The sequence below is a fragment of the Mitsuaria sp. BK037 genome, from assembly GCF_014193045.1.
GTDB lineage: Bacteria > Pseudomonadota > Gammaproteobacteria > Burkholderiales > Burkholderiaceae_C > Roseateles.
In genome coordinates this window covers 562,623-618,422 of record NZ_JACHYS010000004.1, presented here as the reverse complement: position 1 = coordinate 618,422, position 55,800 = coordinate 562,623, and the positions used below count along the sequence as shown (strand labels likewise).

The 55,800-nt window shown below is 69.0% G+C and carries 51 protein-coding genes and 1 pseudogene (1 of these 52 cut by a window edge); 25 read left to right on the top strand and 27 right to left on the bottom strand.

What is annotated here, in order from left to right; translation table 11 throughout:
* The 7 genes from FHT37_RS23735 to FHT37_RS23705 all read right to left on the bottom strand — a co-directional run.
* Positions 1-476, bottom strand: partial view of an exosortase C-terminal domain/associated protein EpsI gene (locus FHT37_RS23735; protein ID WP_183485289.1) — the 5' portion only. It extends 295 nt beyond the left edge of the window; the window shows 476 of its 771 coding nt (coding positions 1-476); it begins with the start codon at positions 474-476; its stop codon lies off the left edge, out of view.
* Positions 473-1,396, bottom strand: a complete 924-nt coding sequence (gene xrtB, locus FHT37_RS23730; RefSeq protein ID WP_183485287.1) for an exosortase B — start codon at positions 1,394-1,396, stop codon at positions 473-475. Before xrtB ends, FHT37_RS23735 begins: the two co-directional genes overlap by 4 nt.
* Before the next feature lie 121 nt (positions 1,397-1,517).
* Positions 1,518-2,441: a polysaccharide biosynthesis tyrosine autokinase gene (locus FHT37_RS23725; protein ID WP_091721508.1), complete on the bottom strand. Its 924-nt coding sequence runs from the start codon at positions 2,439-2,441 to the stop codon at positions 1,518-1,520.
* A complete protein-coding gene (epsF, locus tag FHT37_RS23720; RefSeq protein ID WP_091724972.1) occupies positions 2,441-3,856 on the bottom strand; it encodes a chain length determinant protein EpsF in 1,416 nt (471 codons plus the stop codon). Before epsF ends, FHT37_RS23725 begins: the two co-directional genes overlap by 1 nt.
* A gap of 41 nt (positions 3,857-3,897) precedes the next feature.
* Positions 3,898-4,773, bottom strand: coding sequence for a polysaccharide export protein EpsE (epsE, locus tag FHT37_RS23715; RefSeq protein ID WP_147241812.1), 876 nt, complete (start codon positions 4,771-4,773; stop codon positions 3,898-3,900).
* Positions 4,773-6,059 carry an EpsD family peptidyl-prolyl cis-trans isomerase gene (locus tag FHT37_RS23710; RefSeq protein ID WP_310739778.1) on the bottom strand — a complete coding sequence of 429 codons (1,287 nt, stop codon included), beginning with the start codon at positions 6,057-6,059 and terminating at the stop codon, positions 4,773-4,775. The genes epsE and FHT37_RS23710 overlap by 1 nt, the downstream gene beginning before the upstream one ends.
* A 21-nt stretch (positions 6,060-6,080) precedes the next feature.
* Positions 6,081-7,136 carry an AraC family transcriptional regulator gene (locus FHT37_RS23705; protein ID WP_183485284.1) on the bottom strand — a complete coding sequence of 352 codons (1,056 nt, stop codon included), beginning with the start codon at positions 7,134-7,136 and terminating at the stop codon, positions 6,081-6,083.
* Between the two features lie 119 nt (positions 7,137-7,255).
* Here FHT37_RS23705 and FHT37_RS23700 point away from each other — a divergent pair, with 119 nt between their 5' ends.
* Positions 7,256-8,500 (top strand): MFS transporter, encoded by a 1,245-nt coding sequence (locus FHT37_RS23700; protein ID WP_183485761.1) that lies wholly within the window; start codon positions 7,256-7,258, stop codon positions 8,498-8,500.
* A gap of 33 nt (positions 8,501-8,533) precedes the next feature.
* Complete coding sequence (locus FHT37_RS23695) at positions 8,534-9,577, top strand: NADP-dependent oxidoreductase (protein WP_183485281.1); 1,044 nt, start codon at positions 8,534-8,536, stop codon at positions 9,575-9,577.
* A gap of 82 nt (positions 9,578-9,659) precedes the next feature.
* On the opposite strand, the gene FHT37_RS23690 is transcribed toward FHT37_RS23695, so the two are convergent.
* The 3 genes from FHT37_RS23690 to FHT37_RS23680 all read right to left on the bottom strand — a co-directional run bounded on the left by FHT37_RS23690 (position 9,660) and on the right by FHT37_RS23680 (position 13,907).
* The gene (locus FHT37_RS23690) at positions 9,660-11,216 is read right to left on the bottom strand and encodes a methyl-accepting chemotaxis protein (protein WP_183485278.1); all 1,557 of its coding nucleotides are present in this window, start codon (positions 11,214-11,216) and stop codon (positions 9,660-9,662) included.
* Positions 11,217-11,532: 316 nt separating this feature from the next.
* A complete protein-coding gene (locus tag FHT37_RS23685; RefSeq protein ID WP_183485275.1) occupies positions 11,533-13,446 on the bottom strand; it encodes a diguanylate cyclase domain-containing protein in 1,914 nt (637 codons plus the stop codon).
* 35 nt (positions 13,447-13,481) lie between these two features.
* On the bottom strand, positions 13,482-13,907 hold the full coding sequence (locus FHT37_RS23680) for a response regulator transcription factor (protein WP_175538162.1): 426 nt from the start codon (positions 13,905-13,907) through the stop codon (positions 13,482-13,484).
* Between the two features lie 310 nt (positions 13,908-14,217).
* On the opposite strand from FHT37_RS23680, the gene FHT37_RS23675 reads away from it, so the two are divergent.
* The 7 genes from FHT37_RS23675 (at position 14,218) to FHT37_RS23645 (ending at position 21,602) form a co-directional block, all read left to right on the top strand.
* Positions 14,218-16,293, top strand: coding sequence for a CocE/NonD family hydrolase (locus FHT37_RS23675; RefSeq protein WP_183485261.1), 2,076 nt, complete (start codon positions 14,218-14,220; stop codon positions 16,291-16,293).
* 187 nt (positions 16,294-16,480) lie between these two features.
* Positions 16,481-17,035 carry a hypothetical protein gene (locus FHT37_RS23670; RefSeq protein ID WP_183485248.1) on the top strand — a complete coding sequence of 185 codons (555 nt, stop codon included), beginning with the start codon at positions 16,481-16,483 and terminating at the stop codon, positions 17,033-17,035.
* 9 nt (positions 17,036-17,044) lie between these two features.
* Positions 17,045-17,440 (top strand): hypothetical protein, encoded by a 396-nt coding sequence (locus FHT37_RS23665; RefSeq protein WP_183485245.1) that lies wholly within the window; start codon positions 17,045-17,047, stop codon positions 17,438-17,440.
* Between the two features lie 76 nt (positions 17,441-17,516).
* Positions 17,517-17,996, top strand: a complete 480-nt coding sequence (locus FHT37_RS23660) for a hypothetical protein (RefSeq protein ID WP_255489949.1) — start codon at positions 17,517-17,519, stop codon at positions 17,994-17,996.
* Complete coding sequence (locus FHT37_RS23655) at positions 17,993-18,937, top strand: DUF2145 domain-containing protein (RefSeq protein ID WP_310739776.1); 945 nt, start codon at positions 17,993-17,995, stop codon at positions 18,935-18,937. Before FHT37_RS23660 ends, FHT37_RS23655 begins: the two co-directional genes overlap by 4 nt.
* A gap of 222 nt (positions 18,938-19,159) precedes the next feature.
* Entirely contained in the window at positions 19,160-20,338 is a 1,179-nt protein-coding gene (locus FHT37_RS23650) for a glycerophosphodiester phosphodiesterase (RefSeq protein WP_183485242.1), read from the top strand.
* 67 nt (positions 20,339-20,405) lie between these two features.
* Positions 20,406-21,602: a hypothetical protein gene (locus tag FHT37_RS23645; protein WP_183485239.1), complete on the top strand. Its 1,197-nt coding sequence runs from the start codon at positions 20,406-20,408 to the stop codon at positions 21,600-21,602.
* A 48-nt stretch (positions 21,603-21,650) separates the two neighbouring features.
* Here the strand turns inward: FHT37_RS23645 and FHT37_RS23640 are convergent, their stop codons facing one another.
* Positions 21,651-22,334 (bottom strand): ion channel, encoded by a 684-nt coding sequence (locus FHT37_RS23640; protein WP_091721459.1) that lies wholly within the window; start codon positions 22,332-22,334, stop codon positions 21,651-21,653.
* Positions 22,335-22,513: 179 nt separating this feature from the next.
* On the opposite strand from FHT37_RS23640, the gene FHT37_RS23635 reads away from it, so the two are divergent.
* Complete coding sequence (locus FHT37_RS23635) at positions 22,514-22,732, top strand: hypothetical protein (RefSeq protein WP_091721456.1); 219 nt, start codon at positions 22,514-22,516, stop codon at positions 22,730-22,732.
* Positions 22,733-22,744: 12 nt separating this feature from the next.
* Here FHT37_RS23635 and FHT37_RS23630 read toward each other — a convergent pair whose 3' ends face one another.
* The 5 genes from FHT37_RS23630 to FHT37_RS23610 all read right to left on the bottom strand — a co-directional run bounded on the left by FHT37_RS23630 (position 22,745) and on the right by FHT37_RS23610 (position 28,117).
* A complete protein-coding gene (locus FHT37_RS23630) occupies positions 22,745-23,671 on the bottom strand; it encodes a DMT family transporter (protein WP_254783182.1) in 927 nt (308 codons plus the stop codon).
* A 102-nt stretch (positions 23,672-23,773) separates the two neighbouring features.
* Complete coding sequence (locus tag FHT37_RS23625) at positions 23,774-24,436, bottom strand: amino acid ABC transporter permease (RefSeq protein ID WP_091721452.1); 663 nt, start codon at positions 24,434-24,436, stop codon at positions 23,774-23,776.
* 135 nt (positions 24,437-24,571) lie between these two features.
* Entirely contained in the window at positions 24,572-25,588 is a 1,017-nt protein-coding gene (locus FHT37_RS23620; protein WP_183485236.1) for a cytochrome d ubiquinol oxidase subunit II, read from the bottom strand.
* Positions 25,585-26,976 (bottom strand): cytochrome ubiquinol oxidase subunit I, encoded by a 1,392-nt coding sequence (locus FHT37_RS23615; protein WP_183485233.1) that lies wholly within the window; start codon positions 26,974-26,976, stop codon positions 25,585-25,587. Before FHT37_RS23615 ends, FHT37_RS23620 begins: the two co-directional genes overlap by 4 nt.
* Before the next feature lie 229 nt (positions 26,977-27,205).
* Entirely contained in the window at positions 27,206-28,117 is a 912-nt protein-coding gene (locus FHT37_RS23610) for a LysR family transcriptional regulator (RefSeq protein WP_183485230.1), read from the bottom strand.
* A gap of 158 nt (positions 28,118-28,275) precedes the next feature.
* On the opposite strand from FHT37_RS23610, the gene FHT37_RS23605 reads away from it, so the two are divergent.
* From FHT37_RS23605 to leuD, 3 genes are read left to right on the top strand one after another with little or no spacing between them, the layout of a single operon-like run.
* On the top strand, positions 28,276-29,316 hold the full coding sequence (locus FHT37_RS23605) for an alpha/beta fold hydrolase (RefSeq protein ID WP_183485755.1): 1,041 nt from the start codon (positions 28,276-28,278) through the stop codon (positions 29,314-29,316).
* A complete protein-coding gene (gene leuC, locus FHT37_RS23600; RefSeq protein ID WP_183485226.1) occupies positions 29,313-30,878 on the top strand; it encodes a 3-isopropylmalate dehydratase large subunit in 1,566 nt (521 codons plus the stop codon). The genes FHT37_RS23605 and leuC overlap by 4 nt, the downstream gene beginning before the upstream one ends.
* Positions 30,875-31,513, top strand: coding sequence for a 3-isopropylmalate dehydratase small subunit (gene leuD, locus FHT37_RS23595; RefSeq protein WP_183485223.1), 639 nt, complete (start codon positions 30,875-30,877; stop codon positions 31,511-31,513). The genes leuC and leuD overlap by 4 nt, the downstream gene beginning before the upstream one ends.
* A 29-nt stretch (positions 31,514-31,542) precedes the next feature.
* Here the strand turns inward: leuD and FHT37_RS23590 are convergent.
* The 4 genes and pseudogenes from FHT37_RS23590 to FHT37_RS23575 form a co-directional block, all read right to left on the bottom strand.
* Positions 31,543-33,795, bottom strand: a pseudogene (locus FHT37_RS23590) (molybdopterin cofactor-binding domain-containing protein).
* Between the two features lie 20 nt (positions 33,796-33,815).
* Positions 33,816-34,274 (bottom strand): (2Fe-2S)-binding protein, encoded by a 459-nt coding sequence (locus FHT37_RS23585; protein ID WP_091721422.1) that lies wholly within the window; start codon positions 34,272-34,274, stop codon positions 33,816-33,818.
* On the bottom strand, positions 34,271-35,095 hold the full coding sequence (locus tag FHT37_RS23580) for a cytochrome c family protein (protein ID WP_255489946.1): 825 nt from the start codon (positions 35,093-35,095) through the stop codon (positions 34,271-34,273). The genes FHT37_RS23585 and FHT37_RS23580 overlap by 4 nt, the downstream gene beginning before the upstream one ends.
* 116 nt (positions 35,096-35,211) lie before the next feature.
* On the bottom strand, positions 35,212-36,081 hold the full coding sequence (locus FHT37_RS23575) for a DMT family transporter (RefSeq protein ID WP_183485220.1): 870 nt from the start codon (positions 36,079-36,081) through the stop codon (positions 35,212-35,214).
* Between the two features lie 89 nt (positions 36,082-36,170).
* Between FHT37_RS23575 and FHT37_RS23570 the strand changes: the two genes are divergently transcribed.
* Complete coding sequence (locus FHT37_RS23570; protein ID WP_183485217.1) at positions 36,171-37,505, top strand: PLP-dependent aminotransferase family protein; 1,335 nt, start codon at positions 36,171-36,173, stop codon at positions 37,503-37,505.
* An 18-nt stretch (positions 37,506-37,523) separates the two neighbouring features.
* Here the strand turns inward: FHT37_RS23570 and FHT37_RS23565 are convergent, their stop codons facing one another.
* On the bottom strand, positions 37,524-38,447 hold the full coding sequence (locus FHT37_RS23565; protein WP_183485214.1) for a class I SAM-dependent methyltransferase: 924 nt from the start codon (positions 38,445-38,447) through the stop codon (positions 37,524-37,526).
* Between the two features lie 380 nt (positions 38,448-38,827).
* On the opposite strand from FHT37_RS23565, the gene FHT37_RS23560 reads away from it, so the two are divergent.
* The 4 genes from FHT37_RS23560 (at position 38,828) to FHT37_RS23545 (ending at position 43,304) form a co-directional block, all read left to right on the top strand.
* Positions 38,828-40,102, top strand: coding sequence for an HlyD family secretion protein (locus FHT37_RS23560; protein ID WP_183485211.1), 1,275 nt, complete (start codon positions 38,828-38,830; stop codon positions 40,100-40,102).
* 87 nt (positions 40,103-40,189) lie between these two features.
* The gene (locus tag FHT37_RS23555; protein ID WP_183485208.1) at positions 40,190-40,339 is read left to right on the top strand and encodes a hypothetical protein; all 150 of its coding nucleotides are present in this window, start codon (positions 40,190-40,192) and stop codon (positions 40,337-40,339) included.
* A 107-nt stretch (positions 40,340-40,446) separates the two neighbouring features.
* Complete coding sequence (locus FHT37_RS23550) at positions 40,447-41,190, top strand: hypothetical protein (RefSeq protein WP_183485205.1); 744 nt, start codon at positions 40,447-40,449, stop codon at positions 41,188-41,190.
* Positions 41,187-43,304 (top strand): peptidase domain-containing ABC transporter, encoded by a 2,118-nt coding sequence (locus tag FHT37_RS23545; RefSeq protein WP_183485202.1) that lies wholly within the window; start codon positions 41,187-41,189, stop codon positions 43,302-43,304. The genes FHT37_RS23550 and FHT37_RS23545 overlap by 4 nt, the downstream gene beginning before the upstream one ends.
* 157 nt (positions 43,305-43,461) lie before the next feature.
* On the opposite strand, the gene FHT37_RS23540 is transcribed toward FHT37_RS23545, so the two are convergent.
* The 4 genes from FHT37_RS23540 to FHT37_RS23525 form a co-directional block, all read right to left on the bottom strand.
* Positions 43,462-44,253 carry a transporter substrate-binding domain-containing protein gene (locus tag FHT37_RS23540; protein WP_183485199.1) on the bottom strand — a complete coding sequence of 264 codons (792 nt, stop codon included), beginning with the start codon at positions 44,251-44,253 and terminating at the stop codon, positions 43,462-43,464.
* Between the two features lie 109 nt (positions 44,254-44,362).
* Positions 44,363-45,109: a hypothetical protein gene (locus FHT37_RS23535; RefSeq protein ID WP_183485196.1), complete on the bottom strand. Its 747-nt coding sequence runs from the start codon at positions 45,107-45,109 to the stop codon at positions 44,363-44,365.
* A 178-nt stretch (positions 45,110-45,287) separates the two neighbouring features.
* Entirely contained in the window at positions 45,288-46,382 is a 1,095-nt protein-coding gene (locus FHT37_RS23530; RefSeq protein ID WP_183485192.1) for a porin, read from the bottom strand.
* Between the two features lie 19 nt (positions 46,383-46,401).
* Positions 46,402-47,268 (bottom strand): CPBP family intramembrane glutamic endopeptidase, encoded by an 867-nt coding sequence (locus tag FHT37_RS23525; protein WP_183485189.1) that lies wholly within the window; start codon positions 47,266-47,268, stop codon positions 46,402-46,404.
* A 322-nt stretch (positions 47,269-47,590) separates the two neighbouring features.
* On the opposite strand from FHT37_RS23525, the gene FHT37_RS23520 reads away from it, so the two are divergent.
* Complete coding sequence (locus FHT37_RS23520) at positions 47,591-47,788, top strand: hypothetical protein (protein ID WP_183485186.1); 198 nt, start codon at positions 47,591-47,593, stop codon at positions 47,786-47,788.
* Positions 47,789-47,960: 172 nt separating this feature from the next.
* On the opposite strand, the gene FHT37_RS23515 is transcribed toward FHT37_RS23520, so the two are convergent.
* Positions 47,961-48,632, bottom strand: a complete 672-nt coding sequence (locus tag FHT37_RS23515) for an SH3 domain-containing protein (protein ID WP_183485183.1) — start codon at positions 48,630-48,632, stop codon at positions 47,961-47,963.
* The gene (locus tag FHT37_RS23510) at positions 48,610-49,563 is read right to left on the bottom strand and encodes a hypothetical protein (RefSeq protein ID WP_183485181.1); all 954 of its coding nucleotides are present in this window, start codon (positions 49,561-49,563) and stop codon (positions 48,610-48,612) included. Before FHT37_RS23510 ends, FHT37_RS23515 begins: the two co-directional genes overlap by 23 nt.
* 329 nt (positions 49,564-49,892) lie before the next feature.
* Here FHT37_RS23510 and FHT37_RS23505 point away from each other — a divergent pair, with 329 nt between their 5' ends.
* The 6 genes from FHT37_RS23505 to FHT37_RS23480 all read left to right on the top strand — a co-directional run bounded on the left by FHT37_RS23505 (position 49,893) and on the right by FHT37_RS23480 (position 55,793).
* Positions 49,893-50,762, top strand: coding sequence for a restriction endonuclease (locus tag FHT37_RS23505; RefSeq protein ID WP_183485178.1), 870 nt, complete (start codon positions 49,893-49,895; stop codon positions 50,760-50,762).
* A gap of 239 nt (positions 50,763-51,001) precedes the next feature.
* The gene (locus FHT37_RS23500) at positions 51,002-52,120 is read left to right on the top strand and encodes a DNA cytosine methyltransferase (protein WP_183485175.1); all 1,119 of its coding nucleotides are present in this window, start codon (positions 51,002-51,004) and stop codon (positions 52,118-52,120) included.
* A 28-nt stretch (positions 52,121-52,148) separates the two neighbouring features.
* Positions 52,149-53,501: an ATP-binding protein gene (locus FHT37_RS23495; protein ID WP_183485172.1), complete on the top strand. Its 1,353-nt coding sequence runs from the start codon at positions 52,149-52,151 to the stop codon at positions 53,499-53,501.
* On the top strand, positions 53,498-54,448 hold the full coding sequence (locus FHT37_RS23490; protein ID WP_183485169.1) for an O-methyltransferase: 951 nt from the start codon (positions 53,498-53,500) through the stop codon (positions 54,446-54,448). The genes FHT37_RS23495 and FHT37_RS23490 overlap by 4 nt, the downstream gene beginning before the upstream one ends.
* A gap of 50 nt (positions 54,449-54,498) precedes the next feature.
* On the top strand, positions 54,499-54,921 hold the full coding sequence (locus tag FHT37_RS23485; RefSeq protein ID WP_183485166.1) for a very short patch repair endonuclease: 423 nt from the start codon (positions 54,499-54,501) through the stop codon (positions 54,919-54,921).
* Positions 54,918-55,793: an HNH endonuclease gene (locus FHT37_RS23480; protein ID WP_183485164.1), complete on the top strand. Its 876-nt coding sequence runs from the start codon at positions 54,918-54,920 to the stop codon at positions 55,791-55,793. Before FHT37_RS23485 ends, FHT37_RS23480 begins: the two co-directional genes overlap by 4 nt.
* The last annotated feature ends 7 nt before the right edge of the window (positions 55,794-55,800 follow it).

Below are 55,800 nucleotides of genomic sequence, written 5' to 3'. Positions count from 1 at the left end.
CGGCCCTCGGTGGCGATCGGCGGGCCCGCCTCGACCCGGCGCAGCGCGAAGCCCTGCGCCGGATAACAGACCTCGGGACGGTGCACCTTGACGTCCTGGCGCTGGCGCTCGCCCCAGGCCAGCGCGAGCATCACCTGCTCGCCCTGGCCGTTGGCATAGGTCCGCATCACGGTCTGGTCGTAGGGCTGCTCCAGCACGGTCTCCACGCCCTGCGCCACGTCGACCTGCGTGGTCGCATCGGCGATCACGCGCCAGTCGCCGAAGGCCTTGGGCACGATGGCGTCCAGGCTGGGCGCGCCGGTCACGGCCTGCAGCCGCGGCGTGGCCAGCCACGCGCCGGCCGCGGCCACGCCCATCAGGGCGGCGCCGCCCAGGCAGGCGCGGCGCGACAGGCGCGGCAGCGCGTCGGCCGGGTCGGGCATGCCGGGGGCCACGCCTCGGGGCGTCGGCACGGGGGGATGCAGGGGCGTGCTCATCGCGCCGCCTCCCGACCGCGCAGGCGGTCCCAGCGCGCCGACAGGCCGCGCAGCAGGGTGTCCACGCCCACGATCAGCATCAGCGCCGTCAGGAACAGCGCCATGCCGGAGAACTCGTGCATGAAGCCCTGGCCGACGTCGTCGCCCAGGTGGTAGGTCAGCAAGGCCAGGATCAGGATGCGGATCACGTTGGAGCAGTAGGAAATCGGCACGATCAGCAGCGCCAGCGCGATGTTGCGGAACACCGATTCATGACGCACGACATTCATGTAGAGCAGGCCCAGGGCCTCCAGCGTGAACAGCGAGTTCAGGCCCGCGCAGGCATCCGCGACCATCAGCTGGTACGGGCCGATCTGCAGGATCACGCCGGCCCGGGCGATCGGGTAGCCCAGCGCGTACATGAGGGACTCCGCGCCCCAGGATGCGGCCAGCTTCATCGGCTGGGTGATGACGTCGACGATGGACGCCGGCAGCGGCACCGCGAACAGCAGCAGGAAAAACGCGAAGCCGTAGCGGCGCGCGATCGTCGGCCCGAGCAGCAGCAGCGCCAGGCCCAGCAGCACCGGCATCAGCGAGCCCATCTCCAGCAGCGCGATCGACTGCGAGCGGCCCAGCACGTAGCCCAGCAGCCCCAGCACGATCAGCGTCCAGCCGGCCAGGGGCGCGGGCCGCGGACGGAAGGACTGGCCCTGGCGCGCCATGCGCCGGGTCTGGAAATAGAAGTACCAGGCCGACAGCGCCAGCACGATCGGGCCGTGGGAATTGCGGTCGCCACGCCACGGGCCGCGCATGAAGTCGACGATCGTCGGCACGTAGAGCGCGACCAGGCCGATCGCCAGCGCGATCAGCGCGATCCGGTTGGCGGCCCAGAAGGCCGCGCCCGGGTGACCCGGCGCGCCGGGGAGGACGTTCTGCGACATGGTGTTCACTGCGATCCCTGCTGCTGATTCCGGACATGCGGCGGCGTGGCCTCGCGGCCGTGCCGGTGGTCGATGCTCGCGGCTCTGGCGGCCGCTGTGCCGTCTCGCCCGGGGCCCGGTGTCAGTACTGGTTCATCACGGTGCCCACGAGGGTCGTGGACACCCCGTCCAGGCTGTCGGTGAGGTCCTGCAGCGCGCTCACCCGCGACTGGTTCTGGCGCGCCAGGACCAGTGCCGCGCCGCAGCGCGACGCGACGATGGCCGCGTCCGCGCCGTACCGGCTCGCGGAGGTGTCCACCAGGACGTAATCGAACTTGCCCGCCAGCTCCCGCATCAGCATGCCGAACGCGGGGCGCTCGAGCAGCTCCACCGGGTTGGGCGGGACCGCCCCCACCGGCAGGATGAACAGGCTGTTCATGCCCTCCACCTGCTGGATCACGCGCGGCTCGCTGCGCCCGGACAGGATCGAGGACAGCCCGGCCTGGTTGCTGACGTCGAAGATCTCGTGCTGCCGCGGCCGGCGCAGGTCGGCGTCCACCAGCAGCGTGCGGCCGCCCAGCTGCGCCAGCGTCACCGCCAGGTTGGCGGTGAAGTAGCTCTTCCCGTCCAGCGTGTCCGGGCTGATCACCGCCAGCGCGCGGCGCGGTTCGCCCTCGCGATAGAGCCGCATCGTGATCTGGCTGCGGATGCCGCGGAAGACTTCCGACTGCGACGAGAACGGCTGGTTCAGGGCCACCAGTTCCGGGCTGCGGGTCTTGCGCTCGTTCGGGGCGTAGGGGTAGTGGAACTGCTTGGACAGCGCCTCCAGCACGTCCTCGGCGTTCGCGTAGCCCAGCGCCACGGCGGCCTCGCCGAAGCGGATGCCGCGCTCGCGCTGGTACTGCAGCACGCGCTCGACCTGGTCGGCGCTGAGGTTGCGGGTCTCGGCGATGATCGCGCCGATCGAGCGGTCGTGTACGCCGGCGCCGCTGCCGGAAGGCTTGTTCAGAGGTCCGTCCACGGGTTTGCTTTGCGCCAGGGGAATGGGTTCCTTGAGGTCCGACATCAGGCGGCTCCTCGACTCGCGGCGCCGGGTGCGCCAAGCAGTCGCCGCTCGGCGGACGGCAGCGCCTGCGCGCGCTTGCCCGGCGCGGGCAGCACGCCCAGCATCGGCAGCGGCAGCACGGCCATGACGTCGTCGGCGTCGCGCACCTTGCGGTCACGCAGTTCCAGCAGCAGCGCCAGGCCGATCGCCAGCACCAGGCCGGCCACGAAGGCCAGCGCCGTGTTCAGCGCCACGCGCGGCGAGGCGGGCTTGAGCGGCGGCGTCGCCTCGGCGAGCAGGTTCACGTTGCTCTGCGTCGACTGGCTCTCCAGGCTGGTCTGCGTCAGCCGGGTCGTGATGTTCTCGTAGGCGCGCTGGGCGCTCTCGACCTCGCGCATCAGGCCGCTGGCCTCGTCGCGCGCTTCCTTCAGCTTGATGACCTTGGCGCGCTGCGCCTCCAGCTGCGCGCGGGTCTCGGCCTCGCGCTGGCTGTTGATGGTGCTGGTCACCGCCACCGAGCCGGTCACGCGGCGGATTTCGGCGTTGAGCTTGGCGCGGGTGTCGGCCACCGAGGCCTTGGCCTCGATCACCTGGGGATGGTTGTCGCCGTAGCGCGTGCTGAGCTGCTGCAGGTTGGCCTCGGCACGGCTGACGTCGGCCTTGAGCTGCGACACCACCGGGTTGGCCAGCACGTCGGGCAGCTGGTCGCCGCCGCGCGCGGCCTGGCCGGAGCGGCTGCGCGACTCGGTCGCCAGCGAGGACAGCGCCACCAGCTGCGAGGACAGCTCGTTCAGGCGCGCGTTCTCGACGTCCAGGCGCTCGTCGGAGGCCAGGATGCCGTGCTCGCGTTCATAGGCGGAGAGCTTGGTGCGCGCCTGCTCCAGCCGGTCCAGCGCCGCCTTGGCCTGCTGGTCGAAGTAGCCGGCGTACTGCCGCGCGGGTTCGACGCGCAGGTCCAGCGTGGTGGCGATGTAGGCCTTGACGAAGGCATTGGCCATCTGCGCGGCGACCTGGGCCGACGGCGACCGGTAGTTGACCGTCAGCACGTTGCTTTCCTTGGAGGGCTTGACCTCCATGTTGGCCTGCAGGAAGGTGGCGACCCATTGCTCCATCGAGCCCTCGGCGCCCTGCGCCTGCCATTGCTCGCGCAACTCGGGCAGTTCGGTCAGGCGCAGGTCGCGCACGACGCGCAGCGCGACGCGATCGCTGGCGATCACGTCGACCTGCGTGTTCATGTAGGCCGGTGAGGCCATGCCGGGATAGATCAGGGCCGACACCGGGTCGGGCTTGGCGTCCACGACCACCGAGGCGCTGGCCAGGTAGCGCTTGGGCAGCACGAGGCTCACCCCGAGCGCCGTCAGCGTGGTCACCACGACCACCAGCAGCACCAGCTGCCAGCGGGCCAGGATGATCGACATCAATTTGCTGGGCGTCACCATGCACTCCTTCACCGGGACGGGTGCCCGGGGTTACTGCGTCAGAACAGGCTCTCGCGGACGAAGATCACGTCGCCGTCCTTGAGCGGCTCGTCCATGCCGGGCTTGATCTCCTGGACCTTGCCCGACGCATCCTTGCGGTGCACGCGGATGCCGCGGTCGGTGCCGCGCAGCGTCAGGCCACCGCCGGCGGCCAGGCCCTGCAGCAGCGTCATGCCGCGCTCCAGGCGGATCTGGCCGGGCTTCTGGACCTCGCCGTAGATGTAGATCATCGGGAAGCGCTCGACCCACAGCACGTCGCCGTTGAGCACCACCACGTCCTGCTCGCGGCCGTTGGGGCCGAACAGCGTCGGCAGGTCGACCTCGAGACGGAAGGGCTTGCCGCCGCGCTGGCCGGTCAGCACCAGCAGGTCGCCACCCGCGGGCGAGACGCCGCGCGCGTTGGCCAGCAGGTCGGTCAGGCGGGTGTCGGCGACTTCCAGCGGATAACGCCCCGGCTGGTTCACCTGGCCCAGCACGCTGGCCTGGTTGCCGGTGACCTTGAGCACCAGGATCGTCACCTGCGGCTGCTTGACGAAGTTGCCCTTGCGCAGGCCCTCGGCGATGCGGCTCTCGGCGTCGCTGACGGACAGGCCGCCGATGCGCACCACGCCCAGCAGCGGGAAGCTGATCGTGCCCGCCTCGGACACGCGCGTCTCCAGCGTCATGTCCGGGTTCTGGAACACGCTGATCTTGATCGCGTCGCCCGATCCCAGGCGGTATTCGGCGGCGGCGCCGGTGGACAGGCCGGTCGGCGCCGGCGCGTTGCCGGGACGGGCGGGCGTCTGGGCGACGGCGCCGGTGGCGAGCGAGACCGCCAGCACGGCCGAGACGGCCGTCGAGACGAGCGGGAGGATCGGGAAGCGACGCGTGTTCATCATTTGATGCCGAGGCCCTTGGCGAGTTCGTTGTTGTCCACCGGGCCGCTGGCGCCGGTGGGGCTGTCGGACGCGGCGGGCGCTGGGGCCGCCGCGGGCGGGGTGCCGGCGGGCGCGGAGGCCGCGGCCTCGGCGAACTTGCCGACGTATTCGATCTTGGCGTTGTCGCGCATGGACTTGATGTCCTTGGCGACCAGCTCGGCGCGGCGCTGGTTCAGCAGGAACATCTCGATCGACGCGCGCGCCTGCGCCTCGGTCGCGGGCTGGCGCTGCGAGCCGGCGAGGAACAGCACGGTGAGGCCATTGGGATGGCCGTTCATGATGAACTGGCCGTCCTTCAGGCGCGCGATGGCGTCGAGGTTGTTGAGCGGGATCTGCTCGGCCGAGCGCACCATCTGCGAGCCGACGAACTTGAAGTTGTCGGCCTTGAGCGCTTCGAGGAAGTCGGGGAGGGTCTTGGCACCCTGCAGCTTGGCGCGGATCGATTCGAATTGATCCGGCTTCGCCTCGATGTTGATTTCCTGCAAGTTGTAGATACGACGCTCGGCAAAAAGTGCCGGCTTGTCGTTGTAGTACTGCTTGATTTCCTGGTCGGTCGGCTTGGCCGCCGTCTCGCCCAGATGGTCAGCATAGGCCCTGGCGATGATCTCCCGCTTGGCGGTTTCGATCTGTTGCACCACCCGCGGATCGCGATCGAGCTTGAGGTCCTGGGCCTTCTGCACCGCCAGTTCCTGGTCGATCAGGCGCTCCAGGATCTGGCGCGACGCCGCGTCCACCTGCTCGGGCTTGATGTTGGGCTGGCGCTGCAGCACGAAGTTGATCTGGTGGACGGTGATCTCTTCCTTGTTCACCTTGGCCGCGGTCTGCGAGGCCTTCGCGCCGCTGCCGCCGCCGCAGGCGGTGAGCAGGATTGCGGCAAGAACGGCGGTGAAAAACGCGCCGACCGGAGCGGCGCGTCGCGCTGGAATACCGTGGACCCGAGTCCGCTTCACATGCATGTTTCGACCTTGTTTGTTGTGTCTGTCCCGCAGGCCTGTCGAGGGCGGCCAGCGGGCGCTCGCGAGCGGCGAGTGTAGCCCTGCACCATGACGGAACTGCCTCATTCCAGGGGGTCTGGAGGCCTTCATCCCGGGTTCGCAGGGGTCCATAGCAAGAATGGGTCCTGCCCTCGTCGCCATCGGCCTTCCGGCCCCCGCAAACAAGGGGGAGACGACCCGTAAAAACGCGGAGCGGCCGTCTTTGCAACCGCTTGAAAAACGCGCTTGAAAATGCAGGCCGCGCTTCACGCGGGCCTCACATCGCGGCGATCAGGTCGCGGCGCTCGCCGCGCTGCGCCGCAGCGCGCCGGGCGGCTGCCCGACGATGCGCTTGAAGGCGCGGCTGAAGGAGGCTTCCGAGTCGTAGCCGAGCCGGTCGGCCGCCACCGCCACGCGCATCCCTTCCTGCGCGATCCAGCGGCGCGCCTGGAACATCTTGACCTTGGCCACGTATTTGGCGGGGCTCTCGCCGACGGTGCGGGTGAAGGCCTCGGCGAAGCGCGAGCGCGAGGCGCCCATCAGCCCGGCCAGCTCGGGCACGCGCCAGTCGCGCTCCGGCTCGGCATGGATGGCCGCGATGACCTTGCCGATGCTGGGGCACTGCACCGCGGCGATCCAGCCGCTGGCGTCGTTGCAGGCGCACTCGACCCAGGCGCGGATGATGCTGGCGGCCAGCACGTCGGCCATGCGCGCCAGGATGCCGCAGGCGCCGATGCGGTCCATCGCCACCTCGCGCTCCATGGCCTCCAGCAGCGCGGGCACGGTCGGGTCGCGGCGCGCCAGGTCGTTGGCGCGCATCGCGTCCGGCATCATCGCCAGCAGCGGATGCAGCGGGTCCAGGTTGAAGCGCATCGCACCGCAGAACATCACGTCGACCGGCTCGGCGGACGGCATCGCCTTGGCCGCGGCCTCGGCGCCCACCAGGTAGATGTCGTCGGCGACGGCGCGGCGCGACAGCGAATCGACCTCCACCGTCGGCAGGTCCGGCGCGCTCGCCAGCACGTGCGCGCTGCCGCGCGGCAGCAGCACCGCGTCACCGGCATTGAGCCGCACCCATTCGGTGCTGCCGCCGGTCTTCAGCCAGCAGCCGCCGCGCGCGACGAAATGGAAACGCGCCTCGGCCCGCGCCGGAAAGGCGACGGCCCAGGGCGCGCGCAGCAGGCAGCGGCCGTACTCGACGCCTTCCAGCCGCAAGCCCAGCAGGATCTGCGTCAGCAGGTCGGCCGGCTTGAGCGGCGTGGGCGGCAGCGGCCCGGTCACGGGAACGTGAACCGGGGCATGACGGGGGGCATGGACGGCGGCAGCGCTGGAGGATTCGTCAAGCATTTCGGCTCTTCCGTCATGGAAACGCCGGGATGCTATCCGTAAGCTGAAAGCCATTGCCACTGACCCGTCTCTGCACCGTGTCTTCCTCCTGCACCGACTGCCTCGATCCGCACGCGCCCCTGTCGCCCACGGCGGCTTCATCGGCCCCATCAAGCTCATCCACCGCCTCCCCGGCCTCCCCCTCCCCGTCGGCCGGCGCGCCGCCGCTCGAGGACGACGCCCCGCACTGGCCGGCCATCGCCTCGCTGACGCTGGGCGTCTTTGGCCTGGTTACCGCCGAGTTCCTGCCCGCGAGCCTCCTGACGGCGATGGCCGCCGACCTCGGCATCAGCGCCGGCGCGGCCGGCCAGACGGTCACGGCCACGGCGCTGGTGGGCGCCGTCGCAGCGCCGTCCATCCCGCTGCTGACGCGGCGTTTCGACCGGCGCGCGGTCATGGTCGCGCTGACGCTGCTGCTGGTGCTGTCCAACCTGCTGGCGGTGACCGCGTCCTCGCTGGGCGTGCTGCTGGCCGCGCGGGTGATCCTGGGCGTGGCGCTGGGCGGCTTCTGGTCGATGGCCGCGGCGCTGGCGATGCGGCTGGTGCCCGAGCGCCTGTTCGCCCGCGCGATGTCGGTGATCCTGGCCGGCGTCTCGGTGGCGACCGTCTGCGCCGCGCCGCTGGGCGCCTGGATGGGTGAGGTCTGGGGCTGGCGCAGCGCCTTCGTCGCCGCCGGCGCGCTCAGCCTGGTGACGCTGGCGACGCAGGTCGCGACGCTGCCGGCGCTGCCGCCCAAGGACAACCCGGACCTGCGCGTGCTCGGCGAGCTGCTGACGCGACCCGGCGTGCGGGTGGCGCTGCTGGCGGTGCTGCTGGTGATCTCCGGCCACTTCGCCGGCTTCACCTACATCCGGCCGCTGATGGAGAACGTGACCCACCTGCCGGTGTCCGCGATCACCGCGATCCTGCTGGGCTACGGCATCGGCGGCTTCTTCGGCAACCTGGCCGGCGGCGTCCTGGCCGAGCGCAGCGAGCGCCGCGCGATCGTCGCGGGCGGCAGCCTGATCGTGGTGCTCGCCGCCAGCCTGCTGCTGGCCGGATCGTCGACCTGGGTGACCGCGGTGGCGGTGGTGCTGTGGGGCTTCGCCTTCGGCGCCTTCCCGGTGGGCTTCCAGACCTGGATCGTGCGGGCCGCGCCGGACCAGGCCGAGGGCGCCGGCGGCCTGCTGGTCGCCGCGTTCCAGATCGCCATCGCCAGCGGCGCGATCGGCGGCGGCATGCTGGTCGACCACATCGGCGCGCTCGGCGGACCGACCTTCGCCGCCGCCGCGATCACGCTCGGCACCCTGCTCACGCTGCGCCACGGCCCGCGCGCCGCCGCCTGAGCGACGTCCTCACCCCTTTTGAAGGAATCCCGCATGACCACGCCCCTCAACCGCCGCATCGTGCTCGCCGCCCGCCCCGCCGGGTGCCCGGTGCCGGAGGACTTCCGCCTCGAGACCGTGCCCGTGCCGGCCCCCGGCGCGGGACAGGTGCTGCTGCGCACGCTGTCCCTGTCGCTCGACCCGTACATGCGCAACCTGATGGAGGAGGTCGGCCCCGGCTACGCGCCGCCGATCGGGCTGGGCGAAGTGCTGGTCGGCGGCACCGTCAGCCGCGTGGTCGAGTCCCGCCATCCGGACTGGCGCGCCGGTGAGCTGGTGCTGGCGAACGGCGGCTGGCAGGACTACGCGCTGTCGGACGGCCAGGACCTGGTGCCGCTGGGCGACATCAGCCGGCCCTCGCTGGCGCTGGGCGCGGCGGGCATGCCGGGCTTCACCGCGCAGGTCGGCCTGTTGGACATCGGCCGGCCCCGGCCCGGCGAGACCGTCGTGGTCGGCGCGGCGACCGGCGCGGTCGGCGCGATGGTCGGCCAGCTGGCACGGCGGGCCGGCGCGCGCGTCGTCGGCATTGCCAGCGGCGCGGACAAGGTCCGGCACCTGGTGGACACCTTCGGCTTCGACGCGGCGGTCGACCGGCGCGATCCGCGCCTGGCCGAGCGTCTGCGCGAGGCCGCGCCCGCCGGCATCGACGTCTACTTCGAGAGCGTTGGCGGCGCGGTGCTCGACGCGGTGCTGCCGCTGCTCAACCTCGGTGCGCGCGTGCCGGTGTGCGGCTTCATCGCGCATTACAACGAGGCGGGCAAGGACGAGGTCCCGGCGCAGGACCGGCGGCCGGCGCTGCTCGCGACGCTGCTGCAGAAGCGCGTCCGCATGGAAGGCTTCATCGTGCTGGACCATTACGGCGAAGGGCTGTCACGCTTCAAGGCCTTCCAGCGCGAGATGCTTGCCGCCATCGCGGCGGGCGAGGTCCGGGCGCTCGAGCACGTCATCGACGGGCTCGAACTCGCGCCCCGCGGCCTGATCGATCTGCTCGACGGACGGCACCTCGGCAAGGTCGTCGTGAACGTCGCCGCACCGTGACCGACGGACCGCGCTGACGGCCTTCAGCGCCTTCAGCGTCCTCGGCGCACAACGGGCGGGCGGCCCCGTCCGTGCGGCGGGCTCACTCCAGCCGGAACCGCGCCACCGACTGCACCAGCGCGTCGGCCTGCTGCCGCAGGCTTTCGGCGGCGGCCGCGGATTCCTCCACCAGCGCGGCGTTCTGCTGCGTCACCTGGTCCATCTGGCTGACCGCCTCGCCGACCTGGTGGACACCCTGCGACTGCTCGCGCGTCGCACTGCTGATCTCGCCGACGACGTCGGTGACGCGCCCGATGGCCGAGACGATCTCCTCCATCGTGGCGCCCGCCTCGGCCACCAGGCCGGAGCCCTGCTCGACGCGCTCGACGCTGGCGCCGATCAGCGTCTTGATTTCCTTGGCCGCCTCGGCGCTGCGGCCGGCCAGCGCGCGCACCTCCGACGCCACCACCGCGAAGCCCTTGCCGTGCTCGCCGGCGCGGGCCGCCTCCACGGCGGCGTTGAGCGCCAGGATGTTGGTCTGGAACGCGATCCCGTCGATGGTGCCGATGATGTCGGCGATGCGGCGGCTGCTCTCGTCGATGCCGCGCATCGTGTCGACGAAGCGCGCCACCACCGCACCGCCGCGCTGCGCCACCTCGCTGGCCGAGCGCGCCAGGCGGTCCGCCTGCTGCGCGTTCTCGGAGGTCTGGTGCACCGTCTCGCCGAGCTCGGTCATCGTCGCCGCCGTCTGCTCCAGCGCGCTGGCCTGTTCCTCGGTGCGCTGGCTCAAGTCGCTGTTGCCCATGGCGATCTGCGCGCTGGCGCTGGCCACCGACTCGCTGCCCTGGCGCACGCCACCCACCACCTGGCGCAGGCTCAGCTGCATCGCATGCAGCGCCGCGATCAGGCTGCGCTGGTCACCGGGACGCACGCGGATGTCGCCGCTGAGGTCGCCCTCCGCAACCTGCCGCACCAGCCGGGCCGCCTCGGCCGGGTCGCCGCCCAGCAGGCGCCGCACATGCCCCAGCAGCAGCAGCGCCAGGCCGACGGCCACCAGCACCGACACCAGCGTCAGCGACACGCTCCAGCCGCGCCCGGCCGCGTAGTCCGCCTCCGCGTCCTTGCGCGACTGCTCGCTGCCGGCGGCGTTGTAGTCGGCGCTGCGCTCGATCGCCCGCACCCAGGCGTTGAAGCTGCTGCGCGACTCGGCGCGGAAGAAGGCCCGCGCCTCCGCGTCGGAGTTCTCGCCGCGCGACAGATGCAGCAGCTTCTCCTGCGCCTTGAAATAGGTGTCGCGCGCGGCCACCACCTCGGCGTAGAGCCGGCGCTCCTCGTCGTTGGTGATGAAGGGCTGGTAGGCCTGCTCCGCGGCGGCCAGCTCCTTGCGGGCGTTGGCGATCGCGCCTTCGATCTGGGCGCGCTCCTGGTGGTCGTCGGAGAGCAGATGGTCCGGCTCCATGCGACGGATCTGGTTGGCCTTGACCCGGATGGCGGCCATGCTCTGGATGCTGGGCAGCCAGTCCTCCGCGATCTCGGTCGTGTTCTCGTGGACCCGGTTGAGCTGCAACAGCCCCATGCCGCCGACCAGCGCGCACAGCGCCACCAGCAGCACGAAGGACACGGTCAATTGCGTCGACAGACGCCAGGCGCCGATGTTCATGTGATCCCTCCTCCTCGGACAGACTGGATGAATTCCCCCCTGGCCGCGGGCGTGGGCTAGCCCCCACCCGCCGGGGGTGTTTCCCCCCACATCGGCAGATCCTGCCCGGAAGTTGAGCGCAAGGGGGCGTTGGCCGCCACGCCTGTCGCCCATCGGAGGGACCCGCCGCGTGATTGGAACGGGCGGCGCGGGGAACGCGGGCGACGCCACGGGCGCAACAGGCTGGACGGCGCCGCGCCGGACGCGCCACAGGCGCCGCACGCACCGGCCCAGCAGGCGCGCAGCACCGGCGCGGGGACACGCACGGCGCGCGGGCTCATGCCGCCACGGCCCATTCGGAATGCGCGTGGCCGGCGATCTGGATCTGACCCTTGCCGGTGCGCTTGACCGCGTACATCGATTCGTCGGCCGCGTGGAGCAGCTCGCGGCAGTTGTCGCCGCCGCCGCCGACCACCGCGCCGATGCTGGCGCCGACGGAGACCTTCTCGCCGCAGTCCAGCGTGATGCGGCGCTGGATCGAGAACAGGCAGCGCTGCAGCGTCTGCTCGACATCCTCCGGACGCGCGATGCCCGAGAGCAGGATCGCGAACTCGTCACCGCCCAGGCGGGCGACCACGTCGTTGCCGCGCACCAGGGTCTGCAGCCGCTGGCCGATCTCCATCAGCACCTCGTCGCCGGCCTCGTGGCCGTGCTGATCGTTGATCGCCTTGAAGCCGTCCAGGTCCAGGTAGCAGACCGCGAAACCGCGGCCGGTGCGGCGCGCGCCCTGGATGGCGTCGCCGACCTTCTCCTCGAACAGGCGGCGGTTGGGCAGGCCGGTCAGCACGTCGCGCAGCGCCAGGTGCTGGGCCTGCTCCTCGCTGCGCTTGAGGCCGTCGATGTCCACCAGCATCCACATCGATTCGGTCTCCGAGACGACGGTGCCGTGCAGGTCCACCCAGAACTCGCTGCCGTCCTGGCGGCGCATGCGCAGCTGCGTCTGGAAGCGGCCGCCGGCCCGCATCGTCGCCAGCGCGGTGTCGCGCACGCGGGCATGCTCCTGCGGGCTGAGGAACAGCCGGATGGCGGCCTGGCCGACCATCTCGCCGGGGCCGTAGCCGAACATGCGCTCCAGCGCCGGGTTGCTCCAGACGGCGTGGCCGTCGCGCACGCGCACCATGCCGATCAGGTCGTTCTGCAGCATCGCGTCCTGCTCGCGCGCCAGCTTCGCCAGTGCCTCCCGCGAGCGGCGCTCGCCGCGGTGGATGCGGTGGATGAGGCCGGAGGCGGCGGCCAGCGCCAGCGCCACCAGCGCCGCCAGCAGCGATTGCCGCACGAGCTGGGTGCGCCAGCCCGCCAGGAAGTAGTCGCTGCTCATGCCGGTGAACAGCGTCATCGAATACCCCGGCACCTTGCGGTAGGCGGTGATGCGGTCGACCTGGTCGATCGCCGTCGGCGTGATGTAGACGCCGCGTTCGGGGTTCTGCTCGAGCGAGCGCTGCGCCTGATCCGACAGCGACCGGGTGCCGAAGCCCTTGGTCGAGTTGGGTTCGCTGGCGGAGTAGCGCGCCACCAGGTTCATCGCCTCCGAGCGCAGCGACACCGCGCCGGACGGCCCCAGGGCCACGCCGCTGAAGCGGTCGACGAAGTGCTTGGCGGTGACGACGGCATAGACGATGCCGTCGAAGTTGCCGTCGTGGTCGATCAGGCGGCGGGCCAGGATGATGCACCAGTGGTTCTGGGCGCGACTGTTCAGCGGCTCGGAGATGACCATCGCGTCGGTCGCGCGGGCCTGCGAGAAATAGGCGCGGTCGCCCACGTTGAAAGGCCGCTCGCCGGGCATCAGGCCGGTGGTGACGGTGCCGTGGATGTCGGCGATGCGCAGCGCGGTGACCTGCGGCAGCAGGCCGCGCTGCTCCTGCAGCAGCTTGGCGACCATCGCCGCCTGGTCCGCCGACTGGCGCGCGCTGCGGTAGCGCAGCGCGATCGTGGCCAGCGCGTTGTCGGTGTTGCGCAGCTCGGCGTTGATCTCCACGGCCATGTTCTGCGCCAGGTTCTCGACCACGTCGCGGGCGCGGTCGGTCTCGGTCGCGCGGTGGCTCCAGAGGCTCAGCGCCGTCATCCCGACCAGCGCGACGACCACCAGCAGATTGCCGGCCACCAGCCAGGACGCCATGGCGCCGCGCGGCGACCAGGACAGCCTGGGCAGCGTCGGCAGCGGAATGCGGGGCAGCGTCATTGCGAGTTTCATGGCGGGTCCTCCCTGGTGGTCCGGGTCGCGCGGCCTCAGCCGACGGCGACGGCGCGGGGGCCGTCGCTGGTCGGGGCGTGCATGGGGGCGTTGGCCGCGCCGCGCTTGCACAGCTCGTGCAGGTCGCTGAGCAGCTGCTCGAAATCGAAGGCCTTGTCGTAGAAGGCATCGGCGCCGCGGTGGCGGCACAGGCCGGCGACGACGCCGGAGGATTCGCCGCTGAGGACGAAGACTCGGCCGGGGTAGGCCTGGCCGCGCAGGCGCGTCAGCACCGACAGGCCGCTGCCCTGCGCCAGGCGCAGGTCCAGCAGGACGACGTCGGGGGTGGTGGCCATCACGGCGTCCACCGCCTCGTCCTCGCCGGAGGCCTCGGCGACAACCGTCAGTCCCTCCAGCTTGAGGGCGCGGCGCACCAGCAGCTGGCGCACGGGAACATGGTCTTCGATGACAGCGACTTTCATGGACGCCATGGTCCGCTTCCGTCGCCGCCGGCGCCAGCAAGCGGCTGCCACTCCCCATGAACGCCGCTTGCCGCAGCTGCTGTAGGGACTTGCCCTACAGCACGGGCGCGGCGACGCCAGCCGACATCGCGACGGCGCGGTCGCGTGACATCCTTCGCATCCGAGGGCCCGGCGAGGCAAGCCGCATACCCACCGCCCTCCTGATTTCCCCTCCGTCCCGGCCACGGCGGCGGCCGGCATAGTCGCCGGCTCATGCCTCGCACAGAGTCGCCGCAGCGACCACCCGACCTCGGGATCACGGAGACAAGAGATGACCCAGGCCCACCCCACCCCGCGCCGCGCGGACCGTTCCTGGCGCGCGCGCGGCCGCGCGCTGCTGGTCGGGCTCGCCGCCGCCGGGGCGCTCCAGGCCGTCGCCCAGACGACGACGCTAGGCACGCGCGGCACGCTCGCCGCGCCCAATCCGGCAGTGACCGCCAATGCCGGCGCGGGCTGGCCCGCCACCGCCTACACCCGCGCTCCCGACCACCCGCGCGCCGTGACGCTGCCGCTGCGGTTCATCCAGCTCTCGTCGGGCAGGCAGCTGGCGGTGCTGGTGTCGATGCCGGCGGACTTCCTCGGCATTCCCCGGTCGGGCCGCTACCCGGTGGTGCTGACGCAGACGGCCTACCGCATCGACGTCGGCCAGTTCCTGGGCGTCTTCACCCCGGCCGGCGGCAACACGCTGCTGATCGGCGGCCTGGACCAGTTCATGGTGCGCCGCGGTTATGTCACCGTCGCGATCGACGCCCACGGCACCGGCATGAGCGGCGGCGTGACGCAGCTGATCGGCGAGGAGGAACAGCAGGCCTACCGCGAGGCGGTCGAGTGGGTGACGCGGCAACCGTTCTTCAACGGCAGCATCGGCGTGGCGGGCACGTCCTACCTCGGCATCAGCGCGCTGCTGACCGCCGGCCAACAGCACCCGGCGGTGAAGGCCGCCTTCGCGCAGGTGCCGATGGGGGACGCCTACCGCGGCGTCGCAGCCACCGGCGGGATGTTCAATGCGCAGTTCCTGAGCACCTGGCTGCCGCTGACCCAGTCGCTGAGCGTGGCCAACGCGCCGGAGCTGCTGCTCCATCCCTGGTACGCGAGCCAGATCAACGCCGCGACGGCGGACCATGTCGCCGCGATCGACGGCTGGTACGCGCCGACCTTCGACGGCTTCGTCGGTGGCGCGAGCGGCATCGCCACCGACGACGGTGGCTTCTGGGCCGGCCGGTCGCCGGTGGAGAGCGCCGGGAAGATCCGGGTGCCGACCTTCATCGTCGGCGCGTCGCTGGACATCTTCCAGCGCGACCAGCCGCTGCTGTACGAGCAGCTCAAGCGCAACGTGCCGGCCAAGCTGGCGATCCTGCCGGGGGCGCATCTGCAGTCCGTGCAGGCGGGCATCGGCGGCTATGGCGGCGCGCCGTCGTTCGGGCCGCCGAGCACGACCTCGCTGCTGCTGCAGTGGTTCGACCAGTACCTCCAGGGGCGCGAGACCGGCGCGCAGGCGCTGCCGACGGTGACGCAGTTCGTCGACGGTTATGGCGCCAGCGGCACACCGCGCTTCGCGACGGCGAGCGACTGGCCGCATCCGCGCATGGCGCCGCAGCGCTGGTACCTGCAGCCCGACGGCAGCCTGACCGCGCGCATCCCGGCGGAGGCGGCGGGGCGGACGCTGGCCGAGCCGCCGGCGCCGACCGCCACCCGCGGCACCGCGCTGGGGACGCTGTTCACCGCGAGCGTCCAGGTGCGCGACCACAGCGACTGCTCGGCGAGCCAGGTGCAATGGACCCTGGGCCTGGCGGGGCTGCTGCCGCGGCCGTGCTACTCGGACAGCGCGCGCGTCGAGTCGCTGCAGGGCGCGGCGGTCTTCGAGACCGCACCGATGGCGCAGGACCTCTACCTGAACGGGCCGATCCAGGCGGACCTCTGGATCTCGACGACGCGCACGCAGGCGGCGCTGTCGGTGCGCATCGACGATGTCGACCCGGCCACCGGCACGGTCAAGCCGCTGACGCACGGGCTGATGTCGGCCGCGCACCGGGCGGTGGACACGAGCCGCTCCCGCTTCGTCAACGGCACGATGATCCAGCCGTGGCACCCGTTCACCACGGCCGCGATGCTGCCGGTGGTGGCCGGCGAGCCGATGCTGGTGCCGGTGGAGGTGTTCCCGGTCGCGGCGCTGATCCGCGCGGGGCACCGGTTGCGCATTGCGATCAGCGCGAGCAACCAGGCCCAGGGCATCTGGCCGGCGCCGCTGCAGCGCCAGGCCGAGGGCAACCTCACGACCCTCCACGCAGGCCCGCTGCGGCCCTCGAGCGTCGTGCTGCCGGTGGTGCCAGCGGGCGAGCTCAACTGAGCATGCGGGTCAGGCGAGCCCTGACCCCGCGGCGTCCATCCCCACTATCGATATGCGTCGGGGGACCGACCTACTCGAACCGGCATCCCCCGACGATGCGCTCTTCCGAGGGAGTGAACTCGGCATCGCTCACCAGCAAACTGCAGGGCATTCGGGATGTCTTTGCAGTGGCGAAAGGATGAATGCGATGAGTGCAGTGATGGTTGATTTGCCAGAGCCGATGGCGCGCGAGGGGGCGCCGCCGGCACCCCGGCTGGATTTCTGGACCGCCGGGGTGGACGAGTTCGTGCACCACTTGAGGGAGCCGGAGACGCTGTTCAACGTGCCGTCCCCGCGGCTGGCGTCGAGTCGATACCCGGCGATCGGGCCCCACACCACCAAGGAATTGAAGCGCTACTTCCGTCGCTATCAGCGCCGATGCATGGATGCCTATGCCACCTTGCTCTACGCGGGAGGCCTGATGCAGCGGCGCGGCGTGCAGATCTGCAGCGGCCCGCTCGAGGTGCGCATCTGGTACGACGATTGCGACGACTGTTATGTCGACGTCATCGTCAGCGTGGACGCAACCCCGGAACGGGCCGCGGCGCTGAACGACGAGATGTACGGTTGCCCGGTTGGATATTTCGACATCACCTTCGAGTCGGTCGATGCCCCCAGGCCAGCCCGTTTTCATGGGCGCCTGCTGGCCGAGCTGTTCGACGACCTCGACGATGAGCCCGGAGCGTCCTTCGACGACGCATGAGGAGATCGCATGCCCATCGAAGCGAAGGACCTCAGCCGTCTCGCCGACGCCCAGGCCGCCCAGGCCGGCAATGAGGCGGGGCGCCGCTCGGCGATCTCACGGGCCTACTACGCCGCGTACCACCGATGTCGCCGCTGGGAACTGATGCTGCCTCATCGCGGCCGCGCGAAGCTTCCCGGCGGCGTCCATGATCGCCTGATACAGCGTCTTGACGCGCCGGACCGGCGATGCTGTGACGCACTCGCGGAGCGATCCCGCGCGCTGGCGAAGCTCCTCAAGCAGGAACTGGACTGTCGAGTCGCGGCGGACTATCACCTCTGGAAGACGATCGACGAAGATGCGGTGCGCGAGCAACTCGATGCCACTCGTCAAGTCTTCGCCAAGTGCGCTGCCCCTGACACCTGAAAGTCCGTCATCCCGTATGCTTGCCCCGGTCCGGCCGCCGATTCGCGGCCGGACCGACTTGCCCATGGACGGTCTTATGCGCCACAGCCTTTCCCGCTTCCCCCACCTTTCCCTCGCCCTTGCCGCCGCCGCGGCCACTGCCCTCATCACCACGCCCGCCCGCGCCGACAGCCTGGTCACCTCGGCCTCCAGCGCCGGCTCGGTGTCGTCGAAGCAGCTGTCCGATTCGATCGGCCAGTCGAGCGACAGCTCCAGCAAGGACCGCAAGGTCGCCGAAGGCGAATACAAGGTCCTCGCCGTCGAAGATGCCGCCGGCCGCGCCGACACGACGCGCCTGCACCTGCAGCCGGTGCGCGCCGAAGGCGGCACCGATTTCTTCCTCTACGTGCCCAAGCAGGCCGTCGCCGCCCAGCCGCTGCGGGTCGGCGACCATGTGCTGGCCCGCCAGCGTGACTACGGCTACGAGTTCGCCCGCGCCGAGAACCGCCAGGCCTTCCTGCTGGCGCTGCGCGACGACTGGCACCGCGAACTGGAATCCCATCCGGTGACCCTGTGACCCCGCGACGGCCGCGCCGCGCCGCGGTTCCCACCGCGGCCGGCCTCGGCCTGCTCGCCGCGCTGGCCCTCGGACTCACGCTCGTCACGAGCGCCCGCGCCGCGACCTTCTGCGACCGAGGCGGCGAGGTCCCCGCCACCGAGCAGGACCGCCAGCTCCAGGTCGTCGCGGTCGCGCGCCGCGAGCTGGTGGCCAGCGGCGTCGACGCCGCGCTGGTGTCGCGCTCCGGCACCGACCTGAGCCGCTTCCAACTGCAGTACTCCCACAGCGGCCTCGCGCTGAAGGACAGCCGCAACAGCCCCTGGTCGGTGCGCCAGCTGTATTACGCTTGCGACGAGTCACGGGCCCGGCTCTACGACCAGGGCCTGGCCGGCTTCCTGCTGAGCGCGGGCAAGACCGCGCCGATCAGGCTCGCCATCGTGACCCTGCCCGGCGAGGCCGGCAGCCGGCTCGCCGCGCGCGCCTTGGACAACCGCCTGGCGCTCGCGCTGCTGTCGCCGCGCTACAGCGCGAGCGCCTATGCCTTCGCCACGCGCTACCAGAACTGCAACCAGTGGGTCGCGGAGTTGATGGGCTTCGCCTGGCAGCCCCGCGAGGTCGACGCGTCGACGCCCGACCGCGCCCAGGCGCTACGCGCGCTGCGGGCGCTGGGCTACGACCCGACGCCGGTGGTCGTGCCGTCGCACGCGGTGATGTTCGCCGCCCAGTTCGTGCCGCTGATCCACAGCGACGATCACCCGCTCGATGACCTCTACGCGATGCGCCTGAAGGTCTCCACCCCGGCGGCGCTGGAGGCCTTCGTCCACCAGCGGGTGCCGCAGGCGCAGCGCATCGAGCTCTGCGCGACCGCCGGCGAGATCGTCGTGCGACGCGGCTGGCAGCCGCTGCCACCGGACTGCCGCGCCGCGCCAGGCGACGAAATCCTGCCCCTGGCCTCCTGAGCGCCAGCCGCTCAGCGCCCTCCCCCGCCCTCCTCCCTGTAAGACCTGTTTCAGGGGACTTCCCGCGGGTGGGGAGATCATCAAATCTTCATCCGTCAGCGCCTACCCTTCGAGCGCTTCACGTTTCGACCACGCGACCGTCACATCGGCCCGACAGCCTCTGCGCTGGCGGACCTTCGCGACTCGCCCCAACGACACCATCCGCTCGAAGGAGACCTCCGCATGAAGCTGCTCCGTTCCACCCTGCTCGCCGCCGTCGCGGCCGCCTCACTGGCGTCCACCGCCTGCGCGCACGAGGCCTACCACCCGCCGCGCGCCAAGGAGCCGCTGCTGATCGCGCACCGCGGCGCCAGCGGCTACCTGCCGGAGCACACGCTGGCCGCCTACTGGCTGGCCATCGAGCAGGGCGCGGATTACGTCGAGCCCGACCTCGTGCTGACCAAGGACGGCGTGCTGGTGGCGCGCCACGAGAACGCGATCGCGATCCTGAATCCGGACGGCTCGGTGCGCGAGGCGACGACCGATGTGGCGGAGCGGCCTGAATTCGCCTCGCGCAAGACGACCAAGAGCATCGACGGCGTGGCCATCACCGGCTGGTTCACCGAGGACTTCACGCTGGCCGAGCTCAAGACGCTGCGCGCCCGGGAGCGCATCCCGCAGATCCGGCCGGCCAACAGCCGCTTCAACGACATGTTCGAGGTGCCGACCTTCGAGGAAGTGCTGCAGCTGGTGCAGCAGGCCAACGAGCGCCGCCGCGAGGAGGCCAGCCGCGACGGCCGAGACGGCCGCTGGGGCCACCGCAAGGTCAAGCCGATCGGCGTCTATCCGGAGACCAAGCACCCGAGCTACTTCGCCGGCATCGGCCAGCCGCTGGAGGAGCCGCTGGTGCGCCTGCTCCACAAGTACGGCTACCGCGGCCCGGACGCGGCGGTCTTCATCCAGTCCTTCGAGGTCGGCAACCTGCGCAAGCTCAAGCGCATGACGCGCGTGCCGCTGGTGCAGCTGCTCAGCGCCACGGGTCAGCCCTACGACTTCACGCTCAGCGGCGACAAGCGCAGCTACGCCGACCTGGCCAAGCCGGCCGGCCTGGCCGAGATCTCCAGCTACGCGCAAGGCATCGGCGCCAACACCAACCTGATGATCCCGCTGGTGGCCGGCCGCCTGGGCACGCCGACGACGCTGGTGAAGGACGCGCATGCGGCGGGGCTGATCGTGCACGGCTGGACCTTCCGCGCGGAGAACAGCTTCCTGCCCAACGAGTTCGACAGCAGCGAGGACCCGGCCGCGATCGGCAACCTCGCCGGTCAGATCGATGCCTTCCTCAAGCTCGGCATGGACGGCCTGTTCAGCGACCAGTCCTTCCTGGCGCGCAAGGCGATCGACGCGTACGTGAAGCGCTGAGGACGGGCGCGGCGGGGGCGTCGCGGCACTTCGCTAGACTCCCTCCATTCCACTGGAGCCGTCCCGCATGTCCGCCCCCGCGCCCCTGCTGCTGCCCCCGCCCGAATTGAAGGGCGTCGACGAGGTCGTCGCCGACCCCTTGCGCTTCAAGGCCAAGCTCGCCATCGGCGAGGCGGCCTATGCCTCGCTGCGCATGATCAATCGCGGCCGCGAGGTGTGGGACGTCCTCGGCGCCGCCGGCGCGGGCGCGGCGGTCGCCAAGACCGGCATGGTCGCGTCGCTGCTGGGCGCGTCGGCCACGCCGATCGGCTGGGTGGCCTTCGCGGCGCTCGCCTCGGGCGGCGCCTGCTACGGCATGTACCGCCTGCTGAGCTCGACCAAGGGCGACCGCGTCATCGAGATCCCCAAGTACCTCAACACCCCACTGGACACGCTGGGCCTGGCGCTGTTCGACCTGATCGCGCCGCTGTCGTTGCGGCTGGCGGCTGTCGACGGTGCCATCGAGGCCGCCGAGCGCCAGTACCTGGTCGACCACCTGATCGACGACTGGGGCTTGAACCGCGCCTTCGTCGAGCAGTCCGTCGCCGCCGTCGAGGCGCGGCTGGGCGGCAGCGATCTGGCCGCGATGGCGGCCGAGGGCGCCGAGTTCCTGCACCTGAATCCCGACTGCAACCATGCCGCCATCGCCAAGGACCTGGGTGTCTTCATGCGCGGCATGCTCGAGGCCGGCGGGCCGCTGACGCCGGCCGAGGCCGAGGCGCTCGACACCGTCGTGCGGCTGCTCGCCACCGCGCCGCCGGGCGAGCTCTCCAAGCGCTGGAACCAGACCATGGGCCTGGCCGGCGGCGCGGCGGGCCAGGTGCGCACCGTGCTGGTCGACGCCGCCGACTGGACCCAGCAGCGCCTGCCCAGCGCCGACCAGGTGCGCGCGACGACGGCCACCGCCGCGACGACCGCCTGGGACGCCGCGCGCAAGGCCGCGGACTGGACGCAGCAGCAGCTGCCGACCATCGACCAGGTGCGCGCGCAGGCCGGCGACGCCGCCACGCAGGCGGCCGACGCGGCGCGCAAGGCCGCCCAGTGGACGCAGGAGCGGCTACCCAGCGCCGAGCAGGTCCGCAGCACCACCGCCGAGGCCGCCAACCAGGCCATGGGCGTCGCGAAGAAGGGCTTCGCCTGGGCGAAGGACCTGACGACGCGCGCGCCGGAGGCCCCCGGCGCCGATCAGCTGCCGCGCGGCGACGTGCCGCCGGCCAAGCGTTAGGCGACGACGACGGCCACCGCGGCGCTGCGCCGCGACGCGACGCGATCGTCAGTCGAGGTCGGACAGCTCACGGCGCCGGATCAGCGTCAGCCCGATCAAGCGCGACACGACGGCTGCCAGGTACATGACGCCGACGAACATCTCGACCGTCGTGACCGCGCGCGCCAGCGGCTTGACCGGGATCACATCGCCGATGCCGGTGCTGGACAGCAGCGCGAAGCTCAGGAACATCAGCTCGGTCCAGGTGCGCGGCGACTGCGGATCCACCGCCGCCGAGAAGCTGCCCGGATACAGCGCCTGCACCACGACGAACAGGTGGGCGAAGCCCCAGGCCAGCAGCGTGAAGGTGGCGCCGGCGGCGAAGAGCTCGTCGGTGGTCGCATGCCAGTCGCTCATCATGTAGGCGATCAGGCTGGCTGCGGCGTAGAAGTAGAACAGCGCCTCCAGCGCGGCGGACCACGGCAGCAGCTGGTCCATGCCCCGGAACGCCTGCAGCAGCAGCAGCGCGATCGCCGGCAGCGCGATGGTCACGCTCAGCCAGGTCAGCCCCGGCGTGCTGCGCACCATGCGCGTCGTGAAGACCAGCACCACGATGCCGAAGGCGCTGAGCGCCAGCGGCGCGGCGCGGCTGGACTCGATCAGCGGATACAGCAGCAGCCCCAGCAGCTGCACCAGCAACAGGATGGCGGACGGATGGCGCCGCGTCAGGACGAGGACTCGAAGGACACGCATCGGTGCATTCTCCACGGGCCCGCGCCGCGAGCCGGGCCTCGGGCCGGCCTCGTCGCCAGAATGCGGTGCCGTCCTACTTGCGCCGCCGCCGGCTTGAGGTCCAATGAGCCACCCCGGCGGGATGGACGCGAAGCGACGCGGCCGCCGGTCAATCCCTATCGCAAGGACTGGAGGACATCATGGGTGGCATTCGTTGGGTGGGCGTGATCCTGATCGCGGCGGGCGTGCTCGCGCTGGTCTATGGCGGCTTCTCGTACACGAAGGAGAACACCGCCGCCAAGCTGGGCCCCATCGAGCTCAAGGTCGAGGAGACCAAGCGCGTCAACGTGCCGATGTGGGCCGGCGTGGCCGCCATCGCGCTGGGCGGCGTGGTGCTGCTCGGCGCCGGCCGCAAGTAAGCGGCCCGGGGCTCAGCGCCGGCCGAGGTTCATCAGCGCGGTGCCGGCGATCGCCATCGTGCCGCCGACCAGCAGCGACGCGTCCACGACCTCGCCCAGCCACAGCGCCGAGAACACGACGCCGAACACCGGCACCAGCGTGATGTAGCCGGACGCCGCGCCAGCGCCCAGCGCCTTCACGCCGTCGAAGTACCAGGCGTAGGCCAGCGCCGTCGAGCCGACGGTGATGCCCGCCATGCACAGCCACGCGTTGCGCGGCGCGGCCAGCACGCCGGCCAGGCCAGCCGTGCCGTCGACGGCCAGCGTCAGCGCCAGCAGCATCACCGCGCCGATCGCGGCGGTGACGGCGGTGGTGGTCAGCGCGTCGACGCCGGCCATCACCTTGCGACCGATCAGCGTGTAGGCCACCCAGCAGCCGACGCAGCCCAGCAGCAGCAGCTCGCCGATGCCGACGCGCCCGTCCAGCACATGCCAAGGCTCGCCGCGCGTGATCACGACGGCCGCGCCCACCGCCGCGAGCGCCATGCCCAGGCCGATGCGCTTGTTCAACCGCTCATGGAAGATCCAGGCCGCCAGCAGCAGCGTGATCACCGGGTTCAGCGTGATCACCAGCGCGCCCTTGCCGGCCGGCACATGCTTGAGGCCGCTCATGAAGAAGGTCGCGTAGCCGAAGACGCCGAAGCTCGCCGCCAGCACCATGCCGGCCCAGCGCGAGGCCGTCCAGCTGCGCAGCGCGGCCAGGCGGCCGGTGCTCGCCAGCCACAGCATCAGGATCGCGCCGGCGATCAGGAAACGGCAGGCGGCCGCTGCCAGCGGCGGCATCGCCTGCGCCAGCACCCGCCCCCACGGCCAGGACGCGCCCCACAGCACCGCCATGCCGACCAGGCGCAGGTGGGTGGAGAGATGCGAAGGGGCATGGGTCATCGGGGCGGCGCTCATGGGTGGGAACTATCGGCGTTCGGCGTCACGGGCCGGGCGATGCGCGCCCGTGCCGCGAGGGGTGCCGGAAGGCATGCCGCGGTGAGCGGTGAGCGCCAAGCCTCAATGCGGATAGGCCATCCGTTTCTCCATCCACTTCTGCACCTGCTCGAAGGCGAAGCTCAGCAGCCAGTAGATCGCCGCGGCCGCCATGTAGAGCGGGAAGGGCTGGAAGGTGGTGGAGATCAGTTCCTTGGTAGCCAGCATCAGCTCGGTGACCGCGATCACTGACACCAGCGAGGTGTCCTTGATCAGCGAGATCAGGCTGTTGGACAGGCTGGGCACCGCCGCGCGCAGCGCCTGCGGCCCGATCACGAATCGCAGCGTCTGATGGCGGCTCAAACCCAGCGAGGTGCCGGCCAGCCACTGGCCCTGCTCCACCGCGCCGATGGCGCCGCGCATCGTCTCGCTCATGTAGGCGGCCACGTTCAGCGTGAGCGTCAGCACGCCGGCGACCAGCGGGGAGAACTCGATGCCGATGCTCGGGAGGCCGTAGTAGACGATGAACACCTGCACCAGCAGCGGCGTGCCGCGCATCGCGCTCACATAGACCGCCATCAGCGTGTCCAGGACCGGCACGCGCAGCACGCGCACCAGCGTGATCAGTCCCGCGAGCGGCAGGCCGAAGATCATCGCCATCACCGCGAATAGGAGCGTGTAGCCGGTGCCCTTCAAGAGCACCGGCCAGGCCATCTCGGCCAGGGAAAGCAAGGACGGGAGATCCATGGAGTTCTTCGGGAGCAGCGCGCCTCGCGGCGGAAGTGGCGATGTTGCCATCTTCTCCTCACCCCCTCCCCGCCCCTGTCGAACTCCCTCTCCCGCAGCTTGTGGGAGAGGGAGCCGGTGCAGCCAGGCCTGCGGTCAGTACGCGAGCGCGCGGACCTTGCCCTTGAACACGCGATAGGAAAACAGGCTGTAGGCCAGGATCACCGGGAGGGTCAGCACCGCGCCGACCAGCAGGAAACGCAGCGACTCGTCCGCCGCGGCGGCCTGCCACAGCGTGATCCGGTCGATCACGACGAACGGATAGAGGCTGTAGGAGAGCCCGAAGAAACTCAGCGTCAGCACCACCACCATCAGCGCGAACGGCGCCCAGCACAGCTTGCCCAGCACGCGATGCGAGTTCAGCAATCCCCGCAGGGCCGCGAGCGCGAGCACCGCCATCACCGGCAGCGGCGCCAGCGCGATGATCCCCGGCAGCTCGAACCAGCGCGCCCGCACCGTGCCGCTCAAGCACGGCGAGGCGACCGACACCAGCACCAGCCCCGCGATGACCGCCGGCCACACGCGCCTGGCCCAGACGACGGCGCGCCGCTGGAGCTCGCCCTCGGTCTTGATCAGCAGCCAGCCGGCCCCGAGCAGCGCATAACAGGCCGTCAGCGCCAGCGCGATGCCGGCCGCGAAGACCCGCGCTCCCGCGCCGTCGTCGAAGCCGGTGACGTAGCGGCCCAGCATCCAGCCCTGCGCCAGCGCGGCCAGCGCCGAGCCGCCGGCGAAGGCGGCGTCCCACCAGCGCTTGTGCGCCGGGTCGCCCTTGGCGCGGAAGTCGAAGGCCGCGCCGCGCAGGATCAGCCCGAGCAGCATCAGCACGACCGGCGCGTACAGCGCGGTCAGCACCACGCCCTGCGCCTTCGGGAAGGCGATCAGCAACAGCCCGACCGCGAGCACCAGCCAGGTCTCGTTGGCATCCCAGAACGGTCCGATCGACGCGACCATCCGGTCGCGGTCGGCCTCCGGCGCCACCGCGGTCAGCAGGCCGACGCCCAGGTCGTAGCCGTCCAGCACCACGTAGAGCAGCAGCGACACGCCCATCAGGGCCATGAAGATCACCGGCAGCACGCTGCCCTCGACCAGTGGCGTTGCGGCGAGCGCGTTCATGCGAAGGTCCTCGAGATGACGGGAATGCCGGCGCCGTGCGAGGCGCCGCCGGGATGCGGATCGTCCGGCCCGAAGTGCGCGGGCGCTTCGGCGGGACGCTTCTCCGCCATCCGCTTGATGGCGGCGACGTAGGCGACGAGCAGCGCCAGATAGACGGTGGCGTAGCCGGCCAGCGACGCGGCGATCATCGAGCCGGGGTTGTGCGCCGCCACCTCCTGCGTCCGCAGCAGGCCATGGACGATGTAGGGCTGCCGGCCGATCTCGGTGACGTACCAGCCAGCGACGGTCGCGATCCAGCCGGAGAAGCTCATCAGCGACAGGCCCCACAGCCAGACGCGCGGCAGGCCCCGCCAGCCCGAGCGGCGGAACAGCCACCAGCCGCCCCAGGCGAAGCCCAGCATCAGCACGCCCATGCCCACCATCACGCGAAAGCCGAAGAACAGCGGCTTGACCGGCGGATGCGCGCCTTCGAATTGATCCAGGCCGCGGATCTCGCCGTCGGCGTCGTGGGTGAGGATGAGGCTGGCCAGGCGCGGAATGCCGATGGCCAGGCGGTTCTCCTTCGCCTGCTCGTCAGGCAGCGCGAACAGCAGCATCGGCGCGCCGCGCTCGGTGTGCCAGATGCCCTCCATCGCGGCGATCTTGGCCGGCTGGTGCTCGAGCGTGTTGAGGCCATGCAGGTCGCCGGCCAGGATCTGCAGCGGGATCAGCACCGCGCCCAGCGTCAGCCCGAGGCGCATCACCCGCCGCGTCTCCGCCCGCTCGACGCCTTTGAGCATCTGCCAGGCGCTGAGGCCGCTGAGCAGGAAGGCCACGGTCAGCCCGGAGGCGAGCAGCTTGTGGGCCAGCCGGTAGGGGAAGGACGGGTTGAAGATCACCGCCCACCAGTCCACCGCATGCAGGACGCCGTCGCGCATCTCGTAGCCGGCCGGGGTCTGCATCCACGAGTTGAGGCTGAGGATCCAGAACGCGCTCAGCGTCGTGCCGAAGGCGACCGTGGCTGTAGCGATGAAGTGGACGCGCGGGCTGACGCGCTCGCGGCCGAACAGCATGATGCCGAGGAAGCCGGCCTCCAGGAAGAAGGCGGTGAGGACCTCGTAGCCGAGCAGCGGGCCGGCGATGTTGCCGGCGCGCTCCATGAAGCCGGGCCAGTTCGTGCCGAACTGGAAGCTCATCGTCACGCCGCTGACCACGCCGAGGGCGAAGCTCAGCGCGAAGACCTTGGTCCAGAACTGGTAGGCCGCGAGCCACGCGGCCTCGCCGGTGCGCCGCCAGCGCCAGAGCATGAAGAGCACCACCCAGCCCAGTGCGATGGTGATCGTCGGGAAGAGGATGTGGAAGGTGATGTTGAGCGCGAACTGCATGCGCGCCAGGATGAACGGGTCCATGGCCGCGCAGTGTTGGGCATTGCGCGATCGCAAGGAAGGGACAGATCGTCCTAGGACAGATCGCCCTAGGACAAATTGCCCTCATGCCAAGGCCGCTGGCCCTCACCCCAGCCCTCTCCCGCAAGCGGGAGAGGGAGTCCGCAGGCGCAGTGGCTTCTTCAGCACACGCTCGGTGGAACACCCTCTCCCCCGGCGGGGGAGAGGGAGGGGTGAGGGGTCTCGTCCCGCGTCACCAACCTCCGTCGCCGTCGCGATGCGGCTCGAAGCGCGCCATCAGGAAGTCCACCAGCGCGCGCGTCTTCGCCGCCAGTTGCGCGCGCGGCGGATAGATCAGATGGATGTCCGCCGGCGGCAGCTCCCAGTCGGTCAGCAACGGCCGCAGCCGCCCCGAGCGCAGCATCGGCGCCGCCTCCCACCGCGAGCGCATCAGCACGCCGTGCCCATCCAGACCCCAGGCCAGCACGCTCTCGCCGTCGTTGGCCGCCAGCGGTCCGCGCACCTTCACCGTCTCCTTGCGCGCTCCCTGCTGGAAGTGCCAGGTGCCGAAGGTCTCGTCGCTCTCGCGGATGAAGAGGCAGGCGTGTCGCGCGAGCTCGCGCGGCGTCGCTGGCTCGCCAGCGCGCTTGAGGTAGGCCGGCGCGGCGCACAGCACGCGACGGTTGCGCGCCAGCAACCGCGCGGTCAGGCGCGCATCCGGCGGCGTGCCGACCAGGACCTGCAGGTCCACGCCCTGCTCGATCAGGTTGACCGGCCGGTCGGTGAGTTCGAGTTGCACCTCCACGTCCGGGAACTGCCGCGCGAAGCGCGACAGCGCCGGCGCCACATGCTTGCGACCGAAGCCGAAACTCGCCGACACCCGCAGCAGCCCCTTCGGCGCCGCCCGGCTCCCGGCCACCGTGCGCTCCAGCGCCTCGAGTTCCTCCAGCACGCGCGCGCCGTCAACGAGGTAGGTCTCGCCCTCCGGCGTCAGGCCGATGCGGCGCGTGGTCCGCTGCAGCAGCTGGACGCCCAGCCGGCGCTCGATCGCGGCCAGCCGCTTGCTGACGGCCGGCGGCGTGACGCCCATCTGCTGCGCCGCGGCGGCCAGGCTGCCCTGTTTCACCAACAGCGCGAAGAAGGCCAGGTCGGAGAAGCCGTCCATTAATGAACTCCAGGAATGAAAGAACTTCCAAACCGGAAATTATGTGCCTGCGATTCACTTCCAGAATCGGGGCCGACATGGACCATCGACCGCTGCCCGTCGACCGTCAATCCTCGACGGCGATCCCCTCTGGAGACCGCATGCCGCCCTTCCCCGTCATGGACACCCCACCGGCTTCATCGGCCTTCACCGGAGCGCCGGAAACCATCGCCGGCCGCGGCGCGCTCGACGCGCTGTTCCCCGGCTTCCACCACATTCGCGTTGCCACCGCCAATGGCGTGCATGTGGAAGCGACCGTCGGCGGCTCGGGCCCGCCACTGCTTCTGCTGCATGGCCATCCGCAAACGCGCGCGATCTGGCACAAGGTCGCGCCGGCGCTGGCGGAGCGTTTCACCGTCGTCGCCGCCGACCTGCGCGGTTATGGCGATTCATCGAAGCCGCCAGCGTCGACATCGACATCGGCGTCGGCGTCGGCGTCGGCACCAGGCTCGGCGACCGACGCATCCGCCTACAGCAAACGGACGATGGCGGCCGACATGCTGGCGGTGATGCGGGCGCTCGGTCACCCGCGCTTCGACGTGCTGGCGCACGACCGCGGCGCGCGCGTCGCCCACCGGCTCGCGATGGACGCCCCGACGGCCGTGCGTCGGCTGGCGCTGCTGGACATCGCGCCGACCCTGGACATGTACGCCGGCGCCAACGACGCCTTCGCGCGCGCCTACTGGCACTGGTTCTTCCTGATCCAGCCGGCACCGCTGCCCGAGCGCCTCATCGAGGCCGATCCCGCCGCCTATGTCCGCGACGTGATGGGCCGCCGCAGCGCGGGCCTGGCGCCCTTCGATCCGCTGGCCCTGTCGGAGTATCAGCGCTGCCTCGCACTGCCGGGCACCGCCCGCGGCCTCTGCGAGGACTATCGCGCCAGCGCCGGCATCGACCTGGTCCACGACCGCGAGGACCGCGACGCCGGACGGCGGCTCACCATGCCGCTGCTGGCACTGTGGGGCGAGCACGGCGTCGTGCATCGCTGCTTCGATCCGCTGGCGCTTTGGCGGCCGCTGGCGACGGACCTGCGCGGCGAGGCCCTGCCCTGCGGTCACTACATCCCCGAGGAAGCGCCTCAGGCGCTGCTCGATCGGGTCCTGCCCTTCTTCACCGCGCCAGACCGCGACATCGCCGCCGAAGCGGAGCGCCAGCCATGACCGCCACCAACGCCGTGACCGGCACGATCCGCGCCACGGACGCTGCTGACGCCACTGACGCCGCGGACGCAAAGGCCGTCAGCGGCTCGCCCGTCGCGACGCCCGATCCCAAGCCCTCGAACGCCCCGCCGCGCACGCTCTACCGCAAGCTGGTCGACAGCCACACGGTGGCGACGCTCGACGCGCAGAACGTGCTGCTGTTCTGCGACCTGCACCTGATGAACGAGTACACCAGCCCCCAGGCCTTCACCGGCCTGCGCGAGCAGGGTCGCGGCGTGCCGATGCCGGGACAGCAGGTCGCGGTGGTGAGCCACATCATCCCGACGCATGCGGTGCCATCGGCCCTGCGCGTGATCGCCGACCCGCCTTCGGCACTGCAGGCGAGCAACCTCAAGGCCAATTGCGACCGTCACGGCATCCGCCTCTTCGACACGACCGACGCGCTGCAGGGCATCGAGCACGTGGTCGCGCCGGAACACGGGATGATCCGCCCCGGCATGGTCGTCATCTGCGGCGACAGCCACACCACGACCTATGGCGCGCTCGGCGCGCTGGGTTTCGGCATCGGCACCACCGAGGTCGAGCATGTGCTGGCGACGCAGACGCTGGTCTACCGGGTCGCCAGGGACATGCGGATCCGCGTCGACGGCCCCCTCCCCGCGTGCACGACGGCCAAGGACCTGGTGCTGGCGATCATCGGCCGCATCGGCGCGCAGGGCGCACGCGGCTACGTGGTCGAGTTCTGCGGGACGACGATCGACGCGCTGTCCGTCGAGGCGCGCTTCACGCTCTGCAACATGGCCGTCGAGGCCGGCGCGCGCGGCGCGCTGATCGCGCCCGACGCGACGGCGATCAACTACGTGCTGGCCCGCAGTCCCGACCTCGCCGGCGAATGGCGCGAGCCCGCGCTCGCGCGCTGGCGCACGCTGCGCAGCGATCCGGGCGCCCGCTTCGATGCCGAGCACCGCTTCGACGCGGCCGACATCGGGCCGCAGGTCACCTGGGGCACCAGTCCCGACCAGGTCGCGCCGATCGACGGCCACGCGCCCGACCCGGCCCGGATGGCCGTCGGCCCGGCGCGCGACAGCGCCGAACGCGCGCTGCGCTACACGCGGCTCGAGGCCGGCGCGGCGCTGGCGGGCACGCCGATCCAGCATGTCTTCATCGGTTCCTGCACCAATGGCCGCATCGAGGACCTGCGCGCCGCCGCCGCCGTGCTGCGCGGCTGCCGCGTCGCGCCGGGCGTGCGCGCGATGGTGGTGCCGGGCTCCGGCGCGGTGCGCGCGATGGCCGAGGCGGAAGGCCTGGATCGCGTCTTCCTCGACGCGGGCTTCGAATGGCGCCAGCCCGGCTGCTCGATGTGCCTGGCGATGAACGACGACGTGCTTGCCGACGGCATCCGCTGCGCCTCGACGACCAACCGCAACTTCGAGGGCCGGCAAGGGCGCGGCGCGATCACCCACCTGATGAGTCCGGCGATGGCCGCCGCCGCCGCGGTCACCGGCCGCCTGACCGATGTCCGCCGACTGCCGCCCGTCCTCGGCGAGGAGAGCCCGCGATGAATCCCGTCCGCCGCATCGAGGGCCGCAGCGCGGCCCTGCGCCTGGAGAACCTCGACACCGACCAGATCATGCCCAAGCAGTTCCTGCGCGGCATCGACAAGCAGGGGCTGCGCCAGGGCCTGTTCCACGACCTGCGCTTCGACGGCGAGGGACGCCAGCGGCCCGGCTTCGTGCTGAACCAGCCCGCCTACGCCGGGGTGTCCGTGCTCATCGGCGGCAACAACTTCGGCTGCGGGTCCAGCCGGGAGCACGCCGTCTGGGGCTTGCAGCAGGCCGGCATCCGCGCCGTCGTCGCGCCCGGGTTCGGCGAGATCTTCTATTCGAATGCGATGGGCAACGGGCTGCTGCTGGTGACGCTGCCGGAAGCCGAGGTGCGCCGGCTCATGGACGAGGCGGACGCGGTGCCGCGGAACACCGTCGAGATCGATGTGGAGACGCTCACGCTGCGCAGCGCCGAGGGCGTCGAGGCTCGATTCGAGATGCTGCCGCGGCACCAGCGGATGCTGCTCGAGGGGCTCGACGCGATCGGGCTCTCGATGACCTACCGCGATCGGATCGAGGCCTTCGCGTCCGCGCACTGGGCGGCGCAACCGTGGCTCAAGGACGTGGCCCGGGCCAGCGGCGGTGGCCGCTGAAGCCCTTCGATGGAAAAGTCAGGCCGCAGTCAAGCCGGGAACGGCAGGCTGCGCCAGCGCTTGCCGGTGAGCGCCGCCACGGCGTTGGCGATCGCGGGCGCGATCGGCGGCACGCCGCATTCGCCCATGCCGGTCGGGGGATCCGCGGAAGGCACGATGTGCAGGTCCACCGGCGGCGCGTCCACATGGATGGGCACCCGGTAGTCATGCCAGTTGCTCTGCTCGACCTCGCCGTTCTTCAGCGTGATCGCCGCACCGGGCAAGGTCATGCCGATGCCCATCACCAGCGCGCCCTGCACCTGCGCCTCGATCGTGCGCGGGTTCACCGCGAGGTTGCAGTGCACCCCCGCCGTGACCCGGTGCAGCACCGGCCGGCCGCCCTTCATCGACACCTCGACGACATAGGCCACCACCGTGTTGAAGGACTCATGCACCGCCACGCCCCAGGCCCGTCCCTTGGCGAGCGTCGCCTTGCCGTAGCCCGACTTCGCCACCGCCAGGTCCAGCGCCGCCAGGTGGCGCGCATGCTTGGCCAGCAGCTGCCGCCGGTAGGCCACCGGATCGAGCTTGCCGGCGCGCGCCAGCTCGTCCACCAGCGTCTCCATCACGAAGGCGGTGTGCGTGTGCCCCACCGAGCGCCACCACAGCACCGGCACGTTGGCCTTGGGGTGATGGACCTCCAGCGCGATCGGGAAGGGATAGGCGCTCTCGGCCACGCCCTCGGTCATCGTCGCATCCGCGCCGTTCTTCACCATGAAGTCCGCGAAGGGCGTGCCCATGGTGATGGACTGGCCCACGATCACATGCTTCCAGGCGAGCACCCCGCCCTGCCGGTCATGCGCGATCTCGACGCGGTGCAGGTGCGTCGGACGGTAGTAGCCGCCGCGCACGTCGTCCTCGCGCGTCCAGATCATCTTCACCGGCCCGGTCTTGCCCGCGGCGTGGCGCGCCTTGGCCACCTGCGCGGCCTCGACGACATAGTCCGAGGTCGGCGTCGCCCGCCGTCCGAAGCCGCCACCGGCGGTCATCGTGTGCAGCGTGACCTGCTCCGGCTTGAGCCCCAGCACGCCGGCGACCTGCGCCTGGTCCACCGTCTAGAACTGCGAGCCGACCCACACCGTGCAGCGATCGCCCCGGAAGTCGATGGTGCAGTTCAGCGGCTCCATCGGCGTGTGCGCCAGGTAGGGGAAGGTGAACTCCGCGGTGATGAGCGCCGGTGCCGGCTTCGCCGTCAGCGCCGCGGTGTCGGCCCGCTGGACCGCGATGCCCGGCTGCCTGGCCAGTGCGCGGAACTGCGCCAGCTGCGCCGCGCTGTCCACGCGCTCGACCCCGCTCAGGTCCCACTCGACCTTGACCAGCTCGCGCGCCTTGCGCGCCGGCCAGAAGCCGTTGGCCACGATGGCCAGGCCGGTCGCGCCGCCGCTCAGCGGCACCTGCAGCACCTCCTCCACGCCCGGCACCGCGAGCGCCGGCGCCGCGTCGAAGCGCGCGACGCGGCCGCCGAAGACCGGCGGATGGACCATGACGACGGTGCGTTGCCCCGGCAACTGCAGGTCGATGCCGAAGTCCTGGCGACCGCTGGACTTGGCGCGCGCATCGAGCCGGTTGACCGGCTTGCCGATCAGCTTGAACTGCGACGGATCCTTGAGCACCACCGACGCCGGCACCGGCTCGGCGAAGGCTGCCTGCGCCAGCGCGCCATACCCCAGCCGACGGCCGTCCGGCGTGACGACGCTGCCCGACTCGGTGCGCAGCTGCGCGGCCGGCGTGTTGAGCTGCTTCGCCGCGGCCGCGACCAGCATCGCGCGCATGCGGGCGCCGATCTCGCGGTACTGCTGCCAGGACGCCTTGATGCTGGTCGAGCCCCCCACCATCTGGATGTGGAAGAACGGATCCTTGTAGGCCTCGCCCGCCGGCGCGAGCTCGCAGCGGACCTTGCTCCAGTCCGCGTCCATTTCCTCGGCCACCAGCATCGGCAGCGCGGTCTGCACGCCCTGGCCGAAGTCGATCTTGCCGATGGTGACGGTGACGATGCCGTCCGCGTCGATCGCGACGAAGGCCGACGGCTGCTGGAAGGGCTTGAGCGGCTCCGGCGCGCCCGGCGCGGAGCCGCCCACCGACGCGTCCTGCGCGCCGCCGGGCGCCGCGTACAGCGCGAAGCCGGCGGCCAGGCCCAGCTTGAGGAAGACGCGGCGACCGAGGCCGCCCTCGCCCGGCGCGGCCGAGGACTCGGGCGCCTCGGCCAAGGCCGTCGGCAGTTCACCGCTGAGGTACTGGAACATGGGGCGCATGGGAGGCTCCTTCAGGCGAGCGAGCGGGCCGCGTCCTTGACGGCGGCATGGATCCGCACGTAGGTGCCGCAGCGGCAGAGGTTGGCGCTCATCGCGGCGTCGATGTCGGCGTCGCTGGGCTGGGGCCGGTGCCGCAGCAGCGCGACCGCGGCCATGATCTGGCCGCTCTGGCAGTAGCCGCATTGCACGACGTCGTGCTTGACCCAGGCCTCCTGCACCGCCTGCCCGATGCGGTCGCCGCCGATGGCCTCGATCGTGGTGATCTGCTGGCCGGCGACGGACTCGATCGGCGTGACGCAGGCGCGCCGCTGCTCGCCGTCCACATGCACCGTGCAGGCGCCGCAGACCGCGACGCCGCAGCCGAACTTGGTGCCGGTCATGCCCAGCGTGTCGCGCAGGACCCAGAGCACCGGCGTATCGCCCGGCACGTCGACTTGCTGCGCTTGGCCGTTCAGGCGGAACGAGATCATGGCTGGCTCCTGCTCACCGTGGCGGTGGCGCTGATGGAGATGAGGGTGTCGGCCGGGACGGCGGCGCCGGCCATCGCGCGCAGGTGCTCGACGACCTCGCGCGTCGATGCGGCCTTCGTCGATCCGATGGACTTGCGCAGCGGCTCGGTGGCGTCGCAAGGCGCGCCGTTGCGGATCCAGGCGCGCACCTGCGTGTCGAAGGCCGCCTTGTCCAGCGGCGGCAGCGCGCGGCCCGGCCCCGGCTGCCAGCCCCAGGCGACGAGGTGGTCGGTGACCAGGTGCTGCTCGATCATCGCCAGCGAGCGGTGGCCGTTGGTCGCGGGCTCGCGGAAGACCTTGCACAGCGCCGCGCCCTTCAGGCCGAGCCAGGACATCTTCATGGTCTCGGGCGGCATGTGCCAGCCCGGCTTGCCGTCGGTCTCCAGCCCCGGCGGCGCATGCTGGAGCGGGCTGTTGCGCGTCGAATGGCAGGTCGCGCACTGCAGCGGCGCGACGCCCTTGCCGTCCGCGCCGCGCTGCACCGGCGGATAGTGGACCCGGCTGAAGTCGCCTTGCAGCGGCGCATTGGGCACATGACAGTTCAGACATCGGGGATGGAGCAGCACGCGCTCGAGCTGCGCGAAGGCGGCCAGGCCTTCCTGCCGGTTCGGCGTGGCCGAGATCGGCGTCGGCTGGAAGGCGGCACCGTCGGCCGCGCTCGCCGGCGCCGCCGCGGCCATGAGGCCCGCCACGACGACCACGCACGCCGCGCCCAGCACCGCCGAGCACGCCAGCCTGCATGACGCGGGCATCGAGAAATCCGCTGCGAAGCGATCACCCATGTCGACCTCCTGATGGCTGCGTCGGGTTGCCCCGCAGTCTAGAAAGGCGACGGGCGACGCGGCTTGCCTGATCCGACGGAAGACTTGCCCATTTCGACGGCGCGGTCCACGAGCGTTCAGCGGGGGCGCGAGAAGCGGCGCGCGCCCGCCACGCATCCGATCACGGCGACGGTGACCGCGAGCATCGCCGGACTCACCGCTTCCCGCAACAGGCCCGCGGCCAGTGCCAGGCCGAACAGCGGCTGCAGCAGCTGCAGCTGCCCCACCGCGGCGATGCCGCCCTGCGCCAGCCCGCGGTACCAGAAGACGAAGCCGATCAGCATGCTGAACAGCGACACATACCCCAGCCCCGCCCAGGCCGCGGCGCCGACCGGCGCGAAGCTGGCCGGCACGCGCCACGCGGCCAGGGCGAGCATCGGCGGCAGCGCCAGCACCAGCGCCCAGCAGATCACCTGCCAGCCGCCGAGCGTGCGAGAAAGCCGGGCGCCCTCCGCATACCCCAGGCCGCAGACGAGGATGGCGCCCAGCATCAGCAGGTCGCCCAGCGGCGCGGCGCGCAGGCCCTGCCCCGCCGCGAAGCCGATGACGCACAGGCTGCCCAGCATCGAGAAGATCCAGAAGGCCGCGCGCGGGCGCTCGCCGCCACGCAGCACGCCGAAGGCGGCCGTCGACAGCGGCAGCAGCGCGATGAACACGATCGAATGGGCCGAGGTGACATGCCGCAGCGCCAGCGCCGTCAGCAGCGGGAAACCGATCACGACGCCGGCCGCGACGATCGCGAGCGGCCCGGCCTGCGCGCGCGTGGGCCGCGGCGCGCGCAGCAGGCGCAGCGCCGCCAGCGCGATCAGCCCGGCGATGGTGGCGCGCGCGGCGGTCAGGAACACCGGGTCGAAGTCGGCCACCGCGACCCGCGTCGCCGGCAGCGAGCCGCTGAAGATCAGCACGCCGATGAATCCGTTCAGCCAGCCTCGCGATGCGGTGTCCATGTCCCCGGTGCCTCGATGGAAGAAGGACCGCAGGGTAAGCCGGCCTATCAATACAATCAAAAAATTGTCATGGATACAGGCGGTGGCGCATGGCGGAGCCCAGGTACAAGGCGGTGGTGGACCGGCTGGCGGCGGAGATCCGCTCGGGCGCCCTGCCCGCGGGCGCGCGGCTGCCGACCCACCGGGACCTCGCGACCCGCGAGGGCTTCGCGCTGGTCACCGCGACCCGTGTCTACGCCGAGCTGCGGGCGATGGGCCTGATCAGCGGCGAGACCGGCCGCGGCACCTTCGTCAAGGAGACGGCGCTCGCGCCCGGCCAGGGCGTGGACCTGGACGCGGTGGCGGCGGACATGGTCGACCTCAGCTTCAACTACCCGTCGCTGCCCGGTCAGGCGGAACTGCTGCGCGGCGCCTTGCGCCAGCTGGCCGGCGCGGGCGACCTGGAGGCGCTGCTGCGCTACCAGCCGCATGGCGGCCGGCCCGCCGACCGCGCCGCGATCGCGCGCCATCTGCGGCGACGCGGCCTCGAGGTCGAAGGCGGCCGCGTGCTGGTCGTGGACGGCGCGCAGCACGGCCTGGCGGTGACGCTGATGGCGCTGCTGGAGCCGGGCGACGTGGTCGCCGTGGATGTGCTCACCTATCCCGGCTTCCGCCTCGTGGCCGGGATGCAGCGGCTGGAACTGGCGCCGGTGCCGGCGGCCGGCGCGGGGCCCGACCTCGACGCACTGGAGGCGCTGTGCCGGCGCCGCCGCGTCAAGGCGATCTACACGATGCCGACGCTGAACAACCCGCTCGGCTGGGTGATGGCGGCCACGCGCCGGCGCGAGCTGGTGGCGCTCGCGCGGCGACACGACCTGCTGATCATCGAGGACGGCGCCTACGCCTACCTCGCCGACCATCCGCCGCCGCCCCTGGCGATGCTGGCGCCCGAGCGGACCGTCTACGTGTCGGGGTTCTCCAAGAGCGTCGCGGCGGGGCTGCGGGTGGGGTTCGCCGTCGCGCCGGCCGCGCGGGTCCATGCGCTGGAACGGGCAATCCGCGCGACGACCTGGAACACGCCCGGCGTGATGACGGCCATCACCACCGGCTGGCTGGAGGACGGCACCGTGGCCCGGCTCGAGGCGCACAAGCGCGAGGACGCGCGACGCCGCCAGCGCCTGGTGGCGGAACGCCTCGGGACGATGAAGCGCATCGCGCATCCGTCGTCCTACTTCGTCTGGTTGCCGCTGGGCGAGGCCGTGCGCGCCGACCAGGTGGCGATGGCGCTGCAGCGCGAGCGGGTGTCGGTGTCGACGGCCGAGCCCTTCGCCACCACGCCGCAGGCGCCGCATGCGATCCGGCTGGCGCTGGGGTCGGTGGACCTGGTGCGGCTGGGCGCGGCGCTGGACCGTGTCAGGGCGGCGATCGAGGCCAGGACCTTCTGACCGCGGCCGCCCCGCCCGTCAGGCCGCCGGCTGGCGGTAGACGAGCACCTTCAACGACCGCTCCTCCGACTCGTCCGCGAAGGCCGGCGGGTTGGCGACGCGTTCGATGAAGGCGAGGCCGGGCGCCTCGGTGGCGACGAGCTCGCGCAGGAACGCGGTATCCAGCTTGGGCGTGTTCAGGCACACCAGCGCATGGCCGCCCGGCGCCAGCAGCTCCGGCAGCCGTCGCACCAGGCGGGCGTAATCCTTGGTCGCGACGAAGCTGCCCTTCTGGTAGCTCGGCGGGTCCAGCACGACCAGGTCGTAGGGACCGCCGCGGCGGATCTTCCCCCATGAGCTGAAGATGTCGTGCGCATGGAAGGCGGCGCGGTCCTGCACGCCATTGAGCTGGTGGTTGCGGCGACCGGTCGAGAGCGCGCCGCGGGCCATGTCGTAGTTCGCCACGGTCGCGGCGCCGGCCTGCAGCGCGGCGACCGAGAAGGCGCAGGTGTAGGCGAACAGGTTGAGCACCCGCCCATCCGGATGCGCCGCCGCCCAGCGCCGCACCCAGCGGCGGCCTTCGGCCATGTCGAGGAAGAAGCCGTGGTTCTGTCCTTGCGCCAGGTGGACCACGAAGCGCGCGCCGTCCTCCTCGACCACATGCTCGTCGGGGATGGCGCCGGCCATCAGGCGGTTGGTGGGACGGTGCTCGTCGCGGTGCTGGAACATCCAGTTCAGCGGCTCGCCCGGCGCGACCTCGGCCCAGCGCGCGGCCAGCGCCGCGCCGATGCGGGCCAGGTCTTCGTCGCTCACCGGCGCGAAGCTGGTCAGCAGCCAGACCGGCGGATAGGCATCGAGGACCCACTGCTCGCAGCCGGGAAACAGGCCGCCGCGACCGTGGAAGAAGCGGCCGGGGCCGCTGGGCCGGGGCAGCGTGGCGATGACGTCGAGGAGCGCTTGCATGGGGAGTCCGGGAACGGGGGCGCCAGTGTAGACAGGCGCCCCGCCATCGTGGGCCTCACGCCACATCGCGCGCCGATTTCGATCACGCCGTGCAGCGGCATGCCCCCGGCATCTCCTTCCACAGCTTGTGGAGACTGCTGCAAATGCGGGTGCACTTCGCCAGGGCCGACCGACAGATCGAAGCATCGATACACCTGCATCCGGCAGTGGGCTGATCAACGCGAGTCAGCCGAAGGCCCGTCCTGTTCGCCGTGCATGCCGCCGCGGCGAAATCAATCCTCATTCGGAGCCACCCCGTCGCCGTCGCGGCCGAGGCCCGCGGTCACCAAAGAATCCTTCCCATGGCCGCACCAGCGGCGTCATCGGCGAAGGAGCGGCACATGTTTCGAGCGGCGGTCCAGGAGTTCCAGCAAGCGCCATGGATGGGCACCATCCGCGTCGCGCAGCGGCCGGCCTTCCAGGTGGTGGCCGCGGTGGCGGTGCTGCTGGCGACCGCGCTGATCGCTTTCGCGCTGATCGGCCAGGTCTCGCGCAAGGCCCGCGTGCCGGGACTGCTGATGCCGGTGGGCGGGCTGCTGCAGGTGTCCTCGCCGCTGGCGGGGCAGGTCGAGGCCGTGCTCGTCGGCGAGGACGACGAGGTGCGCCAAGGCCAGCCGCTGCTGCGGGTGCGCAGCGAGCGCCGGGTGGACGGCAGCGACATGACCGCGCTCAACCTCCGCGCGATCCAGACGCGCGCCGGCAGCCTGGAGACCGAGCGCCAGCTGCAGCGTCGGCAGGCCGGGGACAGGCAGGACACGCTGAGCGACCGCCTGCGCAGCCTGCGCCTGGAGGCGACGCAGGCGGGCGAGGAGCTGGACATGGTGCGCGCCCGCGTCACGCTGGCGCAGCGCAGCCGTTCGCGTTACGCCGCCCTGGCCGAGAACGGCTTCGTGCCCGACACCCAGGTGCAGCAACGGGACGAGGAACTGCTCGACCTGCGGGCGCGGGAACGCGGCGCGCAGCGGTCGGTCGAGAACCTGAGCCGCGAGGCGCGCTCCCTTGAGGCGGAACTCGCCGCGATCCCGACGACGCTGGCGACCTCGCTGGCGCAGCTGGACCGGGCCGCGGCGCAACTCGAGCAGGAGCGCGCGGAGCTCGAGGCCCGGGCCGGTCTGGAGGTGACGGCGCCGCGCGATGGCCGCGTCAGCGCGCTGCCCCTGCATGCGGGCCAGGCGGTGCAGGCCGGCCAGACCCTGGTGACGCTGACGCCGGTCAGCGTTGCGGCGACGGACGCCGACGTGCTGGTGGCGCAGCTCTATGCCCCGAGCCGCACGGTGGGTTTCATCCAGCCCGGACAGCAGGTCTGGCTGCGCTACGCGGCCTACCCGTACCAGAAGTTCGGCATGGCGCTGGGCCAGGTGGCCCACGTCAGCCCGACGCCGATCGCGCCGCAGGACCTGCCGTCCGGGCAGGCGCAGGCGCTGGTCAGTGCGGCCCAGGCCAACGAGCCGCTGTACCGCATCGACGTGCGCCTGGATCGCCAGGCGATCGCCGCGTATGGCCGCGATCTGCCGCTGCGCGCCGGCATGGCGCTCGACGCCGACGTGACGCTGGAGCACCGGCGCATCTGGGAGTGGCTGCTGGAACCGCTGCTGGCGACGGCCAGGCGGATCTAGCGGGACATCGATCTTCCGGCGGCGAGTGATCGACGCCGGGGAAACGGCGGCCGACCGTTCTCGGCCCTTCAACTGACGGAGATTGAAATGACGGAACTGACTCAAGACGAGATCGATCAAGTGCATGGCGGCGGCGGATTCCTGTCCAAGTTCGCCAAGTTCATGGTCCGCTGCGCCGCGTCCTACCTCGGCGCGCACTTCGGGCTGACCGGCCCGGTGGCCGCGCGCGTCAGCTGATGCGCCTGCCCAGACCTTGCGTTGACTCGACCTCACCTGCGGCCGGCCACCTCCGTGGCTGGCCGCTCACCGCGTCGCGCCGCGACGGCGCATGACAGCCTCCAGCAATGAAACGCACCCTGTTCACCGGCCTGCTCGGGTTGATCGGCTTCGCGGTCCTCGGCGGCGCTTCGGCCGAGCCCGAGCTCCGGGACCCGATCCCGCTCCCCCGGTCCGAGATCTCCGGACAGTCCGTCCATCGGCATCACATTCCCTTTCGCGGGGCGGGCCAGGCTCTGGCCTTCGTCAAGTCCTACCCGGGTCCGCAGGACCGGGTGCAGTGGTACCTGCGCCTGCTGCCATCGGATCCCGCCACCTTCTCCTTCGAGCAGCTCGCGCTCGCGGTCGAGGACGCCGACACTCTCATTCCCATCCCGACAAGAAAAGGATGGGCCCCGTTGCCCGCCGCATTCGCGGTCGACGCCGCGAAGGCCCGATTCGTCGTCAATCGGCCGAAAGGCAGCGTGTCGCTCGAATACTGGATCGCGATCGCCCCGCGCGCCGATGACCGCTACCCGGTCGACGGTCTGCGCGAGGCCTGCGCACAGGCGGTGGCCATGTTCAAGGCCCAGGGCTGGCTGCAGGCGCTGCAAGCGCGAGACCTGCATTGCGCCGATGTGACCTTCCTGCCGCTCGACGATGCGCTGACCGTGACCGGACGCGATGCCAGCGGCGCGCCCGTGAACCTCGAGGTCCGGCGGACCGCCCGCGGCCCCGCGGTGGTCGTGCCTCTGGAGGAACAGGTCCATGAGGTCACGGTGACGCCGGGCGGCGGCCCCTACGTCATCGTCGTGCGGCAGGAGGATTCATGACCCGGCCCACCCCGATCCTTCAATCCGAGGTGGCCGAATGCGGCTTGGCCTGCCTGGCGATGATCGCGACGGCCCATGGCCAGGCCACGACGCTGCAGGACCTGCGCCGGCGCTTCCCGGTCGCGCTCAAGGGCATGAAGCTGCGCGACCTGCTGGAGGTGGCGGCCGGCATTGGTTTCTCCGGCCGGCCGCTGAAGCTGGACCTGCCCTTCCTCGCCAAGCTGTCGCTGCCCTGCATCCTGCACTGGGACATGAACCACTTCGTGGTGCTGGCCCGGGTCCACCGCGCCAGCGTGACCGTGCTCGATCCGGCCGTCGGCGAACGCCGGCTGAGCCTGGACGAGGTCTCCGCCCATTTCACCGGCGTCGCCGTCGAACTGACGCCCAATGCCGACTTCAAGCCCGCCGCGCCGCCGCCTCGGGTCTCGCTCGCCGCGCTCACCGGCAAGGTGCTCGGCCTGCGTCGATCGCTGGTGCAGATCCTGCTCGTCGCGCTGGTGCTGGAACTGTTCGCGATCGTCGCGCCGCTGTGCAACCAGCTCATCATCGACGACGTCCTCACCTCGGGCGACCGCGACCTGCTCAAGGTGCTCCTGATCGGCTTCGGCCTGCTGCTGGTGACCCAGACGGCGCTCGGCCTGGCGCGCTCGTGGATGCTGGTCCTGCTGACGCAGACGCTGTCGCTGCAATGGCGGGGCAACACCTTCGCCCATCTGCTGCGGCTGCCGGTCGGATTCTTCGAGCGGCGCCACCTCGGCGACATCACCTCGCGCTTCGGCGCGGTCGACGCGATCCAGAAGACGCTGACCACCGCCGCGATCGAGGCCCTCCTCGACGGCCTGATGGGCGTGGCCGCGCTGGTCATGATGCTGGTCTATGCCTGGCCGCTGGCGCTGGTCGTGATCGCCGCCGTCCTGCTGTACGGCCTGCTGCGCTGGGCCGCCTACCGGCCGCTGCGCGACGCGGCCGCGGAACGGCTGGTCGTCGCCGCGCGGGAAAGCACGCACTTCCTCGAGACCCTGCGGGCGATGACGCCCCTGAAGCTCTTTGGCCGCGAGCAGGAGCGGCGCGCGCAATGGCAGAACCTGATCGTCGAGGTCCAGAACCGCGATGTCCGCACCGCCAAGCTGTCGATGGCGATGAGCACCGCCAACACCTTCCTCTTCGGCGTGGAGAACCTGCTGGTGCTCTTCCTCGGCGCCGGGCTCATCCTGGACGGGCAACAGGCCGGCACGGTCACGATGACGGTGGGCATGCTGTTCGCGTTCCTCAGCTACAAGGGCCAGTTCACCGGCCGCGTGTCGGCGCTGATCAACTACGCGGTGGAACTGCGGATGCTGGGCCTGCATGCCGAACGCCTGGCCGACATCGCGCTCGAGCCGCCCGAACCCGACGAGGTGCCGGACCATGACCTCGCGCACCTGGAGGCCAGCCTGGAACTGCGCGACGTCAGCTTCCGCTACGGCGAGCGCGAGCCCTGGATCCTGCGCCACGTGAACCTGACGGTGCCGGCCGGCCAGAGCATCGCGATCACCGGCCCGAGCGGCTCGGGCAAGACGACGCTGCTGAAGGTGCTGCTGGGGCTGCTGGCGCCCGAGGAGGGCGAGGTGCGCTACGGCGGCATGCCGATGCGGCAGCTCGGGCTGAGGAACGTGCGCCGGCAGATCGGCACGGTGATGCAGGAGGACGTGCTGCTGACCGGCTCGCTCGCGGACAACATCGCCTGCTTCGACACGCAGCCCGATCCGGAGCGGGTGCAGGCCGCCGCGATGCTCGCGCAGATCCACGAGGACATCTGCCGGATGCCGATGGGCTACCAGACCCTGGTCGGGGACCTGGGCAGCGGCCTGTCGGGGGGGCAAAAGCAGCGGCTGCTGCTGGCGCGGGCGATCTATCGGCGGCCGAGGATCCTGGCGCTCGACGAGGCGACCAGCCACCTCGACGTCACCCGGGAGCGCGCGGTGACCGCCAACCTGGCCCGGTTGCCGCTGACGCGATTGATGATCGCGCACCGGCCGGACACGATCGCGGGCGCGGAGCGGGTGATCGTGCTGGAGGGCGGCGCAGTCGACGAACTGCCGCGCCCGGCGGCGAGAGACACGCTGGCCACCTGAGCGATGACCATTTGAGCGATGACCATTTGAGCGATGGGCACCCGAGCGATGGTGACCCGAGCGATGGTGACCGGAGCGACGGCCACCTGAACGACAGCCAATTGAGCGACGGCCGGCGCCGGCCGGCAGGCGGCGTGGACCGCGCGCCGGCCAGGGATCACTTGTTGTCGATGGGCTTGCTCACGTCGCGCTCGAACCACTTGGTCGAGATCCGGGCGTAGGTGCCGTCGGCCTGGAGATCGGCGATCGCCTTGTCGATGGCGGCCTGGAACTTCGGGCTGCCCTTGCGGAACGGGATCGCGTTGGTGGCGGGCTTGCCGATGGCGGCGCCGGCCTTGATCGGCAGCTTGGTCTTTTCCTTCAGGTAGGGGATGAGCAGGCTGTCGTTGAGGGCGGCGTCGATGCGGCCGGTGGCCAGGTCCTGCAGGTACTCGGTGGCGCCGGGATAGGTGCGCACCTCGGCGCCGTCCCAGGTCTTGGCCAGGTCGGCGAAGTTGCTGCCCTGGCCGACGCCGATCTTCTTGCCCTTGAGGTCGGCCGGCGACTGCAGCGGCCGGGTCTCGTTGGCGCGCACGATCAGTTGCGGATAGGAGGTGACGTAGGGCGCGCTGAAGTCGAAGGTCTTGCGGCGCTCGTCGGTGGCGGCGACCTGGTTGACGATGACGTCGTACTTGCCCGCCTGGAGGCCGGCGAGGATGCCGCTCCATTCGGTGGTGGTGAATTCCGGCTTCACGCCCAGCTTGGCGGCGATCGCCTTGGCGATGTCGACGTCGAAGCCGTCGAGCTGGCCCTTCGCGTCCTTGAAGTTGAACGGCGGGTAGGTGCCCTCGACGGCCACCCGCAGCGTGCCGCGCGACTTCACGTCGTCGAGCAGGTCGGTGGCCTGGGCCGCGAGGGAAGCGCCGGCGAGCAGCGCGGCGGCGATCAGGGAAGTGCGGAAGGCTTTCATGAGGCCCCTCGTTGTTCGTAGGAGGGGCCGATGTTGCCACCAGTCGTTGGCATTCCCTCGCATATGGATATGCCTGGCCGCAATGAGGGACGGGGGTGGCCCGAGGCGCTCACTGGCTCACGCAGAGCACGACCTGCTCCTTCGCAAGCAGGTCCTTGCGCGTCACCACCTGGTTGATGTGCAACAGAAAGGCCTCGTCCCGCTCGTGCTTCGCCAGCAGGGTGTCGTTGACCATGGTCGCGGGAAAGGACTTGAACACGCAGCCTCGGTGCTGGAGCGTCGCCACGGCGGCCTCGATCGCCAAGGTGCCGGCATCGGGATGAAGGGTCCGGTAGAGCAGGAAGCCCGCCATGCCGGCCGCAGCCACCACGCTCCCGATGGCGGCCGTCATCAGGAGCGCCTCTCCGGGCGATCGCTTGACGAAGCCCGCAGTACGCATGCCCCGAGACAACAGCCGGTCTCCGATGATGACCTGCGGCTCCGTGAATCGATGGGCTTCGTCGGGGAGCAGATGGATCGCGATGAACAGCTGCTCGTCCGGATCGAGCTTGTCCAGCCGGAACTCGCTGACCGGGCGGTCGTAGGCCACGGCCATGGCCACGGAGCGGCTCGAGCCTTCGACGTTGGGCTCGTACTCGGGCGCGAACGGCAGTTTGATCCGCACGTTCCTGAGGACGGCGGAAGACAGATTGGTGAGGCTGAGCCAGGCCAGCAGGAAGCCCTTCTGACTGTGGATCTTCTTCAAGGCCACGTCGGGGACCCATTGATATCGGGGCTCGACGAAGGTGTAGGCGATCGGCGGCGGGGCTTTCCCGAGTAGGGGGATCAACGAAACGACGGTGTCTACGAGGGCCATGGGTTGCGTGTCGGCAATGCGGGGCGGCCAGTGTCCACGTCGGCCCGAGGCTCGCTCCGCCCGCAAACCCTCACGCGGCCGAATGCCGGCAAGTTTTCACGCCCCTCGGAAGGGTCGACGCCCTGCGTCGATCGGTGCCGCGGAGCCGGTGGGGTGCGCCTGATCCGGGATCAGCGAATCAGAACGCGTGCCGCAGTCCGAGCGCGACCACCGTCGGCTTCTCCCCCACTCCCACGCCCAGCGGGTTGATGGCGAAGTCGTAGGCCGCGCGGGCCTGGTTGTCGATGCGCGAGACATACGCATAGAGGCCGGTGCGCGGCGAGAGCGTGTAGTCCGCGCCCAGCGTCCATTGCCGCGCGCCCGTGGCGTCGCCCGCCGAGACGAAACCGATCCGCGCGCCCGCCGGCCCCTTGCCGTCGGCGGCGTCGGTGAAGCTCGCGCGCAGGTTGAAGCGGTCGACCTGCCAGGTGGCCGCCATGAAGAGCGCGGTGCGGGTCAACGGACCGAGTGGCGTTTCGTACCGGAGGCGCTCGATGGCGCCGGTCAGGCGGGCCGGACCGACGCGATACGCGGCGCCGAGTTTGGTCGCCGTGTCCGTGCGACCAGGGCCCTGGTAGCCGCGGTGCTGTTCGTGCGCGAGGGAGACGTTCCACGGGCCGTCGTCCCAACTGAGCGAGGCGGACCACAGGTCGGGCTTCGAGCCACCGGGGCCGATCTCGCCGTCGTTGAGGGCGTAGGCGACGCGTCCGGTGAGCCCCTGCCAGCGGGGGCTCCAGTACTGGACGATGTTCTGCTGGCGCCGGTCGAAGGACGCGGTGTTGCCCAGGTGGTTGGTGGTGGGCGCGGAGCCGTTGGCCATCAGCGCCATGTAGCCGGCGGTGGTCGGGTACCAGGGGTCGAGGGTGCTGGTGGCCAGCAGGTACGGCGTTCCCCAATGACCGGCGAAGACCAGTCCGTAGGGCGTCTGCAGGCCGACGCGCGTGTCGCGGTTGGCGAGCGATGTCCCGGCGCCGGTGTCGAGCGCCAGCGAGCCTTCGATCTGGAACACCGCCTGGTAGCCGTCGCCCAGGTCCTCGGCGCCGCGAAAGCCGATGACGGAGCGGTTGTTGGACTCGCGGTTGACCGCGCGATCGCGTGGCGCGCGGGCAGCATCGGCGTGCTCGAGGGAGACGTTCAGTCGGCCGTAGATCGTGACGCTGGATTGGGCCTGGGCGCCAGCCGCGATGAGCGCGAGAACCGTGGGCACGAGCGAAGGGAGGAAGCGGTACTGCATCGGAACGAGGGAGGTGAGGTCATCCCGATGTTGATTCGGCGGCGGCGATTGCGGCTCTCTCGTTCGGGGGAGCGAGGGTGGCGCGCCGGCTTGGGCGGCGATGCCAGCACTCGAAGGCGACCGCGAGCAGGACGAGGGCCAGACCGATGGCCGGCCGCATGGGCGCGAACTCCTCCGCGCTGAGCAGCGGCGACACCATCAAGCTGCGGCCTTTCAGCAGGTCGACCGTCACGTTCATCGCCAAATGCAGCGCCGTGGTGCAGACCAGCGACCGGGTGCGCCAGAAGACGATCCCCAGCAGCAAGGCGCCGGGCACCACCAGCACCGCGTCCTTCAGCGGATGCATCAGCGTGAAGATCAGTGCCGCGCCGAGCAGCCCCGCCAGCTCACTGTTGAACAGCCTGCCGATCAAGGGCTGCAGCAGGGCGCGGTGGAAGAGCTCCTCGAAGAAGGCGCCCAGCGTCATCGCGGCGAGCGTGGCGGTCCAGACCTCCGGATGGATGGAGGGCTTGATCGGATGAAACCCATTCGACCGGATCGCTTGGAAGTCGATCAGCAGCGCCGCCAGCGTGATGGACGCCACCGCCGCGGCCACCACCCCGGCCGTCGTTCGCAGCTGGACTCTGAACAAGGTCCGCAGCGGGTAGCCGCGTTGGAGGGTGGCGAGCAGCCAGAGTGCCGCGAGCGTCTGGAGACACAGCGACGAACGAACTCGAATCATCGGCCCCCACGGTGCCGGCAGGGAAACGACATTCTCCGGGAGCAGCCGTTCAAAGAATTGCACCAGAAAGCCAATGGCTGCGACCACGAAGAGTAGAGCGACGAATTCGAGCAGGCGTCGCGCGGCTCGCCCCGACATATCGAGGAAGTGCTTGATATTCAACATCGGCAAGAGAATCGTTGACTCAACCGCAGCCTAATCCAACGACCACGCAGCGCCAGGGTGTTTTCCCATTCACATATATCGGTGGGTTTTTCCAAATATTTGCAATCACCCCGCAAAGCCGACACCGGACAACTGCAATTAACTAGCGTGATCGAGTTGTTTTCAGCCGCCGCCTTCTCACGTGACTTATGCGAGTTTCAGACCGACTTGCACGAGGAATATCCAAGCCCGGCGTTCACGATTAACTTTGCGTCTGCGGGGGATTCCCACCCGCTCGCGCCGAGCGGCTCTCGGACAACTTTGAAAGTGATATATGCAAGTCTTGACTCAGCAAGAAATCAACATGGTCCACGGCGGCGACAGTTGGGCGGGCACGCCCGAAGGGCGCGAGCCGGTCCCGATGCCGGAAACATGGATTGATTGCGTCCAGCGAGAAGGGGGCTATCCCGGCGTGAGCGAACTCGGCGCCATGCTGAGTTGCACGGGACAGAAGATCCGCGAATGGGTCCGGATGTTCTGATTCCCTGAAACGGAAAAGGGCGCCTCTCGACGCCCTTTTCTATTTTCTGAATGCGAGATGGATGTTGCCTGCATCACTTTGATGCTCTTTGGTCTTCCATCAGCCGCATCGGGAACGGACTCGTGCCCCCCTTTTCCCCGACAGCGTGGCGCGCAAGTAGCGGCCGGCGCGTCTACAAGCCGTCGCAGACCGTTTCCTGGGATCCGCAGATCTTGTCCACCCAGAGACGGAACCGGCCCGGTGGCAGGCCGGCGCGAGCGGCGGGGGCGACGTTCAGCGACTTGCGCTCTTCGGCGGGGATCTTCGCGTCGACGTATTCCACCTGCGCCCACGGCCCTTGGCACGCGGCGAGTGAACTGGCGCTGACCATCACGTCGCTGTCGAACAGCTGCTCGTCGTTGAGCTGGAGCCAGACGGGTGCTTGAGCGTCGGGGCGAGCGCGACCGACGCGGGCTTGAGGCTTCACGACGAGCTTCCTGCCGGAGACCCAGCCCTCGCCCGCGAACGTGGGCCGCGGAGGCTGACCGGTGAGGTCCTCGTCATCCCGCGCATTGCGGATTCGGAACCAACCGGAGTCGCTCGCGGTGATCTCGACACGGACGCGGATCCAGGTGCCCGAGGCCTTGTCGACCCACACGGGCGGCAGCGTGCCCAGCACGCGGGCTTTCGCATTCGGCGCGGCGCGGACGTTCAGACCAGCGGGATCGGTCTCCTCGACGAAGGCGACGATCGAGCACGGCGTGGCGGGCGGCGGTGCGTCGGCGCGAGCAGCACCGGCGAATGCAGCGAGCGCGAGCGTCGTGAGGACGCGCAGTGAGGATTCAGCGGCAGTCGACCAGGACATAGAAGAACTTGGGGCGTGCGCCGAGTGAGGCAAGGAAGCGAGGATAGTAGTTCTGAGGCACCGTCTGGCAACCCGCCGACCACGTGTTCACCGCCGGGTTGGTGGTTGGACCGCCCTGGTGGATGTACATGGTCCGGCCCACACCATGACGATCGATTCGATCTCGGTCCGCCAAGGTGAAGCGCCCGTCCCCATCGGTATCACGCTCGACCGTCTGATCCGCACTGGCCCAGAAGGCGCGGTCTTTCAAGAAGATCCTGGGAAGCTCGGTGAAGAAGTAGGTCCCTGCGGCCAGCCGGCCCGCGTCACGGATGCCGTCCTTGTCCACGTCCGCGCCGTGTGCCTCCTTGAATCGAACGTCCTTGTAGCGGGCATCGACGCGCGCTCCGCTGGCGGTGACCGATGCCCGCTGAGCGTATTGCGCGGTCGGCTCGGTGGTCGCCGGAAAGAGATGGGCATGACCTCGCTGCCCCCACGCGTTCAGGACCACGATGTAGTCGTCGTAAACGCCACGCCCCTTGTTCGCGAGCGTCGACGTGTCTTGGCGCAGCCCGAGCAAGACGACGCGCCCTTCCCTGAGCGCGGCACTCGCGGCTGGCTTCCCGCGCTGCTGAATGAGAGCTTCACAAAACGCGTAGGCCACCGCCGACGAGAAGAACTGCGTTCGGGGGAACGCTGGACGGTCCTGCCTGTCCAGGAACCAACGCAAGAGCAGCGCATTGCCGTCAGGGCGGGCGGTCAGCGTCGCACGTGCCGACGGCGAAAGCGACGGATCGGCGAGACGACCGACGGTTGCTGAGAGGAGAGACGGAAGAGGCTCCACCTCGGTCCGCCACAGGTTCATGGCGGCTTCCGGCTCACGCTGTGCGAGGGCGGTGAATCGAGCGGCAAGCGCTTGAAGATCGGGTGTATATCGGTTCGCGACGGCCATCGGCGTTCTTCCCTGTCCATGAGCCATGTGGGCATGGCTTCGTTCCGATTGACTATAGGGAGGAGTCCTTCCCAGAGCGGTGGACGAAGGTCATACGCGGCGGCACCCGAGGTCGTCGCCCCCGATTCGACGGGGTGGCACAGATCTGAACGGCAACGTACCGGGCAAGGCATTCACGATGTTTTCATGCGGGTGAATCGTGATGAAGAGCACCGCCCTCCGCGAAACGAGAACTCCATAACGGTCCATTCGCCTCCTCCACGCGCCGGGACGGCTTCAAGATCACGGCGCTCGCTATGCTCGCCCGAGATCTTCAGGGAGAGAGCCGAATGGCCAGAAGGAAGAAGAGCGACGCGGAGACGGTCATCGACCTCTTCGCGTTGATGCCGTGGTGGGCCTGCGTGGCTCTGGCGGCGGTGGCGTACGTGGCGCTGCATGCGTTGGCGTCGAAGGCGCCGGCGACGGTGGACCCGACGCAGGCGCTGAATCAGATGGACAAGCTCCTCGTCGGCGCGGTGCTTCGGGGCCTCGCGACCTTCGGGCAGTACGTCGTACCGGTTTTGCTGCTCGCGGCGGCGGCGGTGTCGGCGGTGCGTCGATACCGGCGCGGGAAGCTGCTCGAGGCGGCGGTGCGATCGCAGGACGCCGCGGCAGTGGACGGCATGACCTGGCACGAGTTCGAGCTGCTGATCGGCGAGGCGTTCCGGCGCAAGGGGTATGCCGTGGTGGAGACGGGCGGCGGCGGCCCGGATGGCGGCATCGACCTGGTGCTGCGCAAGCCGGTCACGAACGGCAACGAGACCTACGTCGTGCAGTGCAAGCACTGGAAGGCCCAGAAGGTCGGCGTCGACGTGGTGCGGGAGCTCTACGGCGTGATGGCGGCCAGAGGCGCGGCGGGCGGGTTCTTGGTGACGTCGGGGAGGTTCACCACCGAGGCGATGGCGTTCGCGCAGGGGCGGAATGTCAGGCTCGTGGATGGGGCGAGGTTGAAGGAGCTGCTGGAAGTCGCGAGGACGGGTGGGCCCGGGAAGGCGGCCACCGTGCGCGATGAGCGGGCGAACGCGGAGATGACGATGGTCGTCTGCCCGCTGTGCTCAAGCGCAATGGTCAGGCGAGTCGCGAAACGTGGGCCCAATGCCGGCGAGCAGTTTTATGGGTGCTCGACCTATCCGGTTTGTAGGGGGACGAGGGCGGCGTGAGGGCGGAGTCACCCTCACGCCGCCGGAGCGCAGCCCGAACGTCGGAGCCCAATGCCCAAATGTTGTTGCGCCGTCGGTCTCGCCGCGGAAAGGGCGATAGGGCTTTGCCTCTGCTTTGGTCGGGCGACGTCGGGCCACTCAAGACCCCCTCTCGGGCGTACGCCTGTCAAAGAAGGGCGATACCCGATCGACGATCTGCAAATTCTTGGGTATCGTTCACGCCAATTCAGGATGTACCGATGCACACAAGTACAAAAAACGTAATTGACCTCTTCGCCGGTGTCGGCGGACTGAGTTTAGGAGCCGCTCGCGCGGGCTTCCGTGTAGCAGCGGCTGTCGAACTCGACAGTCGCGCAGCCGAATGGCACGGCCGAAACTTTCCCAATTCGATTCACCTTTTGGAAGACGTCGCCTCTCTCACTGGCGAGAGGCTGCTGTGTCTATCCGGAGTAAAAAGCGGTGAACTGGACGGGTTGATAGGGGGGCCGCCGTGTCAGGGCTTCAGCGACATTGGACTCAAGTCGGGCTCGGACCCACGGAATGAACTTCTGGTCCATTTCTTTCGCCTGGTTTCCGAAACTAGACCCGCCTTCTTCCTTGCCGAAAACGTTCCCGGAGTTTTAAAGGAACGTAATGCCGAAACACTGAAGCGTGCGCTTACGAATGTCCCACCGATATATAGACTTTTGCCGCCAATCACGGTGAAGGCGAGCGATTATGGCGCGCCCACAATTCGGAAACGAGTTTTCTTCATCGGCTTCGACCCAAATCGCGTCGGCAACCTCGCTGAGGCGGATTTTCTCCCGACGGGAATCAGCGACGTTCGCGTGGAACATGCTCTCGAAGCGCTGCCAGCGATTAGATCGGATTGGCAAACGCCGGAGCAGAGTTGGCGATCTGTCGGCGAACTCAGTGAGTCCTTCTATTCGACCAGTCTCTCCGCGGCAATTCCCTTCGGCGTTGGCGATGAATTCGCCATTCGCGAGCTAACCAATCGCCGCCGAGTCTCTGGATTCTTCGGCACCATACATACTCAAGAAACCATTCGCCGCTTGAGGTCCTTGCAGCCAGGGAGATCCGATCCGATTTCCAAATGCTATCGATTGGACCGTCATGGCTATTGTCCAACGCTTCGTGCCGGCACAGGCCCTGAGCGTGGCAGCTATCAAGCAATACGCCCGGTTCACCCAGGCTCGCCACGAGTAATCGCACCGCGCGAGGCAGCCCGCCTTCAGGGCTTTCCAGATTGGTTTCAATTTCATCCAACAAAATGGCACGCATTCCGACAGATCGGCAACAGCGTAAGCCCGATCGTCGCGGAGTATTTGCTTAAGAAAATATTTAAGGCCTCGAGTTAGCGGACGGATTATCACCTAGGGAGAGAAAATGAATGAAAACATAATGGACGACCAAGAAGATCTAAATGACATCGACGCGCAACCCACAAAATCTCTGTTTGTGGACATGTTGACACGAGATATCGGCTTGGGCCGGGCGGTACTGGACCTTGTAGACAACTCTATCGACGGCGCTCGGCGCCTGCGACCTGATAAGGATGCGAACTTCGAGGGACTGCAGATTGAGATTGACCTAGATTCCAATAAATTTCGGATTGAAGACAACTGCGGCGGAATTCCAATCGATCTGGCCAGAAGGTACGCTTTCCGCATTGGGCGGCCTCCAGAGATGAAGGCAACGCCAAATTCGGTCGGCCAGTTTGGCGTCGGAATGAAGCGAGCGCTATTCAAGTTCGGTCGAGTATTTGAAGTTAACTCCAAGACGGCGACCGAGGCATTCGATCTGCGGGTCAATGTAGATGAATGGGTAAGCGACGATAAAAGCTGGAAGTTTAAGTTTGATTCGACCGAAACCGCCCTGGACAATGCCCCTGACAACTGTGGAACCACAATCACGGTAACCGACCTTCGAGAAGACGTCGCGTCGACATTCGGCAAAGAATACTTTCGAATCGAATTGACTCGGGAGATTCAATCGGCGGAACAAGAGTACATTGATCGGGGCCTTAGAATTACCGTCAATCAAAAGACTCTGATTGCGACCCCCTGGGAACTTGCGGTGGGGAGCGGTATGCAACCTGCCATTGATCAGTTTGAGATCACAGCGCCAGACCAAGAGCCAGTACACGTTCGAATTTTTGCTGGGACAGCGGAGTCTAGCCCCAAACAGGCCGGATGGTACGTGTTTTGTAATGGTCGAATGGTTCTGGAGGCGGATCAGTCAAGCGCAACTGGGTGGAGCACCCTGGGACAAACGGACGTTCCCAAATACCACAATCAATTTGCGCGATTTCGAGGCTTTGTGTTCTTTGACTGCAAGGACGCACGACGCCTGCCTTGGAATACCACGAAGACAGGTGTCGACACCGATTCGGCTATCTTCCAGAGCGTCCGGCTCAAAATGATTGACGCTATGCGTCCGGTTATCAACTTCCTTAACGATCTAGACGCTGAACGCGAAAATCCCAAAGATGAGCAACCGCTGACCGCAGCGGTGTCGAAAGCGGCCCTTGTGCCCCTTAAATCCTTGACCTCCATCTCAGCGTTCAAACGGCCCGATAAGGCCGTTCCCAAAGGCCCTCCGCTGGTCGGAATTACCTTTAAACGACCGCAAGATCGGGTCGATGCACTTCAAGACGCACTTGGTGTAACCAGCGCAAAACAGGCCGGCGAGATGGCCTTCGATTTGACCGCGAGACGCTTGCTCGGAGAGGAATCATGACGGCGAGCTATCGAAAGATCGACTACCGAATCCGACCAGCCAAACACGTCGAGCGTCTCATGATGGTCGAGGCGCTACGCCGTCTTAGATTCGGGCGGCTTGAAGATTACCATTATATTGGACTGGGATCGGTTTACTTCGCTGACTTTGCTCTATTCCACCGAGCACTTGGCATCCGAAGGATGACGAGCATCGAACAGGCAGAACATGACAAGTCTCGATTTTCATCAAATTTACCCTACGCCAATATAAAAATGGCGTGGGGAAGTACATCCGAAGTACTTCCTCAGCTAGATCTTTCGAGCCGAGCCATCGTTTGGCTAGATTACGATGGGGCGTTAGATAGATCCATGCTAGATGACTTACGAACTGTCGCATCGAAGGTCGCCACCGGCAGCGTTCTCGCGCTGTCGGTTCAATGCCAACCCCCACGTCAAGATCTAAGCGCTCCACGAAATTCGGTTAACGCGTTAGCGAGGAAACTGGGTACTGATCGGATAGCTCCGGAGTGGTCCGATGAAGATCTAGCAGGGTGGGGATCTGCACGAGTCGCAAGAAAAATTTTGGAGAATGAGCTAACAAAGATTCTCCAACAGCGCAACGGTGCTCTCCAGCGAGGTCAACGCTTTCAAGCGGAACAGATCTTCAATTTCCACTACAACGACGGAGCCAATATGCTCACGGTCGGGTGGATTATCTTTGATGAAGGTCAACAGCCGATATTTAATTCGTGCAACTTCGATGGCCTCGATTTTGTGCGGTCTTCGGAAGAGGAGTTCAAGATCGAAATCCCGAAGCTAACTTCAATCGAGCTGAAGCGACTCTCCACCCAGTTGCCGCTAGAAGACGGCGCACAAATCCAGACCGGCCCAATACCTATTTCTGATGCAGCGAATTTTGTGAAGATATATCGATTCTTCCCAAATGTAGCGTTTGTCGACATCTAGAAAAGTTCGCTGCTCGTCATTGGTTGGCGGAGTCTTTTCATCGGGCCGAGATGACAGACAAATTATCACCCGAGCGCCGCTCTTGGTTGATGTCCCGAGTGCAAAGCAAGAATACTCTTGCGGAACTCAGGGTGCGAACCGTTGCTCATCGACTGGGACTTCGCTTTCGCCTACATCGAAAGGACCTTGCCGGCAGCCCCGACTTAGTCTTTCCAAAGTGCAGAATCGCCATCTTCGTGCATGGATGCTTTTGGCATCGTCATCCCGAATGCCCAAAAGCCTCTATCCCAAAGTCAAATAGCGAATTTTGGATGCAGAAGTTCGACGCAAATCGGCGCAGAGACGTTCTCGCGATAGAGAAACTGCAGCAGTCAGGCTGGCGGGTGGAGGTAATTTGGGAGTGCGAAACGCGTGACGCGGAAAGGCTGGCTGACCGTATTAAAGAGATATTCGAAATTTCCTCAGAGAGATGAACGCTGTCTTCGACGTGAAAAGTGACTCTGCCTATGACGATGACATGGCCAGCCGTTATCATTTTCCGCGACGTTATCTGCGAATAGCAGAACAGTGCGTCGGGGACTGGATTATTTTACGCCAGCCTCGGGCCGGTCACGGTAGCAAGGCATATATTGCCACCGCGAATATCGAGGCAATCCGACCCGACCCCATTCGCGCTGACCACTACTACGCATTTCTCCGGCAGTTTCTCCGATTTGACGAACCAGTCCGCTGGCGGGACGGTGAAGATTACCGTGAAGAAGCACTGAGAGAATTGGCAGATCAGACAAAGATTGGCCTATATCTTCGCGGGCGATCGATGCGACCGCTCTCCAATGCAGACTTTCAAAAAATAGTTTGGGCGGGATTTCGACGAACTGTCTCGCTTCAGGCGTTAGACCTTGCCGGAGACAGTGCACCATTCCAGTTTCCAGATAGACGCATTCACACAGTTCTTCTCAATCGGGCAGTTCGAGACTCGGCGTTCAGAGCACAGGTCTGCAATGCCTACGATGGGCGCTGCGCAATCTCCGGATTGAGGCTAGTTGATCATGCCGGAAGCTTTGAAGCTGAAGCGGCACATATTCTTCCGGTAGCCTCAGGCGGGCCCGACACATTGAAGAACGGGATCGCACTTTCCCGCACGCTTCACTGGATGTTCGACAGGCATTTAATATCCGTTTCCGAAAGCCTCGACGTCCTTACCCACCCGCTATTGCCGAATAGCCTAATTCATCATTTATCAAAAAAGTTAATCACTCCGGCAAATGCAAGTCTTTCGCCTGACTCAAAATTTATCGCACTCCATCGAGAGAAATTTTTGAGCAAGCTGACGACTTCAGTCTAATGGGCTA

Excerpts from the sequence above, each read along its gene's own strand:
- FHT37_RS23570 (WP_183485217.1), top strand. The coding sequence starts at position 36,171 with ATGGCGGAGCCCAGGTACAAGGCGGTGGTGGACCGGCTGGCGGCGGAG.
- FHT37_RS23575 (WP_183485220.1), bottom strand. The coding sequence starts at position 36,081 with ATGGACACCGCATCGCGAGGCTGGCTGAACGGATTCATCGGCGTGCTG.
- FHT37_RS23480 (WP_183485164.1), top strand. The coding sequence starts at position 54,918 with ATGAACGCTGTCTTCGACGTGAAAAGTGACTCTGCCTATGACGATGAC.
- FHT37_RS23540 (WP_183485199.1), bottom strand. The coding sequence starts at position 44,253 with ATGAAAGCCTTCCGCACTTCCCTGATCGCCGCCGCGCTGCTCGCCGGC.
- FHT37_RS23490 (WP_183485169.1), top strand. The coding sequence starts at position 53,498 with ATGACGGCGAGCTATCGAAAGATCGACTACCGAATCCGACCAGCCAAA.
- epsE (WP_147241812.1), bottom strand. The coding sequence starts at position 4,773 with ATGAACACGCGTCGCTTCCCGATCCTCCCGCTCGTCTCGACGGCCGTC.
- FHT37_RS23690 (WP_183485278.1), bottom strand. The coding sequence starts at position 11,216 with ATGAACATCGGCGCCTGGCGTCTGTCGACGCAATTGACCGTGTCCTTC.
- FHT37_RS23695 (WP_183485281.1), top strand. The coding sequence starts at position 8,534 with ATGACCACGCCCCTCAACCGCCGCATCGTGCTCGCCGCCCGCCCCGCC.
- FHT37_RS23550 (WP_183485205.1), top strand. The coding sequence starts at position 40,447 with ATGAAACGCACCCTGTTCACCGGCCTGCTCGGGTTGATCGGCTTCGCG.
- FHT37_RS23555 (WP_183485208.1), top strand. The coding sequence starts at position 40,190 with ATGACGGAACTGACTCAAGACGAGATCGATCAAGTGCATGGCGGCGGC.
- FHT37_RS23505 (WP_183485178.1), top strand. The coding sequence starts at position 49,893 with ATGGCCAGAAGGAAGAAGAGCGACGCGGAGACGGTCATCGACCTCTTC.
- xrtB (WP_183485287.1), bottom strand. The coding sequence starts at position 1,396 with ATGTCGCAGAACGTCCTCCCCGGCGCGCCGGGTCACCCGGGCGCGGCC.
- leuC (WP_183485226.1), top strand. The coding sequence starts at position 29,313 with ATGACCGCCACCAACGCCGTGACCGGCACGATCCGCGCCACGGACGCT.
- FHT37_RS23580 (WP_255489946.1), bottom strand. The coding sequence starts at position 35,095 with ATGGGTGATCGCTTCGCAGCGGATTTCTCGATGCCCGCGTCATGCAGG.
- FHT37_RS23500 (WP_183485175.1), top strand. The coding sequence starts at position 51,002 with ATGCACACAAGTACAAAAAACGTAATTGACCTCTTCGCCGGTGTCGGC.
- FHT37_RS23665 (WP_183485245.1), top strand. The coding sequence starts at position 17,045 with ATGCCCATCGAAGCGAAGGACCTCAGCCGTCTCGCCGACGCCCAGGCC.
- FHT37_RS23625 (WP_091721452.1), bottom strand. The coding sequence starts at position 24,436 with ATGGATCTCCCGTCCTTGCTTTCCCTGGCCGAGATGGCCTGGCCGGTG.
- FHT37_RS23705 (WP_183485284.1), bottom strand. The coding sequence starts at position 7,136 with ATGCTTGACGAATCCTCCAGCGCTGCCGCCGTCCATGCCCCCCGTCAT.
- FHT37_RS23670 (WP_183485248.1), top strand. The coding sequence starts at position 16,481 with ATGAGTGCAGTGATGGTTGATTTGCCAGAGCCGATGGCGCGCGAGGGG.
- FHT37_RS23645 (WP_183485239.1), top strand. The coding sequence starts at position 20,406 with ATGTCCGCCCCCGCGCCCCTGCTGCTGCCCCCGCCCGAATTGAAGGGC.
- leuD (WP_183485223.1), top strand. The coding sequence starts at position 30,875 with ATGAATCCCGTCCGCCGCATCGAGGGCCGCAGCGCGGCCCTGCGCCTG.
- FHT37_RS23545 (WP_183485202.1), top strand. The coding sequence starts at position 41,187 with ATGACCCGGCCCACCCCGATCCTTCAATCCGAGGTGGCCGAATGCGGC.
- FHT37_RS23660 (WP_255489949.1), top strand. The coding sequence starts at position 17,517 with ATGCGCCACAGCCTTTCCCGCTTCCCCCACCTTTCCCTCGCCCTTGCC.
- FHT37_RS23525 (WP_183485189.1), bottom strand. The coding sequence starts at position 47,268 with ATGTTGAATATCAAGCACTTCCTCGATATGTCGGGGCGAGCCGCGCGA.
- FHT37_RS23640 (WP_091721459.1), bottom strand. The coding sequence starts at position 22,334 with ATGCGTGTCCTTCGAGTCCTCGTCCTGACGCGGCGCCATCCGTCCGCC.
- FHT37_RS23610 (WP_183485230.1), bottom strand. The coding sequence starts at position 28,117 with ATGGACGGCTTCTCCGACCTGGCCTTCTTCGCGCTGTTGGTGAAACAG.
- FHT37_RS23535 (WP_183485196.1), bottom strand. The coding sequence starts at position 45,109 with ATGGCCCTCGTAGACACCGTCGTTTCGTTGATCCCCCTACTCGGGAAA.
- FHT37_RS23530 (WP_183485192.1), bottom strand. The coding sequence starts at position 46,382 with ATGCAGTACCGCTTCCTCCCTTCGCTCGTGCCCACGGTTCTCGCGCTC.
- FHT37_RS23510 (WP_183485181.1), bottom strand. The coding sequence starts at position 49,563 with ATGGCCGTCGCGAACCGATATACACCCGATCTTCAAGCGCTTGCCGCT.
- FHT37_RS23675 (WP_183485261.1), top strand. The coding sequence starts at position 14,218 with ATGACCCAGGCCCACCCCACCCCGCGCCGCGCGGACCGTTCCTGGCGC.
- FHT37_RS23495 (WP_183485172.1), top strand. The coding sequence starts at position 52,149 with ATGAATGAAAACATAATGGACGACCAAGAAGATCTAAATGACATCGAC.
- FHT37_RS23515 (WP_183485183.1), bottom strand. The coding sequence starts at position 48,632 with ATGTCCTGGTCGACTGCCGCTGAATCCTCACTGCGCGTCCTCACGACG.
- FHT37_RS23650 (WP_183485242.1), top strand. The coding sequence starts at position 19,160 with ATGAAGCTGCTCCGTTCCACCCTGCTCGCCGCCGTCGCGGCCGCCTCA.
- FHT37_RS23680 (WP_175538162.1), bottom strand. The coding sequence starts at position 13,907 with ATGAAAGTCGCTGTCATCGAAGACCATGTTCCCGTGCGCCAGCTGCTG.
- FHT37_RS23485 (WP_183485166.1), top strand. The coding sequence starts at position 54,499 with ATGACAGACAAATTATCACCCGAGCGCCGCTCTTGGTTGATGTCCCGA.
- FHT37_RS23560 (WP_183485211.1), top strand. The coding sequence starts at position 38,828 with ATGTTTCGAGCGGCGGTCCAGGAGTTCCAGCAAGCGCCATGGATGGGC.
- FHT37_RS23685 (WP_183485275.1), bottom strand. The coding sequence starts at position 13,446 with ATGAAACTCGCAATGACGCTGCCCCGCATTCCGCTGCCGACGCTGCCC.
- FHT37_RS23635 (WP_091721456.1), top strand. The coding sequence starts at position 22,514 with ATGGGTGGCATTCGTTGGGTGGGCGTGATCCTGATCGCGGCGGGCGTG.
- FHT37_RS23565 (WP_183485214.1), bottom strand. The coding sequence starts at position 38,447 with ATGCAAGCGCTCCTCGACGTCATCGCCACGCTGCCCCGGCCCAGCGGC.
- FHT37_RS23605 (WP_183485755.1), top strand. The coding sequence starts at position 28,276 with ATGGACACCCCACCGGCTTCATCGGCCTTCACCGGAGCGCCGGAAACC.
- FHT37_RS23615 (WP_183485233.1), bottom strand. The coding sequence starts at position 26,976 with ATGGACCCGTTCATCCTGGCGCGCATGCAGTTCGCGCTCAACATCACC.
- FHT37_RS23630 (WP_254783182.1), bottom strand. The coding sequence starts at position 23,671 with ATGAGCGCCGCCCCGATGACCCATGCCCCTTCGCATCTCTCCACCCAC.
- FHT37_RS23725 (WP_091721508.1), bottom strand. The coding sequence starts at position 2,441 with ATGTCGGACCTCAAGGAACCCATTCCCCTGGCGCAAAGCAAACCCGTG.
- FHT37_RS23585 (WP_091721422.1), bottom strand. The coding sequence starts at position 34,274 with ATGATCTCGTTCCGCCTGAACGGCCAAGCGCAGCAAGTCGACGTGCCG.
- FHT37_RS23620 (WP_183485236.1), bottom strand. The coding sequence starts at position 25,588 with ATGAACGCGCTCGCCGCAACGCCACTGGTCGAGGGCAGCGTGCTGCCG.